Source organism: Candidatus Baltobacteraceae bacterium (assembly GCA_036488875.1).
Classification (GTDB): Bacteria; Vulcanimicrobiota; Vulcanimicrobiia; order Vulcanimicrobiales; family Vulcanimicrobiaceae; genus JAFAHZ01.
In genome coordinates this window covers 287,906-345,576 of record DASXGW010000001.1, presented here as the reverse complement: position 1 = coordinate 345,576, position 57,671 = coordinate 287,906, and the positions used below count along the sequence as shown (strand labels likewise).

The following is a 57,671-nucleotide window of genomic DNA, read 5'->3' as shown; positions in this document are numbered from 1 at the left end:
ACCTGACCCGCGACGCCTTCGTTGCCCTTACCGCCGACGGCGCTGGGGGCCGGCCACGTCACGCTCTTGCCGGTGCCGACTTTGGCCTTCCATTCGGCCGAGACGTGGCTCAGATAGTCCGTAAACGTGTAGGTCGTGCCCGAACCGTCCGAGCGGTGCACCACGACGATCGCCTGGCTCGGGAGCTTCTCGCCCGCGTTGAGCTTGGCAATGGCGGGATCGTTCCAGGTGGTGATCTTGCCGAGATAGATGTCGGCGATCACGGCCGGCGTCAACTTCAGCGAGTTGACGCCCGGAAGATTGTAGGCGACCGAGACGCCGCCGAGCACGACGGGCACTTGCAGCACTGGGCCGTTACCGCCGGCTTCCGCCGCGGCGATTTCCTTGGGGTTCATCGGAACGTCGGTCGCACCGAAATCGACGGTGCGCTGCGTGAACTGCTGGATGCCGCCGCCGCTTCCGATCGACTGGTAGTTAACCTGCACGTCGCCGTGCGACTTGCTGTACTCGAAGAAGGCCTTCGAGAAGAACGGGAAGTCCCACGTCGAGCCCGCACCGGTGAGCATCGTCGCCGCGGGGCTCGGCAGAGCCGAAACGAGGAGCGCCGCGAACGTTAGCGCCAGCGTCTTGCGCATGAAATCTCCTATTAGGCAAAAGCGTAACAAAGGGGAAGCCACCCCCATTCTGGCGAGCCAATGCTAAGGCCAGATTAAGGCGACATAGGCAGCCCCTTAAACTCTGCTGCGCGAAGGGCGGGCGCAGCCCAGACCACGAAAGCGCCACGTTCCATGCCCGAAACTGAAGCGCACACGCCGCTGCCCGAGCTGCGCCATACGGCCGCCCACGTGCTGGCCTACGCCGTCCAAGATCTCTTTCCCGATGCCAAGCCGACCATTGGACCGGCCATCGAGAACGGGTTCTACTACGATTTCGACCGGGCCGAGCCGTTCACGCCCGAGGATCTCGAGCGGCTCGAGGCGCGCATGCGGGAGATCGTCAAGGCCGACTACCCAATGACCGGCCGCGAGGTGACGCGCGAAGAAGCGATCGCCGCTTTCGGACGCAACCAATTTAAAGTAGAACTCGCGCGCGCCATTCCGGAAGACGAACCAATTACGCTCTACACGATCGGCGAGTTCACTGACCTCTGCCGCGGCGGCCACGCCCACAGCACCGGCGAGATCGGGGCGGTCAAGTTGACGTCGGTCGCCGGCGCCTACTGGCGCGGCGACGAGCACAACCCAATGCTCCAACGCATTTACGGCACCGCTTGGTACGACCAAACGGAGCTCGATGCGTACTTGCATCAAATCGAAGAGGCGCAAAAACGCGACCATCGCAAGCTCGGCGTCGAGCTCGACCTCTACTCGGTCGAGGAAGCCGCCGGCGGCGGGTTGATCTTCTGGCATCCCAAAGGCGCCATCGTCCGCGAAATCATCGAAGACTTTATCCGTCAGGGACTGCGCGAGCGCGGCTATCAGCCGGTCGTCACCCCGCACGTCGTGAGCGAGAAGCTCTACGACATCTCAGGGCATCTCGAAAACTATTCGCAGAACATGTTCGGACCGCTCGAGGTCGAGGAACAACGCTTCCGTCTCAAGCCGATGAACTGTCCCGGGCACATTCTCATCTATCAGAGCCGGCTGCGCAGCTATCGCGATTTGCCGTTGCGGTTTTCCGAATTCGGTACGGTCTATCGTTTCGAACGTTCCGGCGTGTTGCACGGACTCACGCGCGTTCGCGGCTTCACGCAAGACGACGCCCACCTATTTTGCGCGCCCGACCAGCTGCAGGGTGAGTTCGAGCAAACGCTCGACGAAGCGCTGCGCCTGATGAAAGCGTTCAACTTCACGGACTTCGAATACGTGCTGTCAACGCGCGAAGAACACTTACGCACGCAAACCGATCCGATCGCCGAAGACGCGATCGTGCGCGCGCTCGAGCGCTACGATCTTCCCTACGGCACCGATCCGGGCGGCGGCGCGTTCTACGGTCCCAAGCTCGACATCAACCTGTGTGACGCGATCGGCCGGAAATGGCAGCTCGGCACCGTGCAGGTCGACTTCGTGCTCCCCAAACGGTTCGAGCTCAAGTATCGCGGCAGCGACGGCGGCGATCACCCGCCGGTCATGATTCACCGGGCACTGGCGGGCTCGTTGGAGCGCTTTTTCGGCATCGCCATCGAGCACTTCGGCGGCGCGTTCCCCGCTTGGCTTGCTCCTGTCCAGGCCGTCGTCACGCCGATCTCCGAGCATCAGGTCGAATACGCGCGTGAGGTGGCGGCTCGCTTGCACGGCATGGGCTACCGAGTAGACGTCGATTCGAGCAACGAAAAGCTCGGTTATAAGATCCGGCACTGGAAAACTCAGAAAGTTCCCTACATTCTCGTGGTAGGTAAACAAGAGGCCGCGGAGGGGACGGTGAACGTCAACGAGCGCGGCACCGAGGAGAAACGGACGGTCTCCGTTGGCACTTTTGCCGAGGAACTGCACGCAGCAATAGAGGCTAAAAGGTAAGTAATGAACTTTCATCGGCGCAAGCCGTACTTTGCATTTGGGGTTGCCGCTATTGCTTTAGCGCTCGCTGCGTGCCAGGGCGGATTAGATAGTGGTGGCGGCGGCATGCCGGGCGACGTCGGCCCACCGGTCGGCAATCCGGGCCAACTCGGCGCATCGCCGGGCGGCATGGGTCCCGGCGGTGACATGCAAGGTCCCGAGATCGGTCCCAACGGTCAGCCGGCATTGACGGTGCCCGGGTCGACGTTGGCGCCCAACGAGGCGCAGTATCCCGTCGGCCAAGGTCCCAGCGGCATGAAGTGCCCGCAAATCTCGGTGCAAATGCAGCAGTTCAACTGCACGCTCAGCTTCAACATTCCGCCGCCGTCGCCGTCACCGTCGCCGGGTTCGACGGCCGCGAAATCGACGCCGACACCAACGCCCTCGCCCTCACCGTCGCCGAGCTCGTCATCCGACGACGAGGACGATTCAGACTCGGGAGCGTCGCCGTCACCGACGCCGCCCGGCACGATAACGCTGCAAGTCGAGGCCATGCCCAAAGACGCTCCGCCGATGACCAATCCCGATCGGCGTGCGTTAAGCGTCACGCCGCTGGTGGCGATTCGCCTGCAAAGCGACTCGAACTTCAACCTCAACGGCTTGGCGTCGGTGCAATACGTCATACCGCGCCAACAGCTTCCCAGCCGCGGCTTCTGGATCCAGCTTTATAACGAAGGCGTGCTGCGCGGTAAGCGCATCGATCAGTTCCTCGGATCGTACACCAAGTACGTTAGCAACGGGCAGATCATCAACTTCAACTTCCCGACGCCCAAGATTACCGTGAAGCGCGGACAAATCTGGCTGCTGGCGATGTACGGATTGACGTATCCGCCGAACGCAACCGCTACGCCCTCGCCCACGCCCGCCGCGTCGGGCTCACCGTCGAGCTCCACATTCACCCCCGGACCATCGCCTAGTCCGACGTAACATCAAAAAGGTTGGCCGCGCTAACGCGCGGCCTTCTTTGTGTTGTCATCCCGAGCGTAGGCGCGAAGCGCCGAAGTCGACGGGCAGGCGCATCAAAACGCGGCGTAGTACCCGTTCCACGTTGAGCCTGTCGCAAACCGACTCCACTCTATCGCCCGCAGCTCGCAGAACCTTCATTGCGAGCTTCTTAGGTTGGACGCTCGACGCGTTCGATTTCTTTCTCCTGACCTTTGTTGTCTCGAAGATCGCGGCCGACTTCAAGAGCGGGATCGTTGAAGTCACAGCCGCCATTACGCTCACGCTGGCATGCCGCCCACTCGGCGCGCTGATTTTCGGCTGGATCGGCGATCGTTACGGCCGGCGCACTCCGTTGATGATCGACATCGCATTTTATTCCGTCATCGAGCTGCTGACCGCGTTCTCGCCGAACTTCACGATCTTCTTAGTGCTGCGCGCGCTCTACGGCGTCGCCATGGGCGGCGAATGGGGGCTCGGCGCGGCGATGGCGATGGAAGCACTCCCGCCGCAAAAGCGCGGCTTCTTTAGCGGATTGCTGCAAGAAGGCTACATGGTCGGCTACTTGCTGGCGGCGGCCGCGTATTTCATCGTCTTCCACTTCGCCGATCAGTTCGGCGCGGCGCACTACGCATGGCGCATTCTCTTCGTCGTCGGCACGCTGCCGGCGCTGCTCATCTTCTACATCCGCAGCCACGTCCCCGAATCCCCCGCCTGGCTCGCCTCCCATCGTAATAGGGGTAGCGATCCGCTTTGTCATCCTGAGCGTAGCGAGCGGAGCGAGCGAAGTAGAAGGGCAGGCGCATCAATCGCGGCCAACCTTCCCCTCTTTATTTACACCGTGTTGTTTATGGCGGCGATGAACTTCATGTCGCACGGCACGCAAGACCTGTACGCGACGTTCCTGCAAGTGCAGCACGGTTTTTCGACCGGAATGACGTCGTCGTTATCGATAATTGCTGCGCTCGGTGCGATCGCCGGCGGCATTGCATTCGGTGCATTCTCGCAACGCATCGGACGGCGCCCGGCACTATTGATCGCCGCGCTTCTCGGCGCCGTATGCGTGCCGCTTTGGGCGTTCAGTCAGACGATGGTCGCGCTTGCCATCGGTGCGTTCGCCATACAGTTCATGGTGCAGGGGGCGTGGGGCGTCATTCCGGCGCACCTCAACGAACTCTCTCCCGCCGGCTCACGCGGCACGTTCCCCGGTTTCACGTATCAGATCGGCAACCTCATCAGCGCGGGTGCCGCCCAAATGGAAGCCCACTTCGCCACGAAGAACTTCCCGTTGGCCAACGGCACCGCCGATTACGGGCGCGCGATGGCCATCATCTCGCTAATCATGTTTGCCGCCGTCCTCGTCTTCACCGCAATCGGCTATTTCGTGAAACCCGAAAACCGCGACGCCGCCTTCGTACCCGAAGCACCATGATCACCGAAATCGATCACGTCCAGCTAGCCATGCCGGCTGGTGGTGACGACGCGGCCCGCCGGTTCTACTGCGCTACGAAACGTTTGTGAAACGCATAAGAGACGCCGGTTACGAAATCGTCGAAGACATGGCGCTGCAAGACGGGCACTCTCACTGCTATGTTGGCGATCCTTTCGGCAATCGCATCGAATTGATCGCTGAGTAAGCCGAAGACCTCAAAAAGGGGAGGACAGCATGCGCGCTTTGCTCTGTTCGTTGTTCGTATTACTCTTTGGCTGTGCAATCGTCACCGGGTGCTCGGGAACCGCGTCGACGATGCCGCATGGCTCGCACACTCCGATTCCAAGCGGGCCAACGCCCTGTCCGGCCGCCAACTACACGTGCATCCAGCACATCGTCATCATCATCCAGGAAAACCGCAGCTTCAACAATCTGTTCATGGGCTATCCGGGGGCCGAGACGCGGTCGACCGGTAAGGCGGGCTCGCGTATCGTTCCGCTTCGTCCGCGAGGCTTCCAGCAGTCGATCGCGGACATCTCGCATTGTTGGGACGAAGCTATGGTCTCGTGGGATCACGGAAAGATGGACGGCTTTTATCTCGAGTATCCCGAGAAATGGCCTCTCACCAGCTGCCCCAGCCTCGCCCGCCCTGCGGTCGGAACGTCGGGAGTACATTCGCCATACGTCTACGTTCCGAACGACGCGCCAAACTATGTCGACGAAGCCGGCCCATACTGGAAAATGGCGATGCAGTACGTCCTCGCGGACCACTATTTCCCGACCGACTTCGGCCCCAGCTTTACCGCGCACCAGTACCTCGTCGCCGGCACGACGGACGTAGCGCGAAACTTGGCGATCGTCAACTACCCCGGGCTGCTCAACAAGGACGGCGTTGTCGAAGTCAGCTCAAGCTCGTCCTGGAGCTGCGATTCTCCCGCTTTTGCGCGAACGTCACTGCTCGACGCGCAGAGAACGGTAAAGCCGGCGGCGGGTCCGTACCCGTGTTTCACGCAGTACCGGACGATTGCCGATTCGCTGGACGCCCGCGGTGTGTCTTGGCAATTCTATACGCCGACGACGAAGAACTTTAAACCAGGCGACTACATTTGGTCGCCGTTTTCCGCTATCGACGCGGTCCGACACGGCCCGGACTGGTCAAACGTCATCTCGCCGCAGACCAACGTTCTTGCCGCCGCGCAAAACGGTAAGCTCAAAGGCGTCACGTGGGTTGTACCGGACGGCACGTATTCCGATCACGCCGGCCCCTACGTCACAGACGAAGGACCGTCGTGGGTTTCCGCCATTGTTAACGCGATTGGAAAAGGGCCGCAGTGGAACTCGACGGCCATCGTCGTGCTGTGGGACGACTGGGGCGGATTGTACGACCCCATTCCACCGCCGCAAATGGATTTCCGGGGACTCGGAATCCGCACGCCGCTGATGGTGATTTCTCCGTACGCGCTACGAAATAAAGTCGACAAGACGCTCTACGAGCCCGGCAGTATATTGAAGTTCATCGAGACGGTGTTCAAGTTGCCGCCGATCGGTGGGAGCTGTCCCGCAGCGCCGGCCAACGGTTTCGGTTACACGGATTGTCGCGCGAACGTCCTCGGGGGCTTCGATTTCCGTCAAACGCCGCGCGCCTTCACGCCGATAAAGACGAAGTATCCGCCGTCGAAATTTACCAACTCGAACGCAGACGCGGTTCCGCCCGACACCGAATAGCGGTTTAGCGGATATCGAGCGAGGTCACCGGACGGATGTTGAATTGATCCATCCGGTCCGAGATCGCGATATTGACCTTGAGTCCACCGTCGGGTTGATACACAAGACTTGCCGGCATGGTATCGTCATACTTCGTGTACGGAGCATCGATGGCCATTGTGAGCAAATCGAACCGGCCTTGCGGCACGTAAAAGATCTGATCGTTCTCCAAACTGCTACCCGGGTCGAGGCCGCTTTCTTGTGTTGATGCCGGGTTGCCCTGTTTCGTGATGTAGCCCCACGTGTAGACGGCTGTTGGCTTGTCGATCCGCGAAAACATCGCATCGTCGATTTTTAGGCCGGGATTCGTTTTGTGCGCTGACGGAACTTGAGGCGTGACGCGTTGCCCGTAAACGCTCACCGCGTAAGCTAAGAAGTGCGCCGGCACCGTACCGACGTTATGAAACTGCGTGTGAATCCCGATGCCGATCAAACCGTTGTGCACGCTCAGCAGCCGCATAGACGCCGTAACGTTGACTTCCGGCTCTGCAAACGACGGTTTGATGCGATTTTCGTAGGCGAACACGTAGAATGCCCAGCAGCCGGCGGCGATAATGGCGACGATCTCGACGATATCGCGTATCGCCGAGATCAGGTCTCTCTCGCCGGACTCCCTACGGGGTGAAAGCAACGATTTCGTTGTTTTCGCGATGGTTCGTCCAGAACCGCGATCCGTCGAAGGCCAAGGCACGTGCGTGGAAAGGCACGCGAGCGATGTCTTCGAACTTCGGCGTTCCGCCGTTGACGTGTGCTTTCATCAAAAAATAGTCGTCGGTCTCTTCGTCGTCGGTGGTCAGTACGTAGAACGCTCCGTCGACGAAGCATTGACCGCAGACGCCGCGCGGCACCTCGATCGTGCGCACGACGTTGCCCTGCTCGTCGATTCCGAGGATGCGCTTGTTGTACCACTGACTCACGTACAGCCGCACGCCGTCGTAACTGAGCTGCGATCCGGTATCGTCGGGACATTGGATCGTCTCTTGCGTCTTGAAACCGTGGCCGGGAACCAGCCGTCGAATGAACCGACTATCGCCGTCGCCTTCGCCGCAGATCACGCGCAGCTCGTCGCCGACCACGGCCATGCCCCACGGTTTTCCAGGCGCCCGGTCTTCTTCCATCACGCGCCACTGGTGCGGATCGATCGCGTACACGCGACTGGTCTCAATCGAGCCCATCCAAAGCCACTCCCCGTCAAAGGCAATGGACTGAGGGCGCGGCGCCGGAGAGGGCAGCCGCATTGCTTCGTTTACGTCTTGCATGCCGAAGGCTTCGAGCCGCCGCAACGATAACCCCCGCCTCTTAATGTTGGTGCTGGGGATCGAGACGTCGTGCGACGACACGGCCACCGCGCTGGTGCGCGACGGCCGCGACGTGCTCGCCTCGGTCTCGACGAATCAAGACGCGTTCCACGCGAAGTACGGCGGCATCGTGCCCGAAATCGCCAGCCGCCAGCACGTTGCGCTGCTCTCAGCGGCGGTCGAGGATGCGCTCGGCCGGGCCGGGACGACGTTCGACGACGTCGACGCACTCGCGGTCACGCGCGGACCGGGACTCATCGGCAGTCTCGTCGTCGGGGTTGCATCGGCCAAGGCGCTCGCCTTCGCACTCGACAAGCCGCTCTACGGCATCAATCATTTACACGGCCACATTTTTGCCGCATTTCTGGACCAGCCCGAAGCGCCGCCCTATCCGTTCCTCGCGTTGCTCGTTTCGGGTGGTCACTCGCAACTCGTGAAGGTGGAATCCGCCACGCGCATGTCGATCGTCGGCCGCACGCACGACGATGCCGCCGGCGAAGCGTACGATAAAACGGCACGACTGCTCGGCATCCCATACCCCGGCGGTCCACAGCTCGATCGCATGGCGCAGCGCGGGAATCCCCGCGCGCACGCCTTTCCGCGCCATCGTCCCAGCGGCGATTCGCTCGACCTCTCGTTTTCCGGCCTCAAAACGTCCGTCCGGTATTTTCTAGAATCCGACGCCGGGCAAAACGCAAAGCCCGAAGACGTCGCCGCATCGTTTCAAGCCGCCGTCGTCGACGTGCTCATGGCGCGCCTCGAAGCCGCATTTGCACGCGATAGCTACAACGCGGTCGTGCTCTCCGGCGGCGTCGCGGCCAACTCCGCGCTGCAGACGGCGTTTCGCCGATGGAGCGAACGCAATAACGTCACGGCGTTCGTTCCGCCGCCCAAGTACTGCACCGACAACGCGGCCATGATCGCTGCCGCTGCGTACCATCAACGCGACGCGACCCGTGTCGATCCGCTGACGCTCTCCGCCGATCCGAATCTGGCGTTCGAGCTGGAACCCGCATCCTAAAAGGAGTATCATGCAACCACTCGATCTTCGTAACGGACCACCGCGCAGTTGCTACGCGGAGCTCGACGGCCTCATGCTCATGCCGCGAACGATCGACAAGCTGCGCGGACGATTACCCGGCGGCGATCCTGGTATCTACTTCATCAACGGTAAAATCAAAGGGATCTCGGGCTATTTGCTCGAGCGCCTGGGCGTCACCGAACAAGCGTTATTCGAAGCGGTCACCGCGTGCGATACCGAAGATGGCGTCGCCGCGTGGCTGCGCGGGCACACCGATGCGTCGCAATACCCGGCGATCAAGGAGACGCTGAAGCGGATCAAGCCCAAACACGCCGAGGACGAAGCCTGGTTCCGCGAAGAATACGCCGAGACGCTGGCGCTGCATCCGGAGCTCGAGATTATTATCGACATCGTCGACGCCGACGATCGCCGCCGGCGCGCGAAGTAAGGGTCATCTTGCGATCGTCGCGCGAGCAGCGGCCCCATCAACGACGCGACCTGATTCGGCGCTCGGCACAGCTGCTTGCGTCGGCGCTTCCCTTACAGGAAACCATGGTGCAGCTTGCCGCGCTTCTTTCTGAGTTCGTCGAGGCGAAGAGCGTGTTGCTAGCCATCGGCGATGCCAGCGATGCCCGGATCGAGTACATCTTTGAAGACGGCGTCGGTCTCCGCCCGGAAGACGCAAAGATGGCCGAAGATAGCCGGATGCGCCAAGTCCTCAGCGGTGGCGAATCGATCCTGTACGAGGGGCCCCCCTCGGCGGTCTTGGTCCCGGTCGCCTTTGGCGGCAACATCGTCGGAGCGCTGTCCGTGAGATCGCACCAAAGCAGCGCATACGATATCGAGGACGTCGCGATGCTGGAGAGCTGCGCGATCTACCTCGGCGCTCGCATTCACGACGAGCACGAACGTCTTGAAATGGCCAACCTCAAACACCAAGCCACGACCGATCCGTTAACCGGCGTCGGCAACCGCCGCGGCTTTGACGAAGCGTTGGCGCGCGAGTGGCAACGCTGCGCGCGCAGCAAATCTCCGCTCAGCGTGCTGCTCTTCGATGTCGACCTCTTTAAGCTCTTCAACGACACGTACGGACATATTGCCGGCGACGGGTGCTTACGGCAGATCGCTGAAGCAATCGGACGCTGCGCGAGCCGGCCCGGCGACGTGGTGGCACGCTACGGCGGCGAAGAGTTTTCGATCGTGCTTCCGGAAACGACGCTCGCCAACGCACGACAAGTCGCTGAAACCGCGTGCGTCGCCGTGCGCGAGCTCCAGATTCCGCATCAAGGATCGTCGCTGGGTCACGTGACGGTAAGCGTCGGCTGCGCCAGCGTGATTCCCGACACCGAGACCGAGCCGCAATCACTCACGGCCTCAGCCGACCTTCACCTGTACGGCGCCAAGGCAGCGGGGCGCAATCGCGTTACAAGCGACGGTTACTCGTCCGAAGCGCCTCCGGCCGTACGGCAAGCGACACTTCGCCACAATTTGCCGTCAATGCGCACGTCGTTTCTGGGCCGGGAAGACGAGATCGCCGAGATCGGAGCGCTGCTGACCGGCGCGCGTCTGGTTACCATCGTCGGACCGGGCGGCGTCGGAAAGACGCGATTGGCCATCGAGTACGGCCAGCGAAACCTCGAGCAGTTCCCCGACGGCGTGTGGTTTATCGATCTCGCACCGATCGCCGAAGGCGTATTTCTTTCAGCCACCGCACTTGCGACGATGGGCGTACGCGAGGCCGCCGGTCGCGACACCGACGACACACTCGCCGCTCATCTGAGCGAACGAAAGGCTTTGATCGTTCTCGACAACTGCGAGCATCTGATCGGTGAGGCTGCGGTGCTGGTCGATCGCCTGTTGGAGCAGTGTCCTTGGCTCCAAGTGATCGCCACGAGCCGCGAGATGCTCGATATCCCCGGCGAGAGCCTCTTTCGCGTTTCCACGTTCAGAGAAGAGGAATCGGTCGCATTATTCGTCAGTCGTGCGCGCGCCGTCGTTAGAACGTTCGACCCGACCCCCGAAACCATGAGCGCGATCAAGGAAATCTGTCGGCGGCTCGACGGCATCCCCTTGGCCATCGAATTGGCCGCCGCGCGCGTAAAGACGATGACCGTAACCGAACTGCGCGGGCGTCTCGACGACCGGTTTCGCGTTCTGACCGGCGGGCGAACGTCATTGCCGCGTCAGCAGACCTTGCGCGGGCTGATCGGCTGGAGTTATAACCTGCTCGACGAAAACGAAAAGGCGCTGTTGCGACGGCTGGCGGTATTCGCCGGCGACTTCTCGATGGATGCCGCATGCGCGGTGTGCGCCGGCGAGCCGCTCGACGAGCGAGACATCGTTACCCTGCTCGGCCATCTCGTCGACAAGTCGCTCGTTCAGTTCGAGCCCGGCGGTGACGTGGCGCGCTATTGGCTGCTCGACTCGACCAAAGAGTTCGCACTCGAACGTCTCGCAGACGCCGCCGAGTGGGATGCGATGCAGCAACGCCGTGCCGATCACTTTTGCCGTGCGGCCGACGCCGCCTACGCAGCGGCGGCGTCGGAATCGAAGGCGATGTTCGCAGCCGTCGAACGCGACTATGCGGAGTTTCGCGCCGTTTTCCAATGGGCGCTTTCGCGGGAGGACGATGCACCCGCCGCTCTATCGCTGGCCGGCGTCTTGCACCGATACTGGTACGAACGCGGACAGTGGCGGGAGGGACGCTACTGGCTCGAGCGCGTGACGCGCAACTTGCGCGACGACTCGATGGATCCGCAGCGATGGCTGCTGTTGTTTGGTCTGGTCCGGTTCTATCTGGCACACGCGTCGATCGACGAAGCCCAAGAAATCTCGGCACGACTCGTAGAAATCGCGGATCGGCTCGATAACCGAGTGCTCGTTTTGGCGGCACATCTGGCGCGCGGATTGACCCTTTTCCATGCCTCTCGCCTCACCGACGCGCTTCCCGCATTTGAACGCGGCATCGAGATCTACGAAATGCTCGAAGCCGGCGAACGCGAATCGGCGATGGCGCTTGCGGGACAGAATCCTGGGATGACGTGCGAGCTCGGCATTGCGATTACGTTATGGCTGGCAAAGCGGTCCGACACGGCGCAGGACCATATCGATTCCGCGGCAAGGATCGCCAAATCCTTAAACTCGCCGTTTCAGATGGCGGCGATGCTCTCGTGGAGCGCCCTGTTTCATTACTTACGCGGCGATATGAAGCGCGCGCTCGCCGAAGTCCAACAGGCGCACGACCTCGCGAAGGAGCACGGGTTTGCGCTGTGGCTTGCGACCTGCAAGGCGCAGCTCGGTGTGCTCCTCTCAGCCGACGGCCATGAGAGCACGGGTGAGGACATGCTCGTTTCGGCGCTTGCGATGGTCGAGGAGCACAGCGCGCTCATGGTTAAATCGCGCGTGCTGACCATGCTCGCACAGGCGCGCTTGAATGAAGGTCGCGTCGACGAAGGGCTCGATTCGGCGCGTCAAGGACTCGCAGGAGTGACCCATTGGGGCGAACGCTGGTGGGAGTCCGAGCTGCATCGTCTCGAAGGCGAACTGCTCTCACGCAAAGATCCGCCGGACACGGCCGGCGCGCTCGAGTCGTTTCGACGAGCGCTCGAGACTGCGCGGAGGGACAACCTCGACGAGTTCACCGAGCGCGCGCAACGCGCGATAGCAGAAAGCGAGAGTTCATGGGATACCGCAAAAGCCGCAGACGCATCGAAAAAGAACGCAAAGTCGCCGGGTGGAGCGATAAAACCCTAATCGATTTGGAGCTTGGAATCTCGGGATATATCGTGGTTCCGGGAATGGCCGAATACGACAAGGATCGTCAGGAATCCAATCCATGGTTTCAATCGTATCCGCGCGTGATCGTCTACTGCGTAACGTGGGCCGACGTCTTCGCTGCGCTGGGCTGGGCGAAATCGCTGAGCTTGTGGGTTACTCTTCGCAGCGGCGGACATAGTACCGCCGGGTTCTCGGTGAACGACGGCATGGTGATTGATACCAGCGCGATCCGGTACGTTCGCGTGGACCCGGTCGCGCGAACGGCCGCGGTGGGGCCCGGAACGGACTTCGACATCCTCAACCAGGAGCTGGATCGGTATGGGCTGCACGTCCCAAGCGGTGCGTGCGGCAGCGTCAACGTTGCCGGCTTCATGCAGGGCGGTGGGTACGGTTACACCTCGCGCATGTACGGCATGAACTGCGACAACGTGATCGGCGTCACGCTGCTGCTGGCCCAGCCCATTAATGGGACTGCCCTCGTTACGGCGACCGCCGACGGTCCGTACTCGGATCTGTTTTGGGCCGTGCGGGGTGGAACGGGCTGCAACTTCGGGATCGTCCTCGAGGTCCAATACCAGCTCTACGTCCTGCCCTCGGTATGGGCATGGGCGATTCAATGGAGCATCAACCCGGACGACCCGTCGTCGATCGCTCAGGCCGCTCAAGCGCTGGTCGAGCTGCAAACGAACTACATGGCCAGTGGTGCGCCTCCGCAACTCGGTTATATGGGCAACATCGGCGCGGATCCGAGCGGCAAGCCCGTGTTATTGCTGCAGGGCATGTACGCGGGATCGCGCGACGATGGTCTGGCCGCGCTGCAGTCGCTTCTCCAAATGCCCGGAGCGGTGCTCAACGCCGACGCCACCGGAACGTACGGGCAGATGGATCAATACCTCGATAACAATCCGTATCCGATCCCCAATCCGCCCGACGGCGCCTGCGAGGACAAGCAGTGCGGATATATTTCGGCCATGCTCGGCGTCGACGACTGGACGAACGTCATCAATCAGTTCCTGCCGATCAATAACGGATGGAACGGCGTCGTCATCGAGCCGTACGGCGGCGCGATCAACGCTTACCCCATGGGTGCGAACGCGTTCATCCATCGCACGTCTTCAATGGACTTCTTTCTCGACGTCTTTTGGATGCAAAGTCAAGACCCGGACGGGCAAAAGGCGCGCGCCGGCTTGAACGGGTACATGGAGATGATGCAGCAGTACCTCAACGGCGAGATGTACCAGAACTATCCTCGCCTAGACGCTGAGTATGACTATCGCTCGGCGTATTGGGGCAGCGCCTTCAATCAGCTCCTCGCGATAAAGCAGAAATACGATCCAAACAACTTGTTCCACTACGCTCAGAGTATTTCACCGCCCTAACCTCTGCAGCAGTACGATGCCGTCGCGATCGGTCACGACGGTATACTGCTTCTGCGCGAGCAATCGCCGCACGACCGGCTCGTCCACGTTGTGCCATTGGTCGCTGTAGTGCGTACGATCGAACAGAATCCATTGCTTGCCGGCGAGCTGGATCGACGCGTTGCGATCCAGCCCGAGGTGCGAGAAGATTTCGTCCTCGGTGCCCACCTCGGCGCCCGGCGGCAATGCGTCGATAGTGCGCTGCAGCAGTGCGTCGTGCGCGTTCGGGGCGCGGTACAGATAGTACCAGTACTCCATCGGACTGGCATAGATGGCAATCGCAATCGAGACCACGGCCGCGAGCGCAGCGGCGGCGACACGCAGCCGCGCCGTGGCCAGCCGCCCCAGGCCGTCGACGAATGCCGCCAGCGCGTAACCCGAGAGCAGCGCGCTGTAGTGCGCGCCCGGCGCAACCGTCACCGGTTCGTGCGATGCCAACGCTTCGACGAAACCCACGATGAGAAATAGGCCATACCGCGAGATTAGCGGCAAAAACGCTAGCGGCGCGAGAACATGCAGCACGTAATGCACGCGCGCCGCGACCAGCGCACCCAGGGGCGAGGGCGGCGCTTCCCGCCAGTTATAAAAATGCAGCGAACTATACGCCAAGTGCGGCCCGATGACGTTGCGCACGATGGCGAAATACACCGCCGCGCCCGCTCCCGCGACGAGTAGCGCCATCTGCCCAAAGCGCCGCTCGAACGCGTCGCCCTTGGCAAACAGCATGATGATGACGCCGTTGACCGCCAACACGACGAACTGGTCCTCCTTCGTGCAGGCCAGCAAGATCGCGGCGGCCACGCCCAGCGCGTAGCGCCGCCGGTCGAGCGCGTATACGAGCGTCGCCGACAGGAACGGAACGAAGGCCATTTCGTGAAAGTCATCGACGGCGTTGGCGCACAATATCGGGTACAGCGCGCACACTGCCGTGATGCCTGCGGCCGGCAGCGGCGCGAATCGCGCGCGCGCCAGGCCCCAAATCGGGACCAGCGTCAGCGAGATTAATAGCGCCTGAAAAATCTCCAGACCGACGGGACCAAAAATGCGTACGAACGGCCAGCCCAGAACGATAAGCGGCGACCAATGCACGAGCAGATGATTGACTCCGCCTTCGGCCGTACTCGAAAAGCCGCTGCCGACGCTCGCGACGACTTGCGTGAAGATACCCAGGTCGACGTCGTTGCGGAAAATCAGGTAGCGCCATTCGACGATTGCGACCGATGCAGCGGCAAAGCTCGCGGCAATGCACACCGCGAACCACATGCCGGTCTTCGAGGTGGCCGTCATCTCTTCGGCCTTACGTTGAACGCCCTCAGGCGCCCTGTCGTCGCCGTCGCCGCCGCACTATCATTGACCGCGCAGACGCCGCCCGTGGCCCAGCTCGGCGTACAATTTCCGCCGCTGGGTGACCTGGGCGCGTACACGAAAAGCGCGCTTGCGGACATCCGCGACAACCTGCACGCCAGCTTCGTTCGCGTCGGCTGGTTACCGGTGTTGTCGAAACACGACAAGGTGCCGTGGCAGCGCGAAGATGTCAGCATGCATCGTCTTTGCCGCGCAGGGCTTAAAGTGATGGCCACGACGCCGACCTTGCGCGAAGACAAGAAAGGCGAAGACCATCTCGTCGCCAACATCGAAGAGTTTTTTAGGCGGTCCGAACGGCGCGAACCCGGCTGCATCGTCTACGCCGAAATAGCCAACGAGGCCGATCTTCCGTTCAACGGATTTGCCAATGTGGAAGAGTACGCGAGCTTCTACGAGCGCGTCGCGCCCATTGTCGCGCGGTACGGAATCAAAGTCGTGACGACCGGGACGTCGGGCAAGGACTTGCCGTGGTCCTATGCGCTTGCATCGCTGCTCGCCGGTGCTTCCCCGCGTCCGGCGGTCGACGGGTTCGGCTTTCATCCCTACGGCGTACCGCCGTCGGAGATGGCCGGGGCACTCAACGCCGTGCGTCAAGTCACGTCATTTTTTCCAGGAACGCGGGGCGCGAACGATATCTACGTGACCGAGCTTGGCGAAAGGAACCCTACTGATCTCTACAATGCAATCGTGAATCTGGCGCACAAAACGCCGGCGCTGACGATCTTTGAATACGCACGGCAGCCCGGCGACGATCCAGGCTACGCGCTAAAGGACGATCCGGCCTTGTATAACGCGGTCATTCGCGCGTGGAAGCGCGTGACTAGCCCGTAGCTGCGAGGCGCTCGCGCTCGAAGTCGACTGGAACCTTCGCGGTTCCATCGTCACCGCAAAACGCGTATTCGACGTGCAATCCCTCGAGGTCGGCGTCGATGGCCTGAGCGAGCGTCGACACGACGCGAAAGACGCGATCGAGCGTCAGCACCGTAAAGATGCGCAACAGCACCGGCGCCTGCATCACGACGTGTGCGGCGTCGAAGCCGGCGGCGCTACGCCGCTGCTCCATTCGCATGAGCTCGGCGATACACGTCGAGTCCATGTAGGTCACTTCGCTGAAGTCGAGCACTAGACGCGGTTTGGTTGCAAGGCGGCTCAACTCGCGGTGGAGCTTGCCCTTAGAACCAAGATTATATTCACCGGCAAAGACGACGACGACGGGTTCCATGCGCCACCTCCTAAAGGGGCCACCCCATGCCTACTTACCCTCCGGCCTGCCCCCGTAACCACTCTTCACGATACGTGCGATTTATTCAACGCATCGGCCAGGTGTGACCGCCGCCGTCCACCCGGTAGAACGTCGCCGCCGTGGCGGGGCCTCGGCTTGCAGCCGTCGACCTTCGCCCAGAACGCGACGGTGCCGGGGGCCGAGAGCACCTTGCCCATTCGCGGGCTGATCACGTCCCCGCCGTTAAAAGGATGACCGAGATGGGCCGCGCCGGCCGGCCCCGCCGGCCGGCCCCGCCGCCGCCGTGGAACACCAATACCAGCGGCATCCGCGCGGCGCGATGTTCCGGGACGTACAGAACGTACGCTCTTTGCACGGAGTTGACTTCCAAATTACTTGCGCTTAACACACGGCGTTCTTCGGCAAAGAAATGGAAAGCATCCTTGACCGGAGTACCTTTCGACTGCTATTTTTGCTTCACCGATAGCGAGTTTTTGGGAACCCGACGAGCCCCGTGTAAGGATTACGCGGGGTTCTTCGCTTTTACAAGCGCTTGACGCATCCTGAGCGTAGCGCCGAAAGCGAGAAACTCGTTGCGCTGCTAGCTAAATCCCAGCCGTACTCGCAATGCAGTCAGCTCGGAACGAATGCGATCGCTCTCAATCGCGCCTAGCGACGTTGCCGCCGCATGGGCGATGCGAATGATGGCTTCGTCGATATCGGGCGGCATTTCTTCGCCGCTTTCCCGTTCGCCGGTCGCGACCACGCCGACGATTCGACCAGCGCGGACCATCGGATAAAGCCGGTCGCCCGGAAGGGCCGTCGGCATCTTATGGACGTGCAGCGGCTCGTGGTGCGCTCGCAGCTCGACGTACGCCATGTCGTTATGCTCGATCTCCGGAGCGGCCACGGAAAACGAAGACTGAACCTGCTTGAGGCCCGTCTCCCCAGCTAAATAGATCGCCGCACCCTCGACGCGTCCGTACCGAAGAAGCACGTCAATGGTGTCGCGCACCAGCGGCCCTTCCTCCGTATAGAACTGGAGGGTCGACGCGAACCGCCGTAAGGCATTTTCCTGTTCGTGCCGTGACCGGAAGAGGACGTTATCGACCAGAGAATCGACCCTCCGATGCATCAACCGGACGCTGAGCGTAACGGCGAGTGCGATTCCGAACTGCAGAATGATCCCTGCGACGTGCGTCACGTCGCTCAAAAAGCGTTCGACCAAAAACTCTAAGGCCGCGAAGAGGACGATCACGAGGGCCGACGTCAGAGCAAATACCATCGTACGGTTCAGTACGAAGGCGACGTCGAAAACGCGGTGACGTAGAATCGCATAAGCCAACGCTAAAGGTACGACGACGACCGACAGGTTTGCGTAGACGGTGAACAGCCAATAGGGCTCACCTAATCGGAGCCCGACCATATTGGCAGCGTAGCCGACGCCGCCGAACACCACGCCGCCAAAGACGATGCCGGTTCGGCCGCGGTCCGCCGGACGCGCAAGCAACAGCGCGGCCATGCTCGCAAGCAGCACGACGATTCCGGAAAGCGCGGTACACGGGAGGTCTGTCTGGCGGTACACCCCCGCTGCCAGCAGCCCAAAAGCGGTACAGAACGAGCCGATCACGATGCCATCGACGATTCGTATCGCCGATTGCTGCGATTTTGAGGGTGCACTGCCGGGAAGCCGGATCGCAAACGAGGCCAGCGCCATGACTGGGAACCATTCGCACAATACGATCATCGTCCAGGCGAACGGAACGTAAATGGAATCCGGTAACGCAGAAAACAGCGCGACGAAATCTGGCCACGACAAAGCGCCGCCGCCCAAGAATAAAATCAACGCCGCTATCATTACGCTCGGCTTTCGGAATCCCAGATACGCGGCGAGCAGCAGCGCAAACGTTATAGCGACGTCGGTCAACACGCTCTGGAATACCGGGATCGCCCGAATCGGCCTCGTGAGCGGCAATGTCAACGCAAGCGTCTGAGATCCCCGGCGCACGGGCAGCCGCAGCATTCCACCCTCAGGCCCAAATTGGCGGGCGTACCACAACGCGTCGAACGGAATCGCGTCCCCAACTTGGAGTCCGGCGCGCGCGGCGTCCGGCCCTACCGACGTAACGACGACCTCCCGTCCGACCACTTTGGAGCGGAGGTCGACTGCGTAAGCCGTCGGCAAAACATCTAACGCCAAAATCGCCGTTAGCCAGAGGAACGCAAAGAGAGCCAGCGCGTAGGAAGCAATTCTGTTGGTTCGTTCCACTTCTACACCACCTGAACGCCCAGGCGCTGTCGCAGAGTTGCGTTCTCTTCACGAACACGATCGCTTTCGATCGCTGCCAACGCAATGGCAACAGCCGACGCAACGCGGCGAATCGCATCGTCGATGTCGGGTGGCATGGCCTCACCGTTCTCGCGGCGGCCCGTCGCAAGCGTGCCGGCCAGTCGCCCCGCCAATACCATCGGATATAAGCGCTCGCCGGGAAACGCCGTCTGCACGTCGTGCGTGTCGAGCTCGTCACGGTGCGCGCGCAGCGCAACGTAGGCCGGATCGTTTTCGTCGACCGCCGCGGTCGCATCGCGAAATGCCGACGCCGCGCACCGCATGTCGCTCATCGTCGCCAAGTACACTGCCGCGCCTTCAACGCGCCCAAACCGCGTCAACGCATCGACCGTGTCGCGAATCAACGGCTCTTCGGCCGTATAGAACTGCGCCGTGGTCGCAAACTTGCGCAGCGCCTCCTCTTGCTGATGCCGCGTACGGAAGAGCACGCGATCGACGGCCTGATCGATGCGGCGATGCGCGAACCCCGCGCTGACGGTAACCGCCAGCGCGATGAGGAACTGAAGCGCGATGCCCTCGGCTCGCGTCATCGTATCGATGTAGCGTTCCGCGCCGAACTCGAGCGCCGCCAACAGCACGATCAAGAACGCCGACGTCAGAACGTAGACGATCGTGCGATTCAAAACGAAGACGACGTCGAACACGCGATGCCGCAGAATCGCGTAGGCGAGTGCAACCGGGACGATGACGACCGAGAGGTTCCCCAACGAGAATAAGAAAGCCGTTGCTCCGGCGAACGTCAACCCGATCACCGCCAACGCATAGGCGACGCCACCGATCATGACCGCCGCGAATACGATCGCGACTCGCGCGCGATCGGCGGCCCGGGCATACCGGAGCGACAAAATGGATGCGACGATTACGATGACGGCGGAAAAGGCTAGATAGGTTCTTACGGCTGCATCGGAGAGGACGAACGGCGCCAGTACGAGACCTAGCACGACGATGCCGTCGATGAAAGGAATGATTTTGCGTTTCTCCGGCGACGTCTCGCCGCCCGGCAATCGAATCGCAAATGAGGCCAGCGCGAGCGCGGGAAAGACGCCGCAAAGCGCATTCATCAAAACGTCGACCGGCTCGAGAACCCAATCCGGCATTGCCGTCAAAGCTTGTGCGATCTCCGCCCAATCGATCCCGCCGCCGGCGATGAACAGTATGAGCGCAAGAACCATCACGCCCGGCCTTCGATAACCTAGATATCCGGCCAGGACCAACGAGAACGTCAAAGTAACGCACTCGGTCCAGATTTCGAGTGGCGAGGTCGATTTCGCATTCGTCCACAGCTCGTGCGCTCGAGCCCAAACGACTCGCGTCCCGGCGGCTTCTTCGATCGGTATCGACAGCAAAGTCCCCGCGGGTACCCCGAACTCCAGACGCGTTCTTTGGGCGATCGACATGTGCGCGACGTCGATTTCCGTGCCGGGTTTGACGCCTTGGCTCGCTAAGTCGGGATCGGGCGCAACGATGACCGCCGCGGTCCCCCAGCCGTTCCACTCGATCTTAGACGGTTCGTACACGGGACCGTGAAAGAGGCTGATCCACAACAGCACGAGCCATACCAGGCTGAATGCCGGTAATATAAAACGCCGGGGTGCGAACGCCCCGTCAGCGGCCATGGAAGAAGGCATTCGCGGCGCTTGCCGCGGCCTCTTCCAAACATTCCCCGGCTTTCCCCATCGCTTGCTCGGCCGGCATTTCCGGTGGCGCCGTCTGCACGGCCTCAATCCCGCGCTCCGAAAGCGCGGCCTTTGCGTCGTCTTCGACCTTGCCGCCAAACGCAATCACGGGCACCTCGCAGTCGCGCGCGATCTCCGCGACGCCGGCAACGGTCTTTCCATGCAACGTCTGCATGTCGACCTTGCCTTCACCGGTCATGCACAACGACGCGCCGCGCATCATCTCCGGCAGACCCACCTCGTCGGCAATCAACTTGACCCCGCGCTCGAGCTTTGCATCCAGAAACGCAACGAGCGCGAATCCCAAACCGCCCGCCGCACCGGCGCCTGGCGTGTTGCGTTCGTCGTGACCTAGCGCGCGCGCCGCGACGTCGGCGATGTGTTCCAGCACCGCATCGAGGCGCTCGATCTGTTCGGGTGTCGCGCCTTTCTGCTTCGCAAACGTGTACGACGCACCATCAGAACCGCACAACGGATTGTCGACGTCGACCGCAGCATCGATCTGCACGTCGCGCACGCGATCGTCGAGGCCTTCGATATCGATGGAAGCCAAACGCTCGTACGTGAGGATGCCCTCGCGCAGTTCGTCGCCGTTTTTGTCGAGAAACCGCACGCCCAGCGCGCGGAGCATCCCGGTTCCGGCGTCGTTGGTCGCGCTGCCGCCCAAGCCCACGATAATGCGTCGCGCGCCGGCGCTCAACGCCGCCGTAATCAAACCGCCCGTGCCGAACGTGTCCGTCTTCGTCGGATCGTACTGCGATGTATCGAGCAATCCCAAGCCCGATGCGCTCGACATCTCGACGATCGCGGTACGATCGTCGATCGCGAAGGCGGCTTGGACCGGCTTGCCGAGCGGTCCGCGCACGCGCGCGGTCATGCGCTTCGCGCCGCGGTCGAGAAACGTTTCGACGGTGCCTTCGCCGCCGTCGGCCATAGGACAAAGCTTACACTCAATATCCGCCGACGCGCGCTTGACGCCGCGCTCGATCGCCTGCGCCGCCTGCATCGCGGTCAGCGCGCCTTTGAACTTATCGGGAGCGATGACAACGGTCGTCACGGTTGCTCGTAGAGCCAGCGCCGAATCGCCGTCGCGACCAGGTCGTGCTCGAGCGGATGCAGGCGCTGCATCAGTTGATCCCGCGTTTCACCCGCGGTAACGGGTAACGGCTTACGCGCGACGACCGGTCCGCGGTCGGTGTCGGCAGTCACCGTGTGTACGGTCGCGCCAGTCCAAAGCTGTTTGTCGCGCAGCGCGTCGCCGACGGCGTCGGGCCCACGATACGCCGGCATTTTCGTACCGTCGGGCATCACGACGTCGTCGCGCGCCGGTTCGAGCGGCAAGAACGCCGGATGCACGTTCAACAACGACGGGAATGCCCGCACGAATGGTTCCGATAACAGATGCATCCACCCGAGCATCAGCACGAGATCCGGCTCGTCGGCGCGCACCTCCTCGAGCAGCCGCAGATCGTACGCTTCGCGCGCCTCTTCCTTTCGTTTCCAGGTAACGACGCGTCGCGACGGTACGCCGGCCTTCTTTGCACGTTCGAGTGCGAAGGCGCCGGCGTTATTCGAAACGACCGCAACGACGTCGATCGGCAGCTCGCCGCTGCGCGAACGATCGAGCACCGATTGGAGATTGGTTCCGCTGCCCGACACCATCACGGTGACGCGCGGACGTCGCGGCACGAGCGCTGCAACGTCGTAGCGCTCGGCGATCTCGGCACCGGCAGCATGACGATACCAGTCGATGATCTTCTCTTCTCCTACCGCCGCAATCAACGCTCGTGAGTATCCCCGCCCACGCAGCCCGTTAAGCGCGGCGAAGAGCAGTTCGGTCCCGATACCGTTCCGGCGCCGATCGCGCGCGACGCCGATCGGCCCAAAGACGCCGACGCCCGGTTCCAGCGCCAACCCGCGCAGCCACCGAAACCGCATGCCTTTCGCATCGTAGGTCGCGAAGCCGCTCGGCGTACCCGCATCGTCGCGCGCGACGACAGTGCTCCCGGCATGTGCTTCCGAGCTCCACGTCCCCCCGAACTCGTCGTCGATCCAGGCTAACGTTCGCTCGTCAATTGCAACACTGTCATCCTGAGCCCTTCGACTTCGCTCGCGTAGCTCGCTACGCTCAGGACAGGCGAAGTCGAAGGGGAGGCGCCCCAAATCTACAACGAGATTGAACAGTTCGCGCACTATTCGAAAAGCGGCATCAGCGCTTGCGCGCACGTTTCCAAGAACCGTTTGTCCTCGTCGCCGAACGCGTCGTCGCTTTCGACGTCGAGCGTGCCGATGACGATGCCGGTCTCCGCGCCTAAGATCGGAACGATCGCCGTATCGCCCGACACGACTGTCTCGCGCAACGCAATCGCTTTACCGTTGGGACCGTCGTCGACCGAACCGCGCACCTCAACCGGTGCTTGGACGCCGGTGTGCCCGATCAGCTCCATCTCGTTGTCGTCGATCTCGTGGATGCCGACCCACCGGTAGCCGCGCGCCGCGCGCACCGCCTCGGCGGCATGCCGCGCGCGCAACTCCCGCATTTCGGTAGTGTCGAGAATGGCACCGATGCGCGCGATGACTTCGGCGCTCACGAATCCGTCCGTGCGGGATGAATCACGACCGGCGGATCGCCGTCGTTGCGCGCTTCGATCCAGCCCACCACCTTCACGCCGGGAACTTCCGTCAGCGCGCGACCGGCATCGCCCATCGACACCACGAGCGTGTATCCGATGCCCATGTTGAGCGTGCGATAGCGTTCCTCGTGCGTCAAATCGCCGCGTCGCACCAGCTCGCGTTGAATCGGCGGAACGTCCCAGCGCGCCGCCTCGAAGACGGCTTTGACGTTTTCCGGCAGCGTGCGGTTCACGTTCTCGAGCAAACCGCCGCCGGTGATGTGTGCCATCGTCTTCACGCGCGCAACCTTTTGGATCGCGCGCACGGCGTCGTAGTACGACGGATGCGGCGCGAGCAACGCGTCGCCGTACGTCATCCCATCTGCGAACGGAACCGCCCATTCGTCGCTCGAGATCAAGTTGCGCGCGAGCGAATAGCCGTTGGTGTGCAGTCCGACGGCGGGCAAACCGAGAATCGCGTCGCCTGCCACGACTTCTTCGGGCTTGGGCACATTCGCGACGTCGACGACCCCGACGATCGTTCCCGCGAGATCGAAATCGCCCGGTGAATACAAACCGGGCATCTCGGCAGTTTCGCCGCCGAGCAGCGCGCAGTTGTGCGCGCGGCATGCCGCGGCACAGCCGCTCACGACTTCGGCCGCGACCTCGGGCTCCAACCGCCCCGTCGCAAAGTAATCGAGAAAGAACAGCGGCGTTGCATTGACGACGAGAATGTCGTTGACGCAGTGGTTCACCAAATCCGCGCCGACGCTGCCGTATCGCTTGAGCGCGGCTGCAATCAGGATCTTGGTGCCGACGCCGTCGGTTGAGGCCGCCAGCGCGCGGCGATCGTCGCCGGGCATGCGAAATAGGCCGCCGAAGCCGCCGATGGCGTCGAGCTGATCGGGGTGTCGCCACTGCCCGAGAACCTGCTTGTAACGAGCCACCGCCTCATTGCCGGCGGCAATATCGACGCCGGCTGCCGCGTACGCGTCGCGAGAGCGACTTTGGTCGCTGCTCACGACGAGGACCCCGCCAGGCGGGCACGGCGCTTCACTCGAAGAAAAATCACCGGTCAGTAGTTCACCGCCCGAAAGGCTCACCATGCAAGTTCGTCTCACCAGCGACGCCCCGCTCGGCGTTCGCACCGGAGCACTCGTCCTGCCCATCTTCACCGACGGCGCCGAAGAAGTCTCCAAGGACGTCGATGACGCCCTCGGCGGCACGATCGCCGAAGCGCTCGCATCGGGCGAGTTTAAAGGCAAGATCGGCGAGTGCATGATGGTGCACGCGAAGGATCACGCGTTCCGTCGCGTCCTCGCGGTGGGTTTGGGCGAACGGGCGAAGTTCGAGCCGATGCTGCTCGCGCGGTACGCCGGTGCAGCAATCCGTTATCTCGGGCGCCGGAACATCGCCGATATCGCGATCCTGTTGCCGCCGCAAGCTCGCGGACTGGAGACGGCCGCGGCATCGTTCGTCGCCGAAGGCGCGATCGCGGCGACGTTCGAGACGTCGCTCTATCAGGAGAAACCCGAAAAGAAAGTGGTCGTCGATACCCTGTCGATAGTCGCGTCGGGATTCGATCTCGCCGCGCTGGAGCGCGGACTCGCGCGCGGAACGATTCTGGGCGAAGCGGTGAACTTCGCGCGCCGTTTGGCGATCACGCCGGCCAACGACATGACGCCGACGCACCTCGCCGACGAAGCCACGAAGATGGCCAAGAACAACGGCCTCGACATCGACGTGCTCGATGAAGCGCGCGCGCGCAAAGAAGGCATGGGGTCGTTCCTCTCCGTTGCTGCGGGCAGCATTCAGCCGCCGAAGTTCATCGTCATACGCTACAACGGCGATCCCTCCAGCAAAGAGTTGTTGGGGTTGGTCGGCAAGGGCATCACGTTCGACACGGGCGGCATCTCGATCAAGCCTGCCGATCGCATGGAAGAGATGAAGTACGACATGTCGGGCGGCGCGGCGGTGATCGCCGCGATGAGCGCGATCGCTAAGCTCAAGCCGAAAGTGAACGTCATCGGCATCGTTCCGGCCACCGAAAACATGCCGGGCGGCAAAGCCACCAAGCCCGGCGACATCGTTAAAGCCATGAACGGCAAAACAATCGAAGTGATCAACACCGATGCCGAAGGCCGTCTTATCCTCGCCGACGGGCTGTGCTACGCACGCAAAGCCGGCGTCACCAAACTGGTCGATACCGCAACGTTGACCGGCGCGTGCGTTATCGCGCTCGGACACGCCGCTGCGGCGCTCGTCGCCAATGACGAAGACTTTGCCAATCAGTTTCTCGGCGCCGCGAAATCGACCGGCGAGCGTTATTGGCAGATGCCTTACTACGAAGAATATTCCAATCAAATGAAGAGCGACATCGCCGATCTCAAGAACACCGGCGGCCGCGCGGCGGGAACCTTGACCGCGGCAGCGTTCTTGAGAGCGTTCGTCGAGGACACGCCGTGGCTGCACCTCGACGTCGCCGGCACCGCGTACGTCGACACGGAAACGGCATGGCAGGCAAAGGGTCCCACCGGGATGCCGGTGCGCGCGCTCGTTTCTCTGACGGAAACGCTCGCGGGAACGCCGATCGCCGGCGTCCACAGCAACGGCGCAAAGGCAGTGACCGCGCCGGCGTAAAAAGCACGCCGGCATGTCGACGCTGCGAGATAATTTAATTGGGAGCTGGCGCCTAAGGGCGTCGGAGTGGTACGACACAAACGGCGCCGTAGAATCTCCCCTGAGCTCGGAACCAGTTGGGCTGCTGATGTATGGAGAGTCCGGCGCGGTCTCAGTGCAGCTCATGCGCCCGAATCAATCGACTTTCGTCAGTGACGATTGGCGATTGGCATCCGATGAAGAGAAGGCGTCCGCGTGGCTTGGCTACTTCTGCTATTTCGGCACGTTCAGCGTTGACGAGGTTGCCGAGACCGTAACGCATCATGTCGAAGGCAGCTGGTTCCCCAATCTCATCGGCACCGATCAGTCGAGACGGTTTGCGTTCGACGGAAGCGCGCTGTCGTTGACCGCCGAATCGTCTTTAGGGCGCGTCACACTAGTGTGGGAACGGTTTTCCGGTTCGTGATCGACGACCTTCACTCCCAAGAGCAAAGGTCAATGGACCGAGGGTGCGGCACGCATGTGCCACTTCGCTGGTCGAGTTTGTGCGCGCTCTACACGTACGTTCCAAAACTCCCAATGGCGAGGCACGTGGATGACAAGATCTTTGAGACACCAACGGTGGCTCAAACCCTAGTCGGCCGTTGGGAATTTCACGGTGCGCGAGGTCGCATACCGGTCGAAGACGGCACGGTCATTGCCGGGTGGCCCGGTCAGCATTTCGGATGCCGCCACGAGGCAAGCGGGGCCGAAACCACCCATATCTTATATTTAAGGCCGGGAGCGATCGACGAATCGGACGAGCCTCTCTTTGACCAGCAGATACCGAGGGGACTTCGACTCCCAGACCTGGAGCGGGCGGGGTCGCTCGAGGACGACGACGCCTTCGACTCTTTCGTATTCGAAGCTTTCGAGCACGTGTCGCGAGCCTCCATTGGCGACCGTTCGCAGCGTGGACGCCTTCGCGTGCAGCGAATGAAACGCTTTATCGAACGGCATGCTTTTGAGAGAATCGCTCTTAGAGACATCGCGAGCTCGGTCGGAATGTCGCCGTTCGGTTGTATACGACAATTTAGCGGCGCGATGGGCATTACGCCGCAACGTTACTTAAGCCGGATTCGTCTCGAACAAACCAAGCGACTATTGGCAAAAAGCAGATTATCAATTGCAGAGATTGCGCAACGCGTGGGAATCCGGGACCGGTTTTACTTCACGCGATGGTTCTCGAAAGAGGCTGGTGTCCCACCTCAGACATTCCGTCGTAGCGTAAACCCTCGAAATTATAGCAATATTGTCCAAAAGGAGCCTCCCTTCCGCGAGGAATGAGATTGCAAGAACTTCTGAGGTAGGAGGCTCATCGTGGAATCCCCAACGGCAGGTACGGCTGCCCGCTCTCGCCCAACTCTTTGGACCGCCCGAGGCCTATACGCCCTTGCAACGCTCTTCATGCTGTTCGACGCGGCTGGAAAAATCTTCATCGCGCCGGGTGTTGCCGACGCCTTCCACCGTCAAGGTATGCCCCTCTCGCTTGCTCCGGTCATCGCAGCTCTGCTCCTAGTCCTTACCGCGTTGTACGTCATTCCGCGTACGTCCATATTTGGCGCAGTGCTGCTGACGGGCTACTTTGGCGGCGCATGCGCATGCAATCTTCGCGCCGGTTTCAGCGCCTTTGAAACACTTTTTCCGGTAATCTTCGGCGTGATCGTTTGGATCCCGATTTACCTTCTCAATGAGCGGGTCCGCTCGCTGATCCCGATCCAACGGGTCTAAAGCGCTTTCGGCAACGTATGGCAAGATTCGGATGGCACGAAATATAGACCGAAGGCTAAGCTGGGCTCATGAGTCTTATCGTGACTTCCCTCGACACCGCCGTCGCGGACGAGATGCGCAACGCGTCGCAAGACGCGTACGGCAACGCACTCCACGCAGAGATGCAGACCGCGCCGGGTAATCCGTGCCGCCACTGCTTACGCCGCGCCAAGGAAGGCGAGCGCCTCGTGCTCTTCTCATTCAGTCCGTTCGACACGCGCAACCCGTATAAAGAAGTCGGCCCGATCTTCGTGCACGCCGACGGCTGCGAGCGCTACGCGCAAAACGACCATCTTCCCGAAGATTTTCTCAACCGCCCGATTACGCTGCGCGGCTACGACGCCGCACAACGCATCGATCAGGTCGCGGTTGTGGTTGACGGCACCACCGAACGGCGCGTCGAGGAACTCCTCGCCAATCCCGAGATTGCCTTCGTCCACGCCCGCTCGTTCACGCACGGATGCTTTCTCTTTCGGGTCGACCGCCGGGTGAACTAGGGGGAGGGCGCGAAGGCCTTTCCTACCGTGTATACGTCAAAGTCCAGTCAGCCTGCGGGGCAAAATGGCGCCGGTGAAGCGCGCCCCTACGAGCCTGAAAAGAACCCGGCGATTCGCCGGCTGCCCGCCGGAGCGATTAAACGCCGTAAAGGCAAGACGATCTTCCCCATCGCCACGGCATACGACGCCGCATTCGGCCAGTTCGTCGAAGAGGCCGGCATCGACGTCATTCTCGTCGGCGACAGCCTCGGCAACGTCGTACTTGGTTACGACGAAACGACGCCGGTCACGATCGAACAAATCGTGCACCATACGCAAGCCGTCGTGCGCGGCACGTGTCGCGCGCACGTCATCGCCGACATGCCGTTCGGTTCGTATCAGGTGAGCAACGAAGACGCGGTGCGCTCTGCGATTCGCTTCGTCAAAGAAGGCGGAGCGTGTTCGGTCAAACTCGAGGGCGGCGTTTACGAATCCGAGCGCGTGCGCGCGATCGCGCGCAGCGGCATTCCGGTCGTCGGACATATCGGCGTCACGCCGCAAACCGCCGGCCTCGGTCCCGGCTTCAAAATGCGCACGCACCGCGACCGCCTCGTCGACGACGCACGCGCGATCGAGGAGGCCGGCGCGTATGCGATCGTGCTGGAAGTCGTCGACCACGAGATCTCGCGCGAGATCACCGAGATGCTTTCGATTCCGACCATCGGTATCGGTTCGGGGCCGCACTGCGACTCGCAAGTGCTGGTGCTGCACGATATCCTCGGCATGTATCCGCACTCGCCGCGGTTTGCCAAGCGCTACGCCGAGGTCGGAAAGCTCGCCACCGAAGCACTCGCCGCTTACGCGCGCGACGTAAGAGAAAAAACGTTCCCCGCAGAGTAGACCGCCTCAAGATCCCGGCGCTGCTGGCGGTCGTTTCGATCGCCGGCTGCTCGAGCACGAACTCACCGCCGTCGCCCGCGCCGCCAGTCGTTGCCGACCGCAGTTCGCAAACGTGCGTCGTCAGTGAGGACGCCTTCGTTTGGTATCGCGTTCGCAGCGGAGCGTTTCCGCCGATCCTATTGCGATACGCGAGATGCGGGCTCGATAAACTGAGCCAAGATGCACGGCCGCCGCTGCCGCGCTGGGCGATCCCAAGGGGACCGACGCAGACGCGCTTCATCGCCACGTCGCTACAGCAAGCCGTTTCGCTTCCGGGCATGCAGAGCCTCGAACGTGTCGCGTCGAGTCATCACATTCCGATGACGTGGATGATCGGAAACATGGCGTACATTCCGTTTGCTTCGACCTACAATGCCTATCACGCGAGCAACGGCGACGACGTCCAGTCCGCGTACTTCCCGAGCTTGCACGTCCTCATCGCCAAGAATCTCCCATGGTATATGCCCAAAGTCAGCGTCATGTCGGCGGGAACGGAGCGGCTCATTCCGCAGGGGCTCTATCCCGGCGAGCACGCGTTCTGGGGAATTACGTGGAACAGCCGCGGCACCGACGGCACGTGGGATCTCGGCGCGCCGTGGGGCACGTACTGCGCCGACGTCAAGTCGTACAAGCGCCCGCAGCCCAACGGCGGCTGCGATCTGCTTGCGTTCGAATGGACCGCGCGCGATTTGACCCGCGCGTATATGAGCGGACGCGAGGATGCCTACTCGACCGATCCCGACGATCTACTGCAGCGCGGCGGCTTCACCGTCTCGACGGCAGTGCGCTACGTGCGATCGCTCGTCGATGCCTACGCCGCCGCCGGGCAAACGCAGCCGATCGTCATGATCTCGCAACAGGAATCCCGCGACGAGACCTCTGCCGGCAGCGCGCCGATTATGGACGCGATCTACGCGCAGGCCGTGCGCGACGGCATGAAGGTCGAAACGCTGGGCCAAGCCGCTTCGGACGCGCGCACTTTTTCCGCTGCGCCGCGCGCTGTCGCGTTCCCGTATATCCCGGGCGGAAAAGCGATGGAGTCAGCGCCCCTTGGCGGCAGCACGGTCTATCCAGCGACGATCGACTATCACGACGCGAAGATCGGCATGACGTTCATCGGCGGACGCACGATGCCCACACGCATGTTCCGCTATGCAGACTATCCGGTATCGCGCTTCAACCGTCCCATTCCCAAGGCGCAGATGCCGGCGCTTACCGGCATTCGTGCGGCCAACGGATGGCTGACGCTTTACATTTATGCGCCCGCCGCTATTCGCGGGGGAGCCGCCATATGGGCGAATCCCGCGAACACGAATCTCCGCGGCGGCGGAACGATCGTCGCCGGACGCGCCGCCACGGTACTCATTTTCGACTTGAAGCGCGGGAAGAACGTCGTTCACTATCGCTGCCAAAGCTGTAATAGCGCCGTTTTCGACTACTCGATATAGCACAATGCCATACGTGTGGCACTACGCAATGCTACGCTGCGCCCATGATGTACGTCGACGAAACGCCCGATCCCCTGATTACCGCGTTGCGCGCTTTCGAGAGCGTCCTTCTTGATCTCGACGCCAGGCCTCCAACGCGTCGACGCGCTTGCGCAGCGCCGCCAGCTCCTCAACCAGCGCAATCCCGCCCTGCGCCAAACGCTCGGCCTCGGCTTTCGTCCGCCGGCGAGGCTCCGACGGTTCCGCGCCGACGAGCGACTCCGCCGTCGTGCCGAGCGCCCGAGCAATCTTGACGATCGTTCCGATCGACGGATTGCTGCGCTGACCGGATTCGATCTTAAAGAGCGTCGGATGGTTTACGCCGGCGCGGCGCGCCAATTCGTTTTGCGACCATCCCAAAGCCTTACGGCGAGCGGTGATTCTCTCTCCCAGCGTCACGGTTTTTGAACTGTAGCACCGCGCGCCCGGAAGCCTTGAACCAACAGGTCTTGCCGATTGGTTGAACCGAATGGACGAAGCATGGATCCCAGCCTCGCGCGCCCGCCGCGACCGCGCGCCGAACTCGAAGCACAGCCGGCGTCGAACGACGTCGTCGTCGAGTTGCTGTGCGACATTCGCGACTTGCTCGGAGAGTGCGTTGTGCGGCTATCGGAGTTGGAAGCGCACGCGGCCGAACGCGACCGCTGAACTCCTCGGCGTCGATTAGCTAGCGCGCGATTGATGGGTCGGGGGCACGTTGGGATATTCGCCGGTCAGACAGCCGACGCACATCTCCTCGCGTTCGCGCCCTACCGCCTTGAAGAGCCCTTTGAGACTGAGATATCCCAGCGAATCGGCTCCCGTCTTGGCACGAATCTCTTCGACCGTGTAGTTGGCCGCAATCAGTTCGTCGTAGGTCGCCATGTCGACGCCCAAGTAACACGGGTGTTTGATCGGCGGTGACGTGATGCGCAAATGCACCTCGCGCGCGCCGGCTTCGCGCAGCAATGCGACGATGCGCGGCGTCGTCGTGCCGCGCACGATCGAGTCGTCGACGACCACGACGCGCTGCCCGCGTAGATTCTCGACCACCGGATTGAACTTCAAATGGACGCCGCGCGAGCGCATCTTCTGATCCGGGCTGATGAACGTGCGCCCAATGTACCGGTTCTTGATCAGACCCTCGACGTAGGGCAATCCGCTGGCGGCGGCGTAGCCGATGCCGCCGGGAATCGCCGAGTCCGGAACGGCCATCACCACGTCGGCGATCACCGGGTGCTCTTTTGCGAGTTGGCCGCCCATCGCGTAGCGCGCCATGTAGATCGAGCGCTCGTCGAGCTTGGAGTCGGGGCGCGAAAAGTAGATGTACTCGAACATGCATAGCGCGGGAATCGCGGCGTCCACCGGCGTCTGATGCGACTCGAGCCCGTCGGCCGAGATGCGCACGATCTCGCCGCGCGCGACCTCGCGCAAATATTGCGCGCCGATCGTTCCGAGCGCGCACGACTCCGACACGACCACGTAGCCGCCGTCGGGTAGCGTACCGAGACAGAGCGGCCGCACGCCCCACGGATCGCGAAACGCGTAGAGCTCGTCTTGCGTGGAAAGGACGATCGAATATGCGCCGCGCGCAACCTTCAGTACCGCAGCGATGCGTTCGAGCATCGTGCCCTTCGACTCGACGATAAGCTTGGCCATCACTTCGGAATCCGTGGTGGCCTGCAGCACGGTCGTCGGCGAAAGTGTTTCGCGCAAATCGTCGGTATTGGTGAGATTGCCGTTATGCGCGAACGAGAAGTCGCCGAGCTCGGTGCGTTCGAGCAGGGGCTGCGCGTTGACGACGATCGAGGACCCCGTCGTCGAGTACCGCGTGTGGCCGACGGCAATGTGGCCGCTGAGGTCGCTGAGCACGTCTTCGTCGAAGATCGCACCGAGCAGACCCATGGCCTTATGCGAACGGATCGTCCCGCCGTCGGCTGCGGCGATGCCCGCGGACTCTTGCCCGCGGTGCTGCAGCGCGTACAGGGCGAAGTACGCCAAGCGCGCTGCGTCGCGCCCCGGCGCGTAGACCCCCGTTATCCCGCACATCTGACTCTAGTATAGGGGTTAATCGGAGGACCGCCTACCCCCAAAGATCTGCAGCAGGGCCAAGAAGATGTTGATCGCGTCAAGGTAGATGCTCGTGGCCATGAGGACGGGCGTCAGGCCGTCTCCGCCGGCGCGAATCCGCGCAAAATCGATGAGGACGAGGCCCGCGAAGATGACGAGCGTTAGCCAAGCGTACGTCTCGGGGTGAATGAAGCGCACGAACATCGAGACGATGCCGACGACGATCAAGCCCAGCAACGCAAGCATGAAGATGCCCTGAAAACGGCGCAGATCCAGCCCGGTCGCATACACGATCGCCGCGAGTGCAAACATCCCCAATCCGGTCGTCAGCGCTGCGTTGACCACGACGGAAGGACCGAATGCGTGCACGTAATTCGAAACGACCGGCGCGATGCCGACGCCTTCTAAGAACGTAAAGACATAAAATAACGTAAGCGACAGCGCTTCATTTCGCCACTGCGCGCGAATCACGAAGAGCATGACGAAACCCACGATCATCGCGATGAGACCGACGCCGTACGATACATACGGTCCCAGAAGCCACGCGGCGCCGGCTGTGATGCACAAACCGAGCGCGGTGATGCCTAGGACTTGCCCGAGCAGCGACGCCGTCGGGATGGCGGGAGCCATCGTGCCGCCGTAGGCGTTTTGAGGCTGAAATCGATATGCCATGACGTTCTTACTTAACCACCGTTCGGCCGCGAAGTTACACCCGCCCCTTGTATCGAACATATGTTCGTATTATACTGGACCCCATGCGGGGCGTCGAGGTGGTCGAGCAGATCGCGAAATCGGTCATCAACCCGGTCAAGGGCATGCCCTTCAACTGGTCCGTCAATCCGTACCGCGGCTGCTACCACCAATGCGTCTTCTGCTACGCCCGGCGCACGCACTGGTTCCTCGACGAAGACGGCGTCGATCGCTGGGGCAGCCGGATCTTCGTGAAGGTCAACGCGCCGGCGATCGTGCGGCGCGAACTGGCTCGGGCCGCTTGGCGGCGCGAATACGTCGCGGTCGGAACGGTAACCGACCCGTACCAGCCGCTCGAAGGCCGCTATCGACTGACCCGCCGCATCTTGGAGGCGTTCAACGATTACGATACGCCGGCCGGCATCATCACGCGCTCGCCCCTGGTCGTTCGCGACGTCGATGTTTTGCAAACGCTCGCGCATAACGTGGGCGTGGGCGTATCGATCAGCATTGCGACGCTCGACGACGCACTCGCGCGCGAGATCGAACCGACCGTCGCTCCGCCGCGCCAACGGTTACGCGCCGTTGCGATGCTTGCGTCAGCCGGCATCAAAGTCAATGTCGCGCTGGCGCCGGTGATCCCGCATCTGACCGATACGCCCGAGAGTCTCGAGGCCGTCGTGCGCGCGGCGCGCGACGCAGGGGCCGCCAACGTGTGGTCGAGTACGTTATATCTGGGCGACGTCACGCGCGAGGCCTTCTTTGCCTACGCACGCGAACACCGGCCCGAACTGGTCGAACGCTACGAGCGCATGTATTGCGGCACATACGCTCCGTACTCGGTTTCGTCGGTTATCGATCGCGACGTCCGCGCCGCGCTGCGCACGCACCCGGCGCGCGAAGCGGATCGCATTGTGCCCCAAGGGCAGCGCCAGATCAGCTTGCTTTAGCGCGCTTGCGCTCCTTCTCTTCTTTCGCGTCGTCCTGCCGCCACTGCGGTATGACGATGGCCGCCAACGCTGCTACGGCGGGAATGACGCCCAAAAGCCGTGGATTGAGGCCGATGATTGCCGCGCCGGCCGCCGGCCCCACGATCATGGCTAAGCTGTTCACCGAATCGCTGACGCCCATCACCGCCCCGCGTTCGCTGGCCTTCGCGCGCACGGAAAGCAGCGACGTCAGCGTCGGCTCGACCATCGCCGAGCCGACGGCCCAAAACACGAGCATCACGCAAAACAGCGGCATATTATCGGAGAACCACAACATTCCGTAGGCGATGAAGCTAAAGAACAACCCGAGCCGCGCGACCCGGCGATCCCCGATGCGAGCCGCCAACGGCGTAACGACGAAGATCATGGCCGCGCCGCCGACGGCGCCTGCCAGCGCCAAGAGCCAGCCGATCGCAGAAACGTTCGTCCGCAGCACGTGTTCCAAAAACAGTCCGAAGTTCGACAAGAAGCAGACGATCGCGAGAATCGCCAAAAACTGCCGGATCAAAACCAATCGCACACCTGGGGCGCTCGCAGCTTTGACCGACTCCTGCACGCTGCTCGGCTTGTCTTTTTTACCGAATGACGGAATGAAGTACCACGTAAAGACGATGTTCGCCGCCGCGAGTCCCGACGCAACGAAAAACGGAATCGAATATCCCTCTTTTGCGAGAAAGCCCGAGATGAGCGGACCGATGATGAACGCGACGCCGAAAACCGCACCGTAGAGCGAATAAGCGATATCGCGCTGTTTGGGCTCGGTGACGTCGGCGATATAGGATTGCACCGCTCCCAAGCCGCCCGCGCCCAATCCCGACGCGATTCGCGACGCGAAGATGATCACGAACGAGTGCGCCGTCGCCAGGACGAGGTACCCCAGCAATGTGAGCACCTGGGAGCCGATGATAATGGGCTTTCTGCCGATCCGGTCGCTTACTTTGCCCCACACCGGCGCAGCGATCGTCGAGCAAAACGCCGGCACGCTCAATAGCGCTCCCACCATCAGGTCCGAAACGTGAAACTGGCGCACCAGCGACGGCAGCAGCGGAATCATGAGCGTGTAGCCCAACGTATCGGCTAACGTCGTGCCGTAAATCGGAATCAGCGCGCGCGGCAGGCGTAACATGGAGGTAGTAATACCCGCGCACCCAAATGCGACACGACGATGAAGCCGTTGGGTCGCCTGGCCGCCCTCTGCTCGCTCGCGCTTGCCGTTATGGCTGCGGGATGTTCGGGCGTTCCGGCGGTTTCGCCGGCGCCGGCGCAGCCGCAAGCGGCCGTCGCGCCCGCCACGGCGTCGACGAAAATCCAGCACGTCGTTATCGTGATCCAAGAGAATCGCAGCTTCGACAACTTTTTCGCGACGTTCCCCGGCGCCGACGGCGCCACCGAGGGGACAATCCATACCGGCGCACGGGTCAAGCTGGCCGAAGTGAATCTCGTGATGAAAACCGATATTCTTCACGGCTACGCGCCTTATGTCAACGACTACGACCGCGGACGCATGGACGGCTTCGACGTCACCCCGGCCGTAACGGGTAAACCCGCCGGCCTGCTTGCGTATCAATACGTCTATCCCCAACAGATTGCCGCGTATTGGACGCTTGCCAGACGGTACGTCTTGGCAGACCACCTGTTTATGACCACGGGTAGCGACAGCTTCATTGCGCATCAAGATCTCATCGCCGGCGGCACGCAGATCGATCCGGCTTCCGCGGTCATCAATGCACCCTCGCAAGCGCCCTGGGGTTGCGACGCTCCAGCGGGGACGGTAACGTCGTTAGTACGCCGCAACGGAATGCCGCTGTGGCAAAAAGGCCCGTTCCCGTGCTTCAGCTACCCCACATTAGGCGCGCTTCTCAACGGCAAAAACATCCCGTGGCGCTATTACGTCCAATATCCAACCTATAGTTGGAGTGCGTTCGACGCGATAAAAGCCATACGGTACGGCGCGCGATGGAGAACAAACATCTCCACTCCGCAAACCACCATCTTCAAAGACGTCACAAATGGCGCGCTTCCGGCCGTCTCGTGGGTGATTCCGGCACCCGATTACTCCGATCATCCCGGCGAGCCGCGCGACTACGGTCCCGACTGGGTCGGCAACGTCGTCAACGCGATCGGCGAGAGCCCGTATTGGAAATCGACGGCCATCGTCATTGTGTGGGACGACTGGGGCGGCCTTTACGATCACGTCGCTCCGCCGCAGTACGGTTTCGGCGAGCTGGGTTTTCGCGTCCCGGCCATCATCGTCTCGCCTTACGCACGCCGCGGTTACGTGGCACACGAGCAGTTCGAGTTCGGCAGCATCTTGCGGTTCATCGAAGACAATTGGTCGTTGGGACGCCTGGGCAGCAGTGACGTTCGCGCAAACAGCATCGGGAGCGTCTTCAACTTCCGGCAAACGCCGCGCCGGTACGTTCCCGTGAAGGTCGGGCATTCGCGCGCGTTCTTCATCTCGATGCCGCCCTCGAACCGGCCGTTGGACTCGCAGTAACGTGACCATTCCGAGGTGGCTCGTCCTCGCGGCGCTCCTCACGGGGTGCTCAGGTGGAATATCGCCGCTCGCGCCCCGCGCATCGCTGCCCGCGGCCGGGCTGGCGCCCAACGCGACGACCAAAATTCAGCACGTCGTCATCTTGATTCAAGAGAATCGCTCCTTCGACAACCTCTTCGCGACGTTTGTCGGAGCGGACGGTACGACGCACGGCCAGATTCACACCGGCGTGACCGTGCCGTTAGCGAAGCGGAATTTGCTCGACCTCCGCGACGTTCCGCACGGCTACTACAACTTTCTCACCGACTACGATAAAGGGAAGCTCGACGGATTCGACGTGAGCGCAACCCAGCAGGGTGTGCCGGCGCTGCAGCCCTATCAATACGTCGACCCCGCGCAAATTGCGGTGTATTGGACGCTCGCCCGACGGTACGTTCTCGCCGACCATATGTTCACGACGCAAGGGAGCGACAGTTTTACCGCGCATCAAGATTTGATCGCCGGAGGCACTCAAATCAGTCCAAAGTATAGTATCGTCGATCCCCCGAACGGCTTTCCGTGGGGTTGCGACGCGTCTGCCGGCACGGTTACCTCGCTGGTCACCGTTAACGGCACGCCCGGTTGGAACAAAGGCCCATTTCCGTGCTTCAATTATCCGACGCTCGCCGGCCTTCTCGATAGGAAGAAGCTTACGTGGCGTTACTATGCGACTTTTCCTCAGACGAACTGGAACGCGTTCGAGGCCATTCGTTCGGTGCGCTACGGTGCGCGCTGGTCGACGAATATCTCGACGCCGCAAAATACCATCCTCAACGACATTTTCGGCGGAACGCTCCCGGCCGTCTCGTGGGTGATTCCGACGGCGGACTATTCCGACCATCCGGGCGAGCCGCGCGACTTTGGCCCGGATTGGATAGGCAGCATCGTCAATGCCGTCGGCAAGAGCGCCTATTGGAAGTCGACGGCGATCGTTATCGTCTGGGACGACTGGGGCGGCTTTTACGATCACGTGCAGCCGCCGCCGCTAACGTTTGGCGGCCTGGGCTTTCGCGTACCGGCCATTATCGTATCGCCCTACGCGCGCGCCCACTACGTCGCGCATCAGCAATACGAGTTCGGCAGCATCCTGCGCTTTATCGAGGACAACTGGAAGCTCGGGCGCCTGGGAACCAGCGACACCCGCGCCGCCAGCATAGGAAGCGTCTTTAACTTTTCGCAAAAACCGCGAGCGTACGTCCCGGTCAAGGTCGCGCACGATGCGAAGTTCTTTCTCTCGCTGCCGCCCTCGACTCGTCCGCTGGATTCGGAGTAACGTGAACACGAGACTATTGTTCGCCCTTGCCGCAGTGCTGACGGGTTGCGCGGGCACCGTTGCGCCGTTTAGTCCGAACTCCGAACAATCGATCGCCGTAGCGCCGAAGACGCCGACGAAGATTCAACACGTCGTTATTCTGATTCAAGAGAACCGCAGCTTCGACAATTTTTTCGGCACGTTTCCCGGCGCCGACGGCGCCACGCAAGGGCGGCTGCACGACGGTACGATCGTTCCACTGGCGAAGCGCAACTTACTCGACTTTACGCGTGAGGCTTACTCGTATTACTCGTATCTTACCGACTACGACCACGGAAAGATGGACGGCTTCGACCTCACCTCGACTGCTGCCGGGGGAACCGCGACCCATCCGTATCAATACGTCGATCCAAAGCAGATCGCAGTGTATTGGACGCTTGCTAAGCGCTATGTCTTGGCCGACCACATGTTCACGACGCAAGGCAGCAATAGTTTCACCGGCCATCAAGACCTGATTGCCGGCGGGACGGAAATCGCGCCGAACTACAGTATCGTCGATACCCCCACCGCATCGCCGTCGGGTTGCGATGCGCCGGCCGGAACCGTCACGTCGCTGGTCGAGCGCAATGGGAATCCGCTATGGTTTAAAGGGCCGTTTCCGTGCTTCAAATACGAAACTCTCGGCGGCCTTCTCTCTCGCAAGAAGGTCACGTGGCGCTACTATGCGACCCGTCCGAGGGATAGCTGGAATCCCTTTCAAGCGATCCGCTCGATCCGCTACGGGCCGCAATGGTCGACGAACATCTCCACTCCGCAGACGAATCTCTTTGGGGATATTGCCTCAGGACGGCTCGCTTCGGTTTCCTGGGTGATTCCAACGGCGGACTTCTCGGACCATCCGAACGCCGCCCGCGATCTAGGCCCCGACTGGATCGGCAGCGTCGTCAATGCCATCGGTAAAAGCGCCTATTGGAAGTCGACGGCGATTTTTATCGTCTGGGACGACTGGGGCGGCTTCTACGATCATGTCCCTCCGCCGCAGCTCACCTTTGGCGGGTTGGGTTTCCGCGTACCGGCGATCGTCGTGTCGCCGTACGCGCGCCAAGGCTACATCGCGCATCAGCAATATGAGTTCGGCAGCATCCTGCGCTTTGTCGAAGACAACTGGCAGCTCGGGCGCATGGGAACCAGCGACACCCGCGCCGCCAGCATAGGAAGCGTCTTGAACTTTTCGCAAAAACCGCGCGCCTACGTCCCGGTGAAGGTCGGGCACGACGCCAAGTTTTTCGTGCGCTTACCGCCTTCGACCCAGCCGCTCGACACGGAATAACCGCGTCACCGGCGGTATATCTCGACGCTCCCCTTGCGCTCGATCAGCGCATAATGATTCGATTCGATGAACCCGCGCTCGCGGGCTTCCCAGTCTGGGAAATCACGATCGGCATAGAGGATCACGTATTGCGTGGGAGCTTGCGCGTATAACGTCGCGTTGGGGTCCAGCCCCAGGTGAGAGAACACGCGCGCGAACGAAGTGACCGATGCGTTCGCGGGAAGGCCGCCGATAAACGCGTCCAGCGCGTCGTCGGAAGCCGACCTTGGAGAGAGGTTCGCAGACCAATCGTTCGGGCTTGCTTCGACGTTGATATACAGGCTGACGAGCAGCGACAGCGCGAGGAGCGCTGCCGCCGCTCGCGGTGCACGTTTCCAAACCCGCGCGACCCCGAGTGCAAAGGCAACGAGCACGTAGGGAACCCACGTTGCCGCGTAATGTTGGCCGATCATATAGACGACCGGAACGCGCGACAACAGACACTCCGCGAGCCCCGGCAACGCCAACAGCATGCACTCCGAGAGTAAACAGAGCCCGAGCAACGGCAACAGCGACGCGACCACGTATTGCAGCTTCGGTGCCGTAAAGACGCCTGCGACGAGCTGCCAAGGTGTCGCGCCGCCGTAAAAGTCGCGTATCGATGGATAGCCGTACGACACACCGCTCGCGTGGCGCACCACGGTCATGTACAGCGCGATCGTCACGAGGGATACGACCGTCAGCGACGCCGCAAAAACGACCCATTGGCGCTCCCGGCGGCGAGCAAAATAGACGATTCCGAGAACCCCGGCGTACGCAAGGAACAGGGCTTGGTCCTCTTTGATGCATAGGCAGAGAATGGCAAAACACCAGGCCGCCCCCATCTTTCGCCCGTCGATCGACCACAACAGCCACACGGCAGCAGCCGGCGCAAAAACGTTCTCGGTGAAATCCGTGAACGCCACGCCGCCCAGTGGCGGATAAAGTGCAACGGCAAATGCAACGGCGACCGCCCATTGTGCCGGCATACGGCGCGCGGCGATACAGTAAATCGCCGGAATCGTGAACGCGCACGCAACGGATCCAACCACGATGAGCGCGATTGGCGATTTGAACGTCCACAACAGCGGCGCGACGGCGTAGAGGATCGGGGAAAAGTGAAACGCAAAGTGGTTTGCTCCTTCGGGTGTGCTGTGGAAACCCGAAAAAGCCGAGCTTATGACCTGCGTGAACAGCCCTTCATCGTAACTAGCGTGATATGACCGGTATCGCGCGATCCCCAGCCACGAATAGACGGTCGCGTACGCAAACGCAACGATCCAGGGGACCCAAGGCCGCCGCGACTTCACGCTTACAGCGTTTGTACTAAACCTGGCAAAGCCTGTCCGAGTGGATGTTGAGCCCGATATTGATCATGTTGTACACGTGTTCGCCGGCAACGAGCCAGGCGATCTCGCAGATCTCGCGGTCGCTGAAGTTGGCCTTTAACCGCGCGATGGCTCCCGTCGAAATCTGCTTGTCGCGAGTAAGCTCCGTAACGTACGCCAGCGCCGCGCGCTCCCGCTCGTCGAACAGCGGGCTGTCGTTGTAATGGTCGAGTGCCTGAATCTTCGCCTCGGCGACGTGTTCCTTCATCGCAAAAAAGCGACCGATGTCGATGCAGAAGCTGCACGTATTGATCTGCGCGACGCGCTGGCGCACGAGAAACTGGAGGTCCTGCGGCAGAACGAGCTTCTTATCCAGGCCGCTGATTTTGCCGACGAAGCTGCCGAACGCCGGCGGCAAGCGTACCGCCCATACCTTTAGCGGCGTCAGCACTTTGCCGAACTGTTTTCGCGTCATGGCGTACACCAGGCGCATGATCAAACTTTGCGGCCGCTCGACGGGCGTCAGGAACGGTTCGTCGGTGACGGCGTTAGCCGGGGTATTCACGTTGTATCCTTTCGAGTTTCTCGGCCGCCATTGCGTGCATCGTTTTTGACCTCCGCAGCATAGACGCTATCGCGCGGCCGCACGTGACAAGCCCGATTTTCGAGCGCTAGAAGTGGGCGATATCGCGCCGGTACGTCAGCGCTTGTGTCCCTAAGCGCCCGGCCAAGGTCTTGACGGCGTCGTACGCACGCGCACGCGCCGAACCCAGGTCGTCGCCCAGGGCCGTGACCGTCAGCACGCGGCCTCCGCCGGTACTCACCGTTTCCCCGGCAAGCTGGGAACCGCCCCAAAACGCCTGACTGCCGTCGGCCAGCGAGACGTGGAGGCTCAAGCCGCTCAGCGGTGTGTTGCTGCGCGGATAGTCGCTAGTGGCCAGCACGACGCCGACGCAACTCTGCGGCGAAAACGTCGCCAGCGACAGATCCATCGCTCCATCGGCTGCCGATTTGAGCAGCTGCGCGAAATCGCCGCCGATGCGCGGCATCAAGACTTGCGTTTCGGGATCGCCGAAGCGCGCGTTGAACTCGATGACGTACGGACCGTTTTTGGTCCACATCAAGCCGCAATACAAGATACCGACGTACTCTTCGCCTTCGGCCAAGAGCCCGCGCAATACGGGAGCGAGAACGCGCTCGCGCACGCGATCGTAGAGATCGTCGGGAAACCCTCTCGGCGGCGAGTAGGCGCCCATACCGCCGGTATTGGGACCGGTATCGCCGTCGCCGGCGCGCTTGTAATCGCACGCGGCCGAGAGCGGCACCATCGCGCGTCCGTCGGCGAGCGCAAAGACGCTGACTTCGCGCCCTTCGAGCTTCTCCTCGAGGAGCACGTCGCTGCCGCCGCCCGGCAGTTTGCCGCCGCGATACCAATCCGCCAGCACCGCGCGCGCAGCTTTTGCATCGGGTGCCACGACGACGCCTTTTCCGGCCGCCAAGCCGTCGGCTTTGACAACGACGGCGCCCTGGAATTCGTCGAGCGCTTTCTTTGCGGCATCGAGCGAATGCACGACGACCGCGCGTGCGGTCGGCACGCCGTGGCGTTCCATGAAGCGCTTCGAAAAAATCTTGCTCGATTCGAGCCTTCCGGCCGACCGATTGGGACCGAAGACCGAAATCCTTGCCTCACGCAATCGGTCACCCACGCCGGCGGCAATCGCCGTTTCCGGACCGAGCACGACGAGATCGATCGACTCGGCAACGCAGCGTTCGGTTATCGCTTTGCCATCGGTCCCCGCGACGTTCCAGTTCTCGCCGCGCGACGCGGTACCGGCATTGCCGGGCGCAGCGAAGATCGCGCTGCACGACGGCGATTGCGCAAGCCTCCACGAGAGCGCGTCTTCACGCGCGCCGTTTCCGACGACGAGAATTTTCACGCTATGCCGCTATTCCCACTCGACCGTCGCCGGCGGCTTGGTCGTGATGTCGTAGGCAACGCGGTTGACGCCCCGCACTTCGTTGACGATGCGCGACGAGATGCGCTCCATCAAGTCGTGCGGCAGACGCGCCCAATCGGCGGTCATGCCGTCTTCACTGGTAATCGCACGTACCGCGACGAGATTGGCATAGGTGCGGCCGTCGCCCATCACGCCGACGCTTTTGACCGGCGTGAGCACGGCGAAGTACTGCCACGGATGCGGATCGAGCGGCGCCTTGTCGATCTCTTCGCGCACGATCGCGTCGGCGTTGCGTACGATCTCCAAACGGGCTTCGGTAATATCGCCGATGATTCGCACGGCAAGTCCCGGTCCCGGGAAGGGCTGACGTTTGACGATGTGTTCGGGCAGGCCGAGCACGCGCCCCAATTCGCGGACTTCGTCTTTGAAGAGCGCGCGCAGCGGCTCGATCAGCTTGAACTTCATCTTCCTGGGCAGGCCGCCCACGTTGTGGTGCGACTTGATCTTGTGGCCGGCCTTGCTGTCGGGCGTCTTCGATTCGATGACGTCGGGATAGAGCGTGCCTTGCACCAAAAACTTCGCGCCTTTGATTTTATCGGCTTCTTCTTCGAAGATGCGGATGAACTCGTGACCGATGATGATGCGCTTCTTCTCGGGATCCTCCACGTCGCGCAGCTTCTTGAGGAAGCGTTTGCGCGCGTCGACGGCGACGACGTTGAGGTGCAGCACGTCCCGAAACGCCGCCACGACTTGATCGGCCTCACCCTTACGCAGCAGTCCGTGATCGACGAAGATGCAGGTGAGCTGCTCGCCGATCGCGCGAGCGACCAAGGTGGCCGCGACGGCGGAATCGACGCCGCCCGACAGCGCGCAAATGACTTTGGCGTCGCCGACTTTCGCACGAATCTCCTCGATCGCGCGATCGACGAAGTTCTCCATCTTCCAATCGTCGTCGAGCCCCACCACCTCGCGCAGAAAGTTGGCTAGAATCGTCCGCCCGTGCTGCGTGTGCACGACTTCGGGATGGAACTGTGTGCCGTAAATCTTCTTGTCGGGATTGCCCATCGCCGCAACGTGGCAACGTTCCGTCGATGCCAGCGCCACGTACCCGTCCGGCAACTCGATCACCGAATCGCCGTGGGACATCCACGTGCGCGACTCGTCCGGCACGCCGTCGAAGATCGGCGTGTCGCGATTGCCGACAACAAGATTTGCGGGCCCGTACTCGGCGTGATCGAGTTTCACCAGCTCGGCGCCGGTTTCGCGCGCCAGCAGCTGCATGCCGTAGCAAATCCCGAAGATCGGAACGCCCGATTCGAGGATCGCTTCGTCCATCTCGGGCGCGCCGTCGACCAGCGTGCTCTCCGGACCGCCCGAAAGAATCAGCGCCGCCGGATTGCGCGCCGACAACGCGCTCCAGGGCGCATCGTGCGGAACGATCTCGCAATAGACGCCCAACTCGCGCGTGCGGCGCGCGATCAACTGGGTGTACTGCGCTCCAAAATCCAAAATGAAGACAGTCGGGGGGGTTCTGTCATCCTGAGCCTGCCGAAGGGGCCCGTTGGCTTTATGCTGCGCCAATGGCGGCCTTTATCGCAGCGTCGTAATCGGGTTCGCTCGTCACTTCGGGAACGATCTGCACGTAGGCGATCTTCTTATCTTTGCCGACGACGACGATCGCGCGCGCGAGTAGGCCAAGTTCGCCGATGAGCAAGCCGTAGTTGAGGCCGAAGCTGTGATCGCGATAGTCCGACAGCATGCCCAGCTTGATGCCGCCCTCTTGTGCGCCGCACCAGCGCGCTTGCGCAAACGGTAAATCCATACTGACGACGTGCGCTGCAACGTTTGCCGGCAGCTCGCCCAGGCGCGCGTTGAATTTCTGCGATTCCAGCGAACAAACGCCCGTATCGAGCGACGGCACGCTGATGAGCATCAGCGCTTTCTTTCCGCCGTCGTTGAGCGCGTCGAGCGACGCGACCGACAGATCACCGGCGGTCAGATGGAAGGGGGGCGCTGCGTCACCGGCGCTCAGTGCCGGGCCAAGCAACGTCATCGGCTTGCCCTTGAAGGTCACGGCGCCTGCGCGCTCTTGCAAGTTTTGGGTCGTCATATCGTCTCCTTATTGAACTTAGGTCAACACGTCGGTGAGCCGATCGGTGTCACGCGCCATCACCAGCTCCATCGCGATGCGTTCGCCCACCGAAACGTCGCGTCCCCAGCGGTAGGCCGAATATGGCGTAAAGCGGGTCCCCGGCGACCCCGGGATCCGCAGGGAGACGTCGTAGCAGACGAACTCCTTGGGCGGACCGGCCACGATGACGCATTGCAGCGCGAAGGGCCCGATCACCCCCGGGGCGCTGGCCTCGCGCGCCGCCACTACGAACCGCTCCCCAATGGCGAACGCCTGCTCCAGGGTGGACTCGGTCAACGTAGCCGCGATGTGCCCGGCTTCTTCCAGCTTCATGGGCACGTCGCGCACCGCGTCGAGCGCCGACGGCGGGATATTCCGGAAGCCCTCGAGATTGGTCTGCCGGCGCGTGTCGGTGCCCATGAGCTCCAGCTCCCCCAGGACGGGCGAGTAAAAGAAATTCAGGTTAACCGATGGCCCGAGCGCGTACTCCTCGATCACCGCGCCGTCGAGTCCGGCTTGGTTGAGGATGCCGTTGCGGATCAAACGATCGGCGCTCCGGCGATACTCGGCCGGCGACGACGCCAGAAAGAACGCGCGCTCGAAGCTCACCTTCGCGTGCGGGGCCTTGACCATGACCAGCCGGTCGATGTCGTCGGGTTTGGCGAACTGCTTGGGATATCGCACGCCGGCACGTTCCAACAGCGCGTACTGATTGGCGGGCTCGTCGCGCTCTTCGGCACGCAGCAGATGCCGGTTGCCGAAAAACGGCACGAGCATCCGCCGCTCGATCTCGTCGTACGTGAACTTTTGGTGCAGGTACACTTCGAACGACCGGTTCGCAACGAACACGGCATTGTGCGCGAGCAAACGCTCCTGCACGCCGTCGTCGAGGATTTCGGGAAATGCATCGAGCTCGAGCACTTCGTCGACGCAGCCGCGCTGCGGCCCCGGCGCGCCGCGCCGCGCGAAATGCTCGGTGTACGTGCGCTCGCGCCCTTTGGCGGTGACGACGAGATTTTGTAAGCCTTGCGCGCGCGCACCGGAGGCGACCTCGAGCGCCGAATGGCTCCCGATGGAACAGAGGGTCAGCTTCGAGCGATCGTACCGCTCGAGCGCGCGTCGTACGTAGTCTTGCACTGGCCCCGCCTATTCGACGCCGAGCTAGCTCGCCTTTTGAGCGCCGTGAAATCGAGGGGATGCTGTTGGCGCAGCGGCTCCTCGTCGTGATTGACCCGTGTGCCACCCAAGTTTCGCACCATCAGGGCGTGGCTTCGCGGGGACGGGTACGTGCTGACGAAGCGCCGCGCGACGAGCCACGAACAGTACGTTCATCCGAGCAAGCCCGGCGCGTAACCCTCTCCGGCTCCGACAACGAGGAACCCTCGCCTGGCGTTTGGAAGTCTATTCGCCGTCAGACGTTCTGGGATCGGGAGGGAAAACATGACGTCTAAGTACGCCGTCGTATTCGAAAAGTCGCAGACCGGCTATGGAGCGCACGTCCCCGACCTTCCTGGATGCGTCGCCGGCGCACCTACCTTGGAAGAGGCCGAGACGCTCATTCGTGAGACGATCGAGCTTCATTTGGACGGCATGCGTGAAGACGGAGACGCAATCCCCACGCCCACAACCTTCGCCGAAATGATCGAGATAACGGCGTAAGTCAATCGACGGAGACTTTGCCGCCCATGCGGCGCCATACGAACGAGCCGTAAGTCACGACCGCGATGCTGCCCAGAATGGTCACCACGAGCGCGCACGCGAGCGCCGCTGACGAGGGGGCTGCGTCAAAGATCGTCATGCCGCCGGTGCTGCCCGCGACTGCCGGCAGTAAAAACGGATAAATTGCCGTTGCGGCACTGGCCATCAACGCCCCGATAAACGCCGAGGACGCCGCAAACGCCCCGGGCGCGCTTGCGCGCCGGAGGGCGACCGCCAGTGCCGCGAGCGCGGCGACCGATAGCACGCCAAGCAGCGCGACGATGGGCGCACCCGGCGTACCGCGCACGCCGAACGTCGCTACGGTAACGGCAACGAACAAGGCCGCGACGATCCAAAAGAACTGCGACGACAGCCGGCGCGCGCGATCGCCCGGCGCGCCTTCGATCCGCATGGCCGCAAACGTCGCACCATGCAGTCCCAGCACGCCGAGCGCGAAGACGCCGACGAGCAGCGCGTACGGATTGAGCAGGTAGCCGAACGTGCCGCGGAAGTACCCGGCCGCGTCGAGCGGAAAGCCGCGCAACACGTTGCCGAGCGCAACGCCAAAGATGAAAATGAGCAATGCGCTGGCCACGGTAAACGCCGCGTCCCAAAACTCGCGCCAGATACGGGACGGAAAATGATGGCGCAGCTCGAGCGACATGCCGCGAAACATCAGCAGCCACAGCACGATGATAAACGGCAGATAGAACCCCGAAAACGATGAGGCGTAGGCGCGTGGGAACAAGGCAAACAGCGCCGCTCCGCCGGCAATCAGCCACACTTCGTTGCCGTTCCAGAACGGTCCGATACTGGCCATGGCCGCGCCGCGCTCGCGTTCGTCACGCCCGACCAACGGCGCAATTACCGCAACGCCCAAATCGAATCCGTCGAGCAGAACGTACGCCGTCAGCATGAACGCAATCACGCAGAAGCCGGCGGTACTCATGCTGGACCCTCGGCAATCTCGCGTAACACCAAATAGAGAAACAGAACGCCCAAAATGAAGTACATTCCGGCGAAGCCCACGAGCGTGAAGATCGTCTCGCCGGCGGCGACGTTGGGCGACCCCGCTTCGGCCGTGCGCATCACGCCGTAGACGATCCACGGCTGTCGTCCGACTTCGGTGACCGTCCAACCGGCTTCGTTTGCGATGTACGGAAACGGCATCAGCAGCATGAGAATCCACAACATCGGTCTGAAGGTAAACAGCCGTTTGCGCCAGAGCAGCAATACGGCCAGTCCCGTCGCCGCGACGAAGATCGTTCCGAGACCGACCATGACGTGATATGCGTAGTACGTCACTTCGACCGGCGGCCGCAGCTCTTCCGCGTAGGCGGTCAGCCCCTTAACGTTGGCCGTAAAGTTGCCGTACGCGAGAAAACTCAGCACGTTCGGCACGACCACCGGGTCGATGAGCTCTTGGCGCTTGACGTCGGGCATACCGATGATCGCCAACGGCGCACCGTTGGCGGTTTCAAAGAGACCTTCCATCGCGGCCAGCTTGATGGGCTGAAAATGGGTGACGTCGGCGCCGTTACGATCCCCGGTGGGAAACACCGCGATCAATGAAAACAGCAGACCCACGATCGCACCGTCGCGCACGAAGCGCCGGCCGAGCGGCGTTTCGCGCTCCGACAGCAGATAGTACGCGCCGATGCCGGAGACGATAAACCCGCCGGCAATCAGCGCGCCCGTTAGAACGTGCGCGTACTGCCAGCCCGCAAACGGCGATAGCAGGACGGCCCACGCATTGTCGAGTTCGAGCGTTCCATTCGCCGCAACGTGATAACCGACGGGATGCTGCATCCACGCGTCGGTGACCACGATGAAGAAACCCGACAGCCACGAGCCGATGCAGACCGCAACGGCCGACCAGGCGACGAATCGCGACGGCGTCGTGCGGGTGCGGGAGAGCAGCACGCCGAGAAAGACCGACTCGAGGAAGAAGGCGAACATGCCTTCCATCGCCAGCGGCTGCCCGACGATCGACCCGCTGCGCTGCGCGAATGCCGCCCAGTTCGTACCGAACTGAAACTCCATCGGAATACCGGTGACGACGCCGGCTGCGAAGTTGATCGTGAAGATTTTCGTCCAGAAGCGGGCGGCGCGCACGGCTTCCACGTCGCCCTCCGACGCTTGCCACGTATACCCCGCGACGAACGGCGCCAACCCCATCGTTCCGATGGGGAACAGGTAATGGAACATGATCGTAAAGGCGAACTGCAGCCGGTCCGCCAGGACGGGATCCACGTTCCGCTACGACGTGCCGTTGAGAATCTTGCGCGCCTCCGGGCTGTCTTGATATTCGATGGTGAGCACCGCCTTCATATGAGCGGCGGTTTGTTGCGCTTGCGAGTCGTCCATGCGCTGCGCGGTGGTGTAGGTCCAATAGAGCAGCATGGGCAAATCGCGATCGCGCGGATAGATTTTCTGCATGCCCTCGATCGAGTCGGCCACGCCGGCCGTTTCGGTACTTTCTCGATTTCCGTATTTATAGTCGAGCATGAAGTTGATGTGCTTGAGGCGATTTTCGATCTCCAGCACCGACATCGAGCGTTTGCCGAAGTACTCGTCGGCCGGCGCGAGCGTCGAAAGGTACACGTCGTGCGGAACGGCGGTGACGGTGGCGATGACGCGTAAGGGATCGACGGCTTTGACGCGCGCGACGAGCGTCGCACCGTTCTTGACGTCGTCGGCCGTGTAGCCGCGATCGGTCGAGGCGTTACCAGCCGCCGTAAGGAGCTCGTTGCCCCAGTTCGTCGGCAAATGCGCGACGGGAAAGGCCGGAAGCGCGGCGCGCTGCAGCGCGAGCGAGCGCCATGTGGGATCGTGCGTCAGCAGCCACGCCCGCCAATCGGCTTCCACCTGCAGCAACAGCGCGTCGACGTTGTTGGGATAGTTCTTCAAGGTTGCCGTTGCGTCGGTATCGGCATAGCGTGCGAGCTGTGCCGGATCGTCCTCGGCGTTGGCGCGCAGCAGTAAGGCTTGCGCCTGCGAAATCTCGTTGGGATCTTGCGAATGAGCGATGACGTACTGCGACGCCTCGCGCACCCACCACAGGGCCCCGTCGTGATTGGTGAGCGGATTGTAGTGAACGCCGCTTCCGATTTGCACCGTGAGATTGGCGAGTTCGCCATAGGCCGCCATGTCGGGATGCTGCAGCGAATATGCCCGCCCCGCGTTGAGAATCGTCGCGAAATAGATCTCCTGCGAGCGAAAGTCCCAACCGGCGGCGTCGCCCTTGGCGTAGGCGTCCTTCATTTGCTGATACAGCGCTTCGGGATCCGCTACAAACGCCGCCCTCGCCGCAATCGGTACGAGGCAGAGCAGCGCGAGCAAAAAGCTAGAGAACGCTCGAATCATCGAGTACCAAACGTAAGTTGTTGGTCAGAAGTGCGTTCTTGATCTCGCGAGCAATCCGGCGCCCGGTCGACATCGGCTCGGCATAGTTGAGATACGAATACGGCGACCCGTTGATGAACAGATTCGTTCCGGCCACGATACGCGCGGAGATTTCCATAATGTAGAACTGAATGTCGGGTGTAATGATCGTCTCGATGCAGAAGGCGCCGAACAATCCCTTCGGACCGCAAATCTCCTGGCTGACCTTCACCACGTCGTCGCCCATGCGCAATGCTTCGGCGAGCATCGACTCGCGCAGGGACACCGACGAGTTGCCGACGACCACGTACGAGGGGCTGATATCCATGCCTTCCTGCGCCGCTGCGGGAATACGGCCGAGCGAATCGACGTTGGTTTCGTAGCGCCGGTCCATCGACATGATCTCGAGCTTTTTCGAGAGCGGCGAGTAAAAGTAGTGGATGTAGAGCGGGACGCCGATGATGTATTCCTGGATCGTGTACGCTTCTTTGAGGTGCGCCGCGCGCGCCTCGAAGTCGTGCGCGTCGCGAATGAACATGTAGCCGCGGCCGCCCTGAGCGCCGTACAGCTTCACGATGACGGGCCGGTCGATCTCGTTGCCGCTCTTGAACTGACGCGGCAGCTTGAGTCCGGCGCGCGAGAGCCAGTCGCGCTGCAGCTCGCGGCTTGCTTCCCACTCAAGCACGGACTTGTTCCCGAAATACGGAATCTCCATCTTCTTGTGCTCTTCGAGCGACAAGTAGGCGACGAACGAGCCGTGCGGCACGATGATCACCTTGCGCCGCTGCAGTTCGTCGACGAGTCCCATGAACTCCGAGTACGAGTTGAGCGTGATGACTTCGTCGATGAATGCGAACGAGCGGTAGAGCCGTTCCGTGTCGCGGTTGGAGATTGCTAGGGTCTTGAAGCCTTCGTCGTGCGCCCCTTTAAGAATTTGCAGCGCGGAATGCGACCCTAGCGTCGCGATGGTGTACGGCCGGTCCATGCCGGTCCAGGGTACTCCGCTACGTTCCGTACCGCCTTTGCCGTAATGCAAAATCAGCGAGCGCGGTCCGTAAGTGGGTCTCGTCGAAGTCGGGCCAGTAGGTCGGCGTCGCCCAAAACTCGGCGTAAGCGGCTTGAAAGAGCAAGAAGTTCGACAAACGTAGCTCGCCGCCGGTACGGATGATGAGGTCGGGATCGGGCAAGTCGGCCGTGTAGAGCCGGCTCGCTACCGCCCGCTCGTCGATCGAGTCGGGTTCGCGCAGCCCGGCTCGCACTTCACGCGCCAGTTGACGCATGGCGTCGCCGATTTCGCGCCGTCCGCCATAGTCGATCGCGAGATTCAGCGTCATCTCAGCATTGACGCTGGTCGCCGAAACGAGCTGTTCGAGCGCGACAAGCGTCCGCGCGGGGAGGCGTTCGGTACGGCCGCACAAGCGCACCCGCACGCCTTCGCGCGCCAGCTTACGCAGTTCGCCGTACGCAGCGCGAAATGCGAGGCTCATGATTGCGTCGACCTCGCCGCTCGAGCGTTGAAAGTTCTCGTCCGAGAATGCAAAGGCGGTGAGCAGCGTTACGCCCGCGTCGCGGGCAGCGTGCACGGTTCGCCGCAAAGCGGTCAAGCCGTACCGGTGACCCAGTATGGCGGGCAACCCCCGCGCCCGGGCCCAGCGCCGGTTGCCGTCCATGATGATTGCAACGTGCCGCGGGGTCACGTCGTCGCTAACTTCCCGTGAGCGGCGCTTTTCGAGCGCTGTTGAACGTCACGCACGACCGATTCGAGTTCGTCGACGTAAGCGAGAAAGCGCTGACGCCCCTTCTTGGTGATGCGATAGAGTGTCGACGGGCGGCCGTTTCCACGCTGCTTCTCGGCCTTGACGACGCCGTCTTCGGCCAACGCGTGCAAGTGACGATTGAGATTGCCGTCGGTAAGGTCGCACGCCGCCTGCAGCTCCGCGAACGTCAGTCCGTCGGGCTGCGCGACTAACGACGTGCAGATCGCCAGGCGTCCGCGCTCGTGAAAGATCCGCTCGAGACCGGGATAGGAAAAAGGTGCGTCGTCGTTAGGCATCCTGAAGGCTCCGTTCGCGGGCAAGAAGGTAACCGATGGCGAGTTGTCCGGCGCCAAATCCGAGCGGCATCACCCACCACCGCAGCGCGATGCCCTCCAACGGCGTTGCGAGAAACGCGACGGCGAGCAGGGCGAAGGCAACCATGACCGGCAGCGCGCCGGCCGGGATGTTTCCGCGCGACGCAAACAAGCCGACGGCGTAAAAAGCGAACCACGTACCCGGAACGAGCGTGTAGTCGCCGTGCGCCCACAGCGCCGCCGTCAGCGCCCCGCCGAGCAGCACGCTCGGCGCGATCGAAAGCGCCGCCGTGCGAAACTGGCTCTGCGCGCTCGGCCGGTGATTTTTCAGCAGCCAAAGTGCGACTGCGCCGTAGTTCAAGAGGAGCGCGACACCCAAGCACGTCATCCAGATCGCGAAATACGCGGAAAATCCAGCCGGCGTCGCGGGATGCGGAACGCGTGCGAGCTGTACGCCGCCCGCGATGAAGGCGACAATCCCGCTGGCAACCGACGCCGGCCCCGAGTAGCCCTCGAACCGCTCCGCTCGCGCGAGCCGTTCGCGGACTTCGGCCAGATCGGAAAGCGCCCGCTCGATTTCCATCACCATGGCTCTCCTCGCTTGACTTTGCAGTACAAAGTCGCTTATCTTTGTACCACAAAGTTATTGCTCGATCAAGAGCCGGAGGACCTGCAATGGCTGCGATGTGGAAGCTGCTCAAACGCCCCGAAGGCTTTCTTCCTCTCTTGATCTCGGCGGGTTTTCTCGCGGCTCTCCTGACGAGCTTGGCGCAAGGCACGCTCGCTCGCGAGTCCGACGAGGGGACCGCGGCGCACGTGTTTCAGATTCTGATGCCGCTCCAGCTCGCGATCGTGCTGTTCTTCGCCATACGGTGGCTGCCGGGCAAGACGAAGGCCGCGCTCCAAGTCTTGGCTCTGCAGTGCGGCGCCGCGATTGCGGTTCTCGCAATCGTCTACGTAAAGCAGCTCTAGAAGCTGCATGTACAGAATTCGGCCGCGGGAATGGGTTGCGTTCGCCGCCTTTGCGTTGTTCGCGGTGTACGCCGCGGCAGAGCCGATTCTCGGAGCAAACGACTGCATATCGCTCCTCGAGATCCTGTTGCTTCTTCCGTACTACGGGCTGCTCTATTTCGGTACGCTGCCGGCACTGGTCTGGATCGCTATTCGGCGTGTCGCGCTATCCCGGCGGTTAACGTTCGAGGGTCGCCGTAACCTCGACCTCACCATTGGATTTCTTGGCGTTCTGCTGCTTCTGGAAATTCTCGCCGCCTACGAGTCACCTGTCGTCACCCTCGCGAGCCGGTGCCTCGACTTCGTTCCGTTGTTCGTTCTTTTGATCTGGTGGCAGGTTAGGATTTGGCCTTATGCGCGAGCTCTGCGAGATGCGCACTCGTGACCGCATCGTGCGACGCGTGCGACACCGATGAAGCATCGCGCGCGATCCGCGCGAGTGCCGCGCGTGCCAACGCCGTCGCATCCGGCGGCGTTCCCTCGGGTGGATTGGACACGAGCTTCTGCAGCGCGTCGACGTACTCGATCTGCAAATTCCGCGAGATCAGCGGAATCGTGCGGTCGCGCAGATTGTTGAAAATGCCGTCGTGCAGCCAATCGAAGAGATCGGCCATCGTCATCGTCGGTCCGGTCGACACGAGCGGATTGTCGTCGATGCGCTGAAGAACGAGCGGTTGGAACAGATAGCCGATCGCCCCCATCTGCGCGCGGTTGATCGTTTCGACCAGCGGATAATCGTGGCGTTCGGGCGGGTTGTACGCCCATAGCGGCAGATTGCCGTAGCCTTCCCAACTCGTGTATCCGTATCCGGCCCACTCCGAGTAGGGAAGCCGGTTCAGCAGCGCCGGCGGAATGTCCAGCGCGCTTGGATTGAAGAGCGCGGCATCGAGCACGCCCATCGCTTTGCGTTGCGTTCCTAGCGGCACCGGAACGATCGGCGCCTGGGCGTAGGGATCGCCGGCGTGCGCCCGCGACAGATATTGTCCGCCCAAATAGTGCGCGGGTACGCCCGCACAGCGCAAGTAGCGTCCCAGCATCGCACTGAAAAAGCCGCGCTCTTCTTCGAACGCGTTGCCGTCCTGCGGCCAGTACGTATTAAGCGCCGCGATTTGCGTGCGATACATTTGCATCTGCACGTTGCACCACGCCATCGGATCGTTGGTGAGCATCCCCTGCTCGACGCGCGGATCGGCCGCGTGCCCGGTCGCGTAGTCGACGTCTTCGTCGGATGCGTAACGCGTCCACGGGTTCGACCAGCCCTGCGCCCACGTGCGCAACCTCGGCACTTCCTGCTCGGGCGTTTGCGCGCCGGGAACGCTCGCGTAGCCCCAGTGGATCGCATAGTAGTCGTACGGGCCGACCGTCGTTTGCGAGTATTCGCCTTGCTTGTAGGGCTGCGGCCAGAGATTGAGCGGCGCGTACTCCATCGCGCTCGACGTAATGCCGTGCGCCTGGGTGAACGCCATGCTCTGGAGCTGCTCTGCCGAGTACGCCTCGTGCCCGATGAAGTTGTGCTGCATGCCGAGATTATGGCCGGCTTCGTGCAGGATGGTGGCAAAGATCGAGTCGTGCAAAAACTTCGGCGGCATCGGATCGGTCGTGCGCCCGTTGCGAACCGGATCGACCATATATTTCCACGTGAGACGCGGGTTCATGCCAACAACCGAAGAGACGAGGATGCCGGTGCGAAGCTCTTCGCCGGTCATCGGATTGAACAGGGTTTGCGAGTCCGCACCGAAGCTCGGCCGCGTTTCGTCGAGCCAGCGAACCACGCTGTAGCGGAAATCGTCCGGGTCCCAGTTCGGGTCGCTGGGCTGTTCGCGGACTTCCACGCCGTAGCGAGTGCCGGCGCGCCGCAGCGCCATATTCCACTCCAGCAGCGCGTCGCGAATGGCGGCGTGATACTCCGGCGGGATGCTGTTCGACAGATAATACACCATTGGGTGGTGCGCGAAATCCCAGCGAATGATGTAGGGCAGCAACCGCGTTTCGCGCGTGTCGGTCGAAAAATCGACGTAGATGTCGTCGTACAATCCGATCCGGTCGTCCATCAGGCGCTTGCGATAGTCGTCCTGCGGGATCTGCACGAAGTTGTAAACGACGCGAATCTGCAGGCGGCGCGCGTCGGGCGCGGCATCGTACTTGTGGCTCTCGTCGGTACTCCACGTCTGCGAAACCGTGAAGACATCGTTCTCGGGAAACGCCTTGACCGAATCGAAGTACGAGGTGGACGGATCGAGATGGTAACTCTTGCCGATCGAGCGCCCGGCCAGGATGTTTCGCACGTCGAGATTATCTTCGAGCAGCGACTTGAGATCGAAGACGACGTGGCCGTTGGCCGTATTCTCGGCCGCGATTTTTCCGAAGCCGACCACCGAGTCGGGGAAACTGCCGGCAACGCCGGCGGCCGCGGCAGCGTTCGACCCGGTGTACGCATACCAGTTGCGCCAGATCATGACAATGTTGTCGCCGCGCCGCTCGAACCGCAGCACCTGGGTCGGCAGATAATCCGTATCGCCCCACCACAGCGGGGCGTCACCGATGCCGTTGCCGGGCACGATCGTTTCGAGGAAGTCGGCGTCGAGCTGATTGGGCGCCACCTCCAAATACGTCTCGCCGTCTTTTTGCCAAATGGGAAACAGCCCGGCGCGCTGGTGCGCGGAAGCGGTAAACGCCGCGTAGTCGCTCGGAGCCGAGGTATTCCCGGTTGCGCCGAGCCAGAAGAGAGCGGACGCCGCAACGGCGGCTGCGACAAAAGCGCGCTTCATATGAGCTTAGTAAATTGCCCTTTCGATTGCCGGATTGCAGAGCAGCGATTCGACCGCCGCGTCGAGCACCGCACGCGACGCGTGCGAATCGCCGCTGAAGAGCCGCCAGCCAACGTAGCGCCGGGCCGGCATTCCCGCAACGGTTGTCTCGCCGCCCACCGTCTCGATCCACACTTCGCCCGGCCTCGGCTTGAGGCTGGTCAATAGGCTGATGCGATGCTTGTTCGGGTTGAAAACGGATTCGTCGCGCTCGATATGGGCGCGCAATTGGACCGGATCCTGCTCGTTATCGAAACGCAGGATATCGTTGCGCTCGACGCGCGCCACGTCGATGCCGAGCCGGCGCAAGGTCACCATCGCGGTGTACGCGCTGTTGTCGGGAATCTTCAATCCAATGGCAATGACTTGCTCGCTCAACCGTTGACCGCTTTCACGAAACTCTTGAAGAGCATCGCGCCGCCCGACGGCGCGAGCACGTCTTTGCCCTCGCGGCGATCGAGGTGATTGAAGTTCCACGCGTCGCGTTCGGGATGCGGCATGATCGCCAGCACGTTGCCCGCGCGATTGATCAACCCGCCGCAGTTGAGCGCCGAGCCGTTCGGGGATGCCGACTGCGAAGCCGTACCGTCGGCAAACGCATAGACGAACGCCAGGTGACTGCCGTCAACGATTTCTTGCAAGTGCTCGGGCGTCGCAGCGAGCCGGCCTTCACCGTTGGCCTGCCACGCCGGCACGAGCGCGTCTTTAGGCAGCGACGCCGTAATCGCGCTGCGCGACGGATCGATCGCGATCTTTAAATACACGTGACGACACACGAAATGCGGTTCGGGCGCGTTGCGCGTAAACGCGGCGGTGGGACGGCGTATCGCCCCGGTACCGGGAACCAGACCCGCTTCGAGTACGATCTGCGCGCCGTTGCAGACGCCGAACACGAGTTTACCGTTCTGCGCGCCCTCGATGACGAAATCCATGATCCGGTCGTGCGCGGCAATCGCGCCGGCGCGAATGCGATCCTCGTACGCGAATCCGCCGGAGAGGACGTAGGCGTCGTACCGCCCCAACGTCTCAGCCGCAGACCAGTGGACGAGCTCGGCGTCGCCGCCGCAGTCGCGCAGCAGCGCCACCGTTTCGTTTTCGGAGTTCGTTCCGGGGAAAATCGGAACCGCGATCTTCCCGCTCATCTTACGGATACACCTCAGCCAGCGGCGCCGACCAAACCCGGTACAAATCCTCGACGTGCAGCGACTCGCCGTTGATGACGAAATGCGCGGCCTTCGACACCGTTCCGACGCGGCGAACCGTAGCGGCGCCGGCGAGCCGCAGGAAGAGTTCCTGGTCGTCGACTTCAACGACGAAACCGGGCGTTTCGTCGAAATAGGCTTCTCCGTCGACCTCCGCACCGAGGGAACGGCCCGCGCCGCGCGCGGCAAAGAGCGCCCGCGCGATCGCCGCCAGCGTTCCGCCCGCCCCAACCGGCGTGCAGGATCGAACGACACCCTCGCGCATTGCGGCGCGAAGGAACTCGAGGTCGACGCGCAGTTGCGGATACTCCAACATCGGCACGTTGTCGTCATCGTTGCCAAGCAGCTCGGCGAACACCGTTCCGCCAAATCCGGGGCTGACGTTGCCGACAACGAAGAGCGCGTTTCCGGCTTGCTTGACTCCGGGGGTAATCGTCTTTGCCAGATCGTCGAGC

General features: G+C 62.1%; 58 protein-coding genes (2 of these 58 running past the window's edge). 24 read left to right on the top strand and 34 right to left on the bottom strand.

Annotated features, from left to right (window positions below; all coding sequences use genetic code 11):
- Window positions 1–635: the 5' portion of a phosphate ABC transporter substrate-binding protein PstS gene (pstS, locus tag VGG89_01505; protein HEY1975206.1), read on the bottom strand. Its footprint begins 394 nt before the window's first position; 635 of the gene's 1,029 nt are visible here — the first part of the coding sequence; it begins with the start codon at window positions 633–635; its stop codon lies beyond the left edge, outside the window.
- 153 nt (window positions 636–788) lie between these two features.
- Between pstS and thrS the strand changes: the two genes are divergently transcribed.
- The 4 genes from thrS to VGG89_01485 all read left to right on the top strand — a co-directional run bounded on the left by thrS (window position 789) and on the right by VGG89_01485 (window position 6,654).
- On the top strand, window positions 789–2,516 hold the full coding sequence (gene thrS, locus VGG89_01500) for a threonine--tRNA ligase (GenBank protein ID HEY1975205.1): 1,728 nt from the start codon (window positions 789–791) through the stop codon (window positions 2,514–2,516).
- Window positions 2,517–2,519: 3 nt separating this feature from the next.
- Window positions 2,520–3,482, top strand: coding sequence for a hypothetical protein (locus tag VGG89_01495; protein ID HEY1975204.1), 963 nt, complete (start codon window positions 2,520–2,522; stop codon window positions 3,480–3,482).
- A gap of 121 nt (window positions 3,483–3,603) precedes the next feature.
- Window positions 3,604–4,929 (top strand): MFS transporter, encoded by a 1,326-nt coding sequence (locus tag VGG89_01490; GenBank protein HEY1975203.1) that lies wholly within the window; start codon window positions 3,604–3,606, stop codon window positions 4,927–4,929.
- A 234-nt stretch (window positions 4,930–5,163) separates the two neighbouring features.
- Window positions 5,164–6,654, top strand: a complete 1,491-nt coding sequence (locus tag VGG89_01485; GenBank protein HEY1975202.1) for an alkaline phosphatase family protein — start codon at window positions 5,164–5,166, stop codon at window positions 6,652–6,654.
- A gap of 4 nt (window positions 6,655–6,658) precedes the next feature.
- Here VGG89_01485 and VGG89_01480 read toward each other — a convergent pair whose 3' ends face one another.
- Entirely contained in the window at window positions 6,659–7,324 is a 666-nt protein-coding gene (locus VGG89_01480; protein ID HEY1975201.1) for a hypothetical protein, read from the bottom strand.
- Complete coding sequence (locus VGG89_01475; protein HEY1975200.1) at window positions 7,308–7,868, bottom strand: hypothetical protein; 561 nt, start codon at window positions 7,866–7,868, stop codon at window positions 7,308–7,310. The genes VGG89_01480 and VGG89_01475 overlap by 17 nt, the downstream gene beginning before the upstream one ends.
- 133 nt (window positions 7,869–8,001) lie before the next feature.
- Between VGG89_01475 and tsaD the strand changes: the two genes are divergently transcribed.
- From tsaD to VGG89_01455, 4 genes are read left to right on the top strand one after another with little or no spacing between them, the layout of a single operon-like run.
- The gene (gene tsaD / locus VGG89_01470) at window positions 8,002–9,012 is read left to right on the top strand and encodes a tRNA (adenosine(37)-N6)-threonylcarbamoyltransferase complex transferase subunit TsaD (protein HEY1975199.1); all 1,011 of its coding nucleotides are present in this window, start codon (window positions 8,002–8,004) and stop codon (window positions 9,010–9,012) included.
- Between the two features lie 10 nt (window positions 9,013–9,022).
- Window positions 9,023–9,460, top strand: a complete 438-nt coding sequence (locus VGG89_01465; protein ID HEY1975198.1) for a DUF5069 domain-containing protein — start codon at window positions 9,023–9,025, stop codon at window positions 9,458–9,460.
- Between the two features lie 8 nt (window positions 9,461–9,468).
- Window positions 9,469–12,765, top strand: coding sequence for a diguanylate cyclase (locus VGG89_01460; GenBank protein HEY1975197.1), 3,297 nt, complete (start codon window positions 9,469–9,471; stop codon window positions 12,763–12,765).
- Window positions 12,693–14,168, top strand: coding sequence for an FAD-binding oxidoreductase (locus VGG89_01455; protein ID HEY1975196.1), 1,476 nt, complete (start codon window positions 12,693–12,695; stop codon window positions 14,166–14,168). Before VGG89_01460 ends, VGG89_01455 begins: the two co-directional genes overlap by 73 nt.
- Here VGG89_01455 and VGG89_01450 read toward each other — a convergent pair.
- Window positions 14,157–15,494 (bottom strand): DUF2079 domain-containing protein, encoded by a 1,338-nt coding sequence (locus tag VGG89_01450; protein HEY1975195.1) that lies wholly within the window; start codon window positions 15,492–15,494, stop codon window positions 14,157–14,159. The genes VGG89_01455 and VGG89_01450 overlap by 12 nt on opposite strands.
- 15 nt (window positions 15,495–15,509) lie before the next feature.
- Between VGG89_01450 and VGG89_01445 the strand changes: the two genes are divergently transcribed.
- Window positions 15,510–16,403: a hypothetical protein gene (locus VGG89_01445; protein HEY1975194.1), complete on the top strand. Its 894-nt coding sequence runs from the start codon at window positions 15,510–15,512 to the stop codon at window positions 16,401–16,403.
- On the opposite strand, the gene VGG89_01440 is transcribed toward VGG89_01445, so the two are convergent.
- The 9 genes from VGG89_01440 to purM all read right to left on the bottom strand — a co-directional run bounded on the left by VGG89_01440 (window position 16,393) and on the right by purM (window position 24,454).
- Complete coding sequence (locus VGG89_01440) at window positions 16,393–16,794, bottom strand: STAS domain-containing protein (GenBank protein HEY1975193.1); 402 nt, start codon at window positions 16,792–16,794, stop codon at window positions 16,393–16,395. The two genes, VGG89_01445 and VGG89_01440, sit on opposite strands and share 11 nt — an antisense overlap.
- 65 nt (window positions 16,795–16,859) lie before the next feature.
- On the bottom strand, window positions 16,860–17,027 hold the full coding sequence (locus VGG89_01435) for a hypothetical protein (GenBank protein ID HEY1975192.1): 168 nt from the start codon (window positions 17,025–17,027) through the stop codon (window positions 16,860–16,862).
- Window positions 17,024–17,170 carry a hypothetical protein gene (locus VGG89_01430; GenBank protein ID HEY1975191.1) on the bottom strand — a complete coding sequence of 49 codons (147 nt, stop codon included), beginning with the start codon at window positions 17,168–17,170 and terminating at the stop codon, window positions 17,024–17,026. Before VGG89_01430 ends, VGG89_01435 begins: the two co-directional genes overlap by 4 nt.
- Window positions 17,171–17,395: 225 nt before the next feature.
- Window positions 17,396–19,063, bottom strand: a complete 1,668-nt coding sequence (locus tag VGG89_01425; protein HEY1975190.1) for a hypothetical protein — start codon at window positions 19,061–19,063, stop codon at window positions 17,396–17,398.
- Between the two features lie 2 nt (window positions 19,064–19,065).
- On the bottom strand, window positions 19,066–20,760 hold the full coding sequence (locus VGG89_01420; protein ID HEY1975189.1) for a hypothetical protein: 1,695 nt from the start codon (window positions 20,758–20,760) through the stop codon (window positions 19,066–19,068).
- Window positions 20,750–21,877: a glycerate kinase gene (locus VGG89_01415; protein HEY1975188.1), complete on the bottom strand. Its 1,128-nt coding sequence runs from the start codon at window positions 21,875–21,877 to the stop codon at window positions 20,750–20,752. Before VGG89_01415 ends, VGG89_01420 begins: the two co-directional genes overlap by 11 nt.
- Window positions 21,874–23,013, bottom strand: coding sequence for a GNAT family N-acetyltransferase (locus VGG89_01410; GenBank protein ID HEY1975187.1), 1,140 nt, complete (start codon window positions 23,011–23,013; stop codon window positions 21,874–21,876). Before VGG89_01410 ends, VGG89_01415 begins: the two co-directional genes overlap by 4 nt.
- Window positions 23,013–23,411 carry a hypothetical protein gene (locus VGG89_01405; protein HEY1975186.1) on the bottom strand — a complete coding sequence of 133 codons (399 nt, stop codon included), beginning with the start codon at window positions 23,409–23,411 and terminating at the stop codon, window positions 23,013–23,015. The genes VGG89_01410 and VGG89_01405 overlap by 1 nt, the downstream gene beginning before the upstream one ends.
- Window positions 23,408–24,454, bottom strand: coding sequence for a phosphoribosylformylglycinamidine cyclo-ligase (gene purM, locus VGG89_01400; GenBank protein ID HEY1975185.1), 1,047 nt, complete (start codon window positions 24,452–24,454; stop codon window positions 23,408–23,410). The genes VGG89_01405 and purM overlap by 4 nt, the downstream gene beginning before the upstream one ends.
- An 82-nt stretch (window positions 24,455–24,536) precedes the next feature.
- Between purM and VGG89_01395 the strand changes: the two genes are divergently transcribed.
- The 7 genes from VGG89_01395 to VGG89_01365 all read left to right on the top strand — a co-directional run bounded on the left by VGG89_01395 (window position 24,537) and on the right by VGG89_01365 (window position 30,723).
- A complete protein-coding gene (locus VGG89_01395; GenBank protein ID HEY1975184.1) occupies window positions 24,537–26,072 on the top strand; it encodes a leucyl aminopeptidase in 1,536 nt (511 codons plus the stop codon).
- A 13-nt stretch (window positions 26,073–26,085) separates the two neighbouring features.
- Window positions 26,086–26,517, top strand: a complete 432-nt coding sequence (locus VGG89_01390; GenBank protein HEY1975183.1) for a lipocalin-like domain-containing protein — start codon at window positions 26,086–26,088, stop codon at window positions 26,515–26,517.
- 125 nt (window positions 26,518–26,642) lie between these two features.
- Window positions 26,643–27,377, top strand: a complete 735-nt coding sequence (locus VGG89_01385) for an AraC family transcriptional regulator (protein ID HEY1975182.1) — start codon at window positions 26,643–26,645, stop codon at window positions 27,375–27,377.
- 33 nt (window positions 27,378–27,410) lie between these two features.
- Window positions 27,411–27,821, top strand: coding sequence for a DoxX family protein (locus tag VGG89_01380; protein ID HEY1975181.1), 411 nt, complete (start codon window positions 27,411–27,413; stop codon window positions 27,819–27,821).
- Window positions 27,822–27,889: 68 nt separating this feature from the next.
- A complete protein-coding gene (locus VGG89_01375; GenBank protein ID HEY1975180.1) occupies window positions 27,890–28,357 on the top strand; it encodes a DUF1203 domain-containing protein in 468 nt (155 codons plus the stop codon).
- 27 nt (window positions 28,358–28,384) lie between these two features.
- A complete protein-coding gene (gene panB / locus VGG89_01370) occupies window positions 28,385–29,236 on the top strand; it encodes a 3-methyl-2-oxobutanoate hydroxymethyltransferase (protein ID HEY1975179.1) in 852 nt (283 codons plus the stop codon).
- 179 nt (window positions 29,237–29,415) lie between these two features.
- Window positions 29,416–30,723: a hypothetical protein gene (locus tag VGG89_01365; protein ID HEY1975178.1), complete on the top strand. Its 1,308-nt coding sequence runs from the start codon at window positions 29,416–29,418 to the stop codon at window positions 30,721–30,723.
- A gap of 78 nt (window positions 30,724–30,801) precedes the next feature.
- On the opposite strand, the gene VGG89_01360 is transcribed toward VGG89_01365, so the two are convergent.
- A complete protein-coding gene (locus tag VGG89_01360; GenBank protein ID HEY1975177.1) occupies window positions 30,802–31,161 on the bottom strand; it encodes a helix-turn-helix transcriptional regulator in 360 nt (119 codons plus the stop codon).
- An 81-nt stretch (window positions 31,162–31,242) separates the two neighbouring features.
- Here VGG89_01360 and VGG89_01355 point away from each other — a divergent pair, with 81 nt between their 5' ends.
- Window positions 31,243–31,410 (top strand): hypothetical protein, encoded by a 168-nt coding sequence (locus tag VGG89_01355; protein ID HEY1975176.1) that lies wholly within the window; start codon window positions 31,243–31,245, stop codon window positions 31,408–31,410.
- A 15-nt stretch (window positions 31,411–31,425) separates the two neighbouring features.
- On the opposite strand, the gene purF is transcribed toward VGG89_01355, so the two are convergent.
- Window positions 31,426–32,790: an amidophosphoribosyltransferase gene (purF, locus tag VGG89_01350; protein HEY1975175.1), complete on the bottom strand. Its 1,365-nt coding sequence runs from the start codon at window positions 32,788–32,790 to the stop codon at window positions 31,426–31,428.
- Window positions 32,791–32,808: 18 nt separating this feature from the next.
- On the bottom strand, window positions 32,809–33,483 hold the full coding sequence (locus VGG89_01345) for a Bax inhibitor-1 family protein (protein ID HEY1975174.1): 675 nt from the start codon (window positions 33,481–33,483) through the stop codon (window positions 32,809–32,811).
- An 83-nt stretch (window positions 33,484–33,566) separates the two neighbouring features.
- Here VGG89_01345 and VGG89_01340 point away from each other — a divergent pair, with 83 nt between their 5' ends.
- Window positions 33,567–34,451: a radical SAM protein gene (locus VGG89_01340; protein HEY1975173.1), complete on the top strand. Its 885-nt coding sequence runs from the start codon at window positions 33,567–33,569 to the stop codon at window positions 34,449–34,451.
- On the opposite strand, the gene VGG89_01335 is transcribed toward VGG89_01340, so the two are convergent.
- Window positions 34,438–35,616: an MFS transporter gene (locus VGG89_01335; GenBank protein ID HEY1975172.1), complete on the bottom strand. Its 1,179-nt coding sequence runs from the start codon at window positions 35,614–35,616 to the stop codon at window positions 34,438–34,440. The two genes, VGG89_01340 and VGG89_01335, sit on opposite strands and share 14 nt — an antisense overlap.
- Before the next feature lie 39 nt (window positions 35,617–35,655).
- On the opposite strand from VGG89_01335, the gene VGG89_01330 reads away from it, so the two are divergent.
- From VGG89_01330 to VGG89_01320, 3 genes are read left to right on the top strand one after another with little or no spacing between them, the layout of a single operon-like run.
- Window positions 35,656–36,987 (top strand): alkaline phosphatase family protein, encoded by a 1,332-nt coding sequence (locus tag VGG89_01330; protein ID HEY1975171.1) that lies wholly within the window; start codon window positions 35,656–35,658, stop codon window positions 36,985–36,987.
- Window position 36,988: 1 nt separating this feature from the next.
- Window positions 36,989–38,299, top strand: coding sequence for an alkaline phosphatase family protein (locus tag VGG89_01325; protein HEY1975170.1), 1,311 nt, complete (start codon window positions 36,989–36,991; stop codon window positions 38,297–38,299).
- A 1-nt stretch (window position 38,300) separates the two neighbouring features.
- Entirely contained in the window at window positions 38,301–39,608 is a 1,308-nt protein-coding gene (locus tag VGG89_01320; protein HEY1975169.1) for an alkaline phosphatase family protein, read from the top strand.
- Between the two features lie 5 nt (window positions 39,609–39,613).
- Here the strand turns inward: VGG89_01320 and VGG89_01315 are convergent, their stop codons facing one another.
- From VGG89_01315 to VGG89_01290, 6 genes are all read right to left on the bottom strand, one after another.
- Window positions 39,614–40,936 carry a DUF2079 domain-containing protein gene (locus VGG89_01315; GenBank protein ID HEY1975168.1) on the bottom strand — a complete coding sequence of 441 codons (1,323 nt, stop codon included), beginning with the start codon at window positions 40,934–40,936 and terminating at the stop codon, window positions 39,614–39,616.
- A gap of 16 nt (window positions 40,937–40,952) precedes the next feature.
- On the bottom strand, window positions 40,953–41,519 hold the full coding sequence (locus tag VGG89_01310; protein HEY1975167.1) for a carboxymuconolactone decarboxylase family protein: 567 nt from the start codon (window positions 41,517–41,519) through the stop codon (window positions 40,953–40,955).
- A 106-nt stretch (window positions 41,520–41,625) separates the two neighbouring features.
- The gene (purD, locus tag VGG89_01305) at window positions 41,626–42,891 is read right to left on the bottom strand and encodes a phosphoribosylamine--glycine ligase (GenBank protein HEY1975166.1); all 1,266 of its coding nucleotides are present in this window, start codon (window positions 42,889–42,891) and stop codon (window positions 41,626–41,628) included.
- A gap of 9 nt (window positions 42,892–42,900) precedes the next feature.
- Window positions 42,901–44,421, bottom strand: a complete 1,521-nt coding sequence (gene guaA / locus VGG89_01300) for a glutamine-hydrolyzing GMP synthase (GenBank protein ID HEY1975165.1) — start codon at window positions 44,419–44,421, stop codon at window positions 42,901–42,903.
- Window positions 44,422–44,479: 58 nt separating this feature from the next.
- Complete coding sequence (tpx, locus tag VGG89_01295; GenBank protein ID HEY1975164.1) at window positions 44,480–45,022, bottom strand: thiol peroxidase; 543 nt, start codon at window positions 45,020–45,022, stop codon at window positions 44,480–44,482.
- A gap of 18 nt (window positions 45,023–45,040) precedes the next feature.
- Window positions 45,041–46,180 (bottom strand): DUF1297 domain-containing protein, encoded by a 1,140-nt coding sequence (locus VGG89_01290; protein HEY1975163.1) that lies wholly within the window; start codon window positions 46,178–46,180, stop codon window positions 45,041–45,043.
- Between the two features lie 303 nt (window positions 46,181–46,483).
- Here VGG89_01290 and VGG89_01285 point away from each other — a divergent pair, with 303 nt between their 5' ends.
- Entirely contained in the window at window positions 46,484–46,702 is a 219-nt protein-coding gene (locus VGG89_01285; GenBank protein ID HEY1975162.1) for a type II toxin-antitoxin system HicB family antitoxin, read from the top strand.
- Window position 46,703: 1 nt separating this feature from the next.
- Here the strand turns inward: VGG89_01285 and cydB are convergent, their stop codons facing one another.
- Genes cydB through VGG89_01250 form a run of 7 tightly spaced genes read right to left on the bottom strand, consistent with a single transcriptional unit; the run spans window position 46,704 to window position 52,779 of the window.
- Window positions 46,704–47,690 (bottom strand): cytochrome d ubiquinol oxidase subunit II, encoded by a 987-nt coding sequence (gene cydB, locus VGG89_01280; GenBank protein ID HEY1975161.1) that lies wholly within the window; start codon window positions 47,688–47,690, stop codon window positions 46,704–46,706.
- A complete protein-coding gene (locus VGG89_01275; GenBank protein HEY1975160.1) occupies window positions 47,687–48,994 on the bottom strand; it encodes a cytochrome ubiquinol oxidase subunit I in 1,308 nt (435 codons plus the stop codon). The genes cydB and VGG89_01275 overlap by 4 nt, the downstream gene beginning before the upstream one ends.
- 6 nt (window positions 48,995–49,000) lie before the next feature.
- Window positions 49,001–50,107: a hypothetical protein gene (locus tag VGG89_01270; GenBank protein HEY1975159.1), complete on the bottom strand. Its 1,107-nt coding sequence runs from the start codon at window positions 50,105–50,107 to the stop codon at window positions 49,001–49,003.
- Window positions 50,088–51,110 carry a formate--phosphoribosylaminoimidazolecarboxamide ligase gene (locus tag VGG89_01265; protein ID HEY1975158.1) on the bottom strand — a complete coding sequence of 341 codons (1,023 nt, stop codon included), beginning with the start codon at window positions 51,108–51,110 and terminating at the stop codon, window positions 50,088–50,090. Before VGG89_01265 ends, VGG89_01270 begins: the two co-directional genes overlap by 20 nt.
- A gap of 19 nt (window positions 51,111–51,129) precedes the next feature.
- On the bottom strand, window positions 51,130–51,822 hold the full coding sequence (gene uppS / locus VGG89_01260) for a polyprenyl diphosphate synthase (GenBank protein ID HEY1975157.1): 693 nt from the start codon (window positions 51,820–51,822) through the stop codon (window positions 51,130–51,132).
- Window positions 51,819–52,178 carry a transcriptional regulator gene (locus tag VGG89_01255; GenBank protein HEY1975156.1) on the bottom strand — a complete coding sequence of 120 codons (360 nt, stop codon included), beginning with the start codon at window positions 52,176–52,178 and terminating at the stop codon, window positions 51,819–51,821. The genes uppS and VGG89_01255 overlap by 4 nt, the downstream gene beginning before the upstream one ends.
- Window positions 52,171–52,779, bottom strand: a complete 609-nt coding sequence (locus tag VGG89_01250; GenBank protein ID HEY1975155.1) for a hypothetical protein — start codon at window positions 52,777–52,779, stop codon at window positions 52,171–52,173. The genes VGG89_01255 and VGG89_01250 overlap by 8 nt, the downstream gene beginning before the upstream one ends.
- A 92-nt stretch (window positions 52,780–52,871) precedes the next feature.
- Between VGG89_01250 and VGG89_01245 the strand changes: the two genes are divergently transcribed.
- Together VGG89_01245 and VGG89_01240 are read left to right on the top strand one after the other, a co-directional pair.
- On the top strand, window positions 52,872–53,168 hold the full coding sequence (locus VGG89_01245) for a hypothetical protein (protein ID HEY1975154.1): 297 nt from the start codon (window positions 52,872–52,874) through the stop codon (window positions 53,166–53,168).
- A 7-nt stretch (window positions 53,169–53,175) separates the two neighbouring features.
- Window positions 53,176–53,592 carry a hypothetical protein gene (locus VGG89_01240; protein HEY1975153.1) on the top strand — a complete coding sequence of 139 codons (417 nt, stop codon included), beginning with the start codon at window positions 53,176–53,178 and terminating at the stop codon, window positions 53,590–53,592.
- On the opposite strand, the gene VGG89_01235 is transcribed toward VGG89_01240, so the two are convergent.
- The 4 genes in view from VGG89_01235 to purL are tightly spaced (at most 6 nt apart) and all read right to left on the bottom strand, a layout consistent with a single transcriptional unit that may run on beyond the window.
- Window positions 53,546–55,975, bottom strand: a complete 2,430-nt coding sequence (locus VGG89_01235; protein ID HEY1975152.1) for a zinc-dependent metalloprotease — start codon at window positions 55,973–55,975, stop codon at window positions 53,546–53,548. The two genes, VGG89_01240 and VGG89_01235, sit on opposite strands and share 47 nt — an antisense overlap.
- A gap of 6 nt (window positions 55,976–55,981) precedes the next feature.
- On the bottom strand, window positions 55,982–56,392 hold the full coding sequence (locus VGG89_01230) for a hypothetical protein (protein HEY1975151.1): 411 nt from the start codon (window positions 56,390–56,392) through the stop codon (window positions 55,982–55,984).
- Entirely contained in the window at window positions 56,389–57,156 is a 768-nt protein-coding gene (gene purQ, locus VGG89_01225; GenBank protein HEY1975150.1) for a phosphoribosylformylglycinamidine synthase I, read from the bottom strand. Before purQ ends, VGG89_01230 begins: the two co-directional genes overlap by 4 nt.
- Window position 57,157: 1 nt before the next feature.
- Window positions 57,158–57,671: the 3' portion of a phosphoribosylformylglycinamidine synthase subunit PurL gene (purL, locus tag VGG89_01220; protein ID HEY1975149.1), read on the bottom strand. 1,718 nt of this gene lie beyond the right edge of the window; 514 of the gene's 2,232 nt are visible here — the last part of the coding sequence; the start codon falls outside the window, past its right edge; its stop codon occupies window positions 57,158–57,160.

Bases quoted from the DNA above. Each gene is read 5' to 3' on its own strand.
- VGG89_01440 (HEY1975193.1), bottom strand. From the start codon at position 16,794: ATGGAACCCGTCGTCGTCGTCTTTGCCGGTGAATATAATCTTGGTTCT.
- VGG89_01395 (HEY1975184.1), top strand. From the start codon at position 24,537: ATGCAAGTTCGTCTCACCAGCGACGCCCCGCTCGGCGTTCGCACCGGA.
- VGG89_01265 (HEY1975158.1), bottom strand. From the start codon at position 51,110: ATGGACCGGCCGTACACCATCGCGACGCTAGGGTCGCATTCCGCGCTG.
- VGG89_01495 (HEY1975204.1), top strand. From the start codon at position 2,520: ATGAACTTTCATCGGCGCAAGCCGTACTTTGCATTTGGGGTTGCCGCT.
- VGG89_01420 (HEY1975189.1), bottom strand. From the start codon at position 20,760: ATGGCCGCTGACGGGGCGTTCGCACCCCGGCGTTTTATATTACCGGCA.
- thrS (HEY1975205.1), top strand. From the start codon at position 789: ATGCCCGAAACTGAAGCGCACACGCCGCTGCCCGAGCTGCGCCATACG.
- cydB (HEY1975161.1), bottom strand. From the start codon at position 47,690: ATGAGTACCGCCGGCTTCTGCGTGATTGCGTTCATGCTGACGGCGTAC.
- VGG89_01345 (HEY1975174.1), bottom strand. From the start codon at position 33,483: ATGGCATATCGATTTCAGCCTCAAAACGCCTACGGCGGCACGATGGCT.
- purQ (HEY1975150.1), bottom strand. From the start codon at position 57,156: ATGAGCGGGAAGATCGCGGTTCCGATTTTCCCCGGAACGAACTCCGAA.
- VGG89_01270 (HEY1975159.1), bottom strand. From the start codon at position 50,107: ATGATTCGAGCGTTCTCTAGCTTTTTGCTCGCGCTGCTCTGCCTCGTA.
- VGG89_01355 (HEY1975176.1), top strand. From the start codon at position 31,243: ATGGATCCCAGCCTCGCGCGCCCGCCGCGACCGCGCGCCGAACTCGAA.
- VGG89_01390 (HEY1975183.1), top strand. From the start codon at position 26,086: ATGTCGACGCTGCGAGATAATTTAATTGGGAGCTGGCGCCTAAGGGCG.
- VGG89_01475 (HEY1975200.1), bottom strand. From the start codon at position 7,868: ATGGGCTCGATTGAGACCAGTCGCGTGTACGCGATCGATCCGCACCAG.
- VGG89_01335 (HEY1975172.1), bottom strand. From the start codon at position 35,616: ATGTTACGCCTGCCGCGCGCGCTGATTCCGATTTACGGCACGACGTTA.
- purF (HEY1975175.1), bottom strand. From the start codon at position 32,790: ATGTGCGGGATAACGGGGGTCTACGCGCCGGGGCGCGACGCAGCGCGC.
- VGG89_01465 (HEY1975198.1), top strand. From the start codon at position 9,023: ATGCAACCACTCGATCTTCGTAACGGACCACCGCGCAGTTGCTACGCG.
- VGG89_01375 (HEY1975180.1), top strand. From the start codon at position 27,890: ATGAGTCTTATCGTGACTTCCCTCGACACCGCCGTCGCGGACGAGATG.
- VGG89_01330 (HEY1975171.1), top strand. From the start codon at position 35,656: ATGAAGCCGTTGGGTCGCCTGGCCGCCCTCTGCTCGCTCGCGCTTGCC.
- tpx (HEY1975164.1), bottom strand. From the start codon at position 45,022: ATGACGACCCAAAACTTGCAAGAGCGCGCAGGCGCCGTGACCTTCAAG.
- VGG89_01250 (HEY1975155.1), bottom strand. From the start codon at position 52,779: ATGGAAATCGAGCGGGCGCTTTCCGATCTGGCCGAAGTCCGCGAACGG.
- VGG89_01455 (HEY1975196.1), top strand. From the start codon at position 12,693: ATGGGATACCGCAAAAGCCGCAGACGCATCGAAAAAGAACGCAAAGTC.
- VGG89_01450 (HEY1975195.1), bottom strand. From the start codon at position 15,494: ATGACGGCCACCTCGAAGACCGGCATGTGGTTCGCGGTGTGCATTGCC.
- VGG89_01255 (HEY1975156.1), bottom strand. From the start codon at position 52,178: ATGCCTAACGACGACGCACCTTTTTCCTATCCCGGTCTCGAGCGGATC.
- VGG89_01245 (HEY1975154.1), top strand. From the start codon at position 52,872: ATGGCTGCGATGTGGAAGCTGCTCAAACGCCCCGAAGGCTTTCTTCCT.
- VGG89_01240 (HEY1975153.1), top strand. From the start codon at position 53,176: ATGTACAGAATTCGGCCGCGGGAATGGGTTGCGTTCGCCGCCTTTGCG.
- VGG89_01285 (HEY1975162.1), top strand. From the start codon at position 46,484: ATGACGTCTAAGTACGCCGTCGTATTCGAAAAGTCGCAGACCGGCTAT.
- VGG89_01235 (HEY1975152.1), bottom strand. From the start codon at position 55,975: ATGAAGCGCGCTTTTGTCGCAGCCGCCGTTGCGGCGTCCGCTCTCTTC.
- VGG89_01340 (HEY1975173.1), top strand. From the start codon at position 33,567: ATGCGGGGCGTCGAGGTGGTCGAGCAGATCGCGAAATCGGTCATCAAC.
- VGG89_01485 (HEY1975202.1), top strand. From the start codon at position 5,164: ATGCGCGCTTTGCTCTGTTCGTTGTTCGTATTACTCTTTGGCTGTGCA.